Below are 57,671 nucleotides of genomic sequence, written 5' to 3'. Positions count from 1 at the left end.
CGTTCGTAGAGTAAGATGGTTGTGGACAGGAATTAAGTATTTTGAAACTTATGCTTTAAAACAAGGAGACACAACACAAGAGATGACTTCTGATGTAGTAAAAGCTTGGTTAAAAGAATTAGATATTCCAATAGAAAAGCTTAACAGAAAGATTCCTGAATTGCCACAAGCTGGAAAAACGATTACCCAAAATCAAATTGCCGAATACCTTTTTGCGCAAGGAGTTTCAAGTAACTCGATTGAGATATTAACGAGAGAATTTGAAGAACTAAGACGAATTGCAAAATGGTACTTAAATAGTAAAGAAGCTCCATCAGAATTTGAAACAATTACATATCTAATTGTTCCTATTCTTCGAGCATTAGGCTGGACACCACAAAAAATGGCTATTGAATGGAATAAAGTGGACATTGCATTATTTGACCAACTCCCTAGAAAAGACAATAACCTTTCGATTGTTGTTGAAGCAAAAAAGAAAGGAAATTCATGTTTATCTGCAAAAGGCCAAGCACAAGGGTATGCAGAAGGGAAGTCAAATTGTCAAAGACTTATTGTAACTGACGGATTGAGATACGGAATATATATTAAAAATGATAATGAATATGTATTAAAAGCATATTTCAACCTGAATGACTTACGAGAAAGTTATCCGATTTATGAATGTTCAGGAATAAAAGAAGCGTTAAGAATAATTACACCAGAATGGAGAAATGAATAAAAATACATTACAACAAAGTATATACGTTATAGCTTGTATTGGCAACCCTCTACCCTATAAATAATTACCTGATTATAAGTTATTTTAATATGACAATCAGGATAATGACCAGCTACAAAGTATATACCGGCCAATACGAAATAACAAAATAAATAATCATCCATGACCCCCATAAGAACCCACATCCACACCGCCCTCTCCACTACCTCCCCCACCAAAGCCCCAAAAGTCCACCACCTTCTCCAAACCACTGAAGGCTACAAAAACATCGAACAGAAGATCATTGAGATGATGGTACAGGAATATATCTCAGCCGCTACCTGTATTCCCTCACCTGGAAGCGTAACTATGATAAAAGATGCCAGACACTACCGGGCAAAAAAATATTATAATATATTATAAGCTTTCAAATGTATATCCTCTTAAAAGTATAAACCATATGATTTCAGAAGTTGACAAAAATGAAGAAATAATTAGCACTCTAGAAATATCTTCTCAAATAGAGCGAATGCTAAAAGAGCGGTCTGAGTATTTAGTTTTAGTGACTCCTTATATTAAATTATTACCAAGGTTTAAAGTCTTGCTAGAACAGGGGCTTAAAAAAATACAGAAGGTTATAGTAATTTATAGGGAGAATGAACTAAGGATAGAAGAGAAAAGTTGGTTGTCACAATTTAATAATGTCGAGTTATATCCTGTAAAGAATTTACACGCAAAGATCTATTTAAACCAAAGTACTGCATTAATCACATCCATGAATTTGTATGAGTATTCTCAAATTAATAATCATGAAATTGGATTCTTTTTTTCAAGAACAAAGGATTTGTCAAGATATTTAGCAGTCTTATCACAGATCAATATTTTCTTAAAATCATCGGATCACTCTTTCAATATAGATTGGATAATTGATAAATATGAAGACTACTCCGTTAATAAACTTTTTAGATGCTTTATGGTCGAATACGACTGTTATGGTGAGTATAATGGAAAATTAGCTTGGGATATATTCAGTTCAGAAATTGCCAGGTTAGTTGATTTTCCAGAGCATTCATTTAATAAAAATGGTTTGAGCAGGTCTGCTAGCTTAGGGAGACAAAAATTTGAAGATCTATACACAAGTTTGGATTTCAAAGAAATAATAAAAAGAGCAAAAAAGTAAACCACTGTAACAACAACATAAAAAGTATCAGTAATCATATAGAACCTTTTTTATACCAAACTCTTATCTGTTGTATCATTTGTGTATACCGTAAAGTAAAAACTAGACTATAACTAAATCATGTACTCTTTAAGAACCCACATCCACACCGCCCTCTCCACTACCTCCCCCACCAAAGCCCCAAAAGTCCACCACCTTCTCCAAACCACTGAAGGCTACAAAAACATCGAACAGAAAATCATCGAAATGATGGTGCAGGAGCATATCTCAGCCGCAGCCTGTATCCCTCACCTGGAAGCACAACTATGACAAAAGATGCCAGATACTATCGGGCAAGGAATTACTTATTAGATCACCGGAAGAAGTTACTCTATGCGTCGTTGGAGTTAAACCGTGAAGAGGCAAAGGAGTACGAAAAAAAGTACTACCAGCAAGGTGTGATCCCCAAAGAACATCAAGCTCTTTTTAATCAACAACTCAACCAACTACTACCCACCACTGATGACCAGCCCTTATCCTTTTTTGAGTTAAGTCGTAACGACACCTATTTCAACTTACACCCTGATAAAATAGCCGGAACACCTTTTCATACGAGCTCCTTGTACTTTCCAGTACAAGTGAAAGGCACCAAAGAAGAGGTAATCCGCACCATTGAGCGAACAATTGGCACTGCACAAAATCCTCCCTCCCTTTCCACCCTGGAAGCAGAAGCCATCGCCCTAGAACTCGAATTGCTTTTACTAGACCTATGATACAACGATACAGGGGACAACTCGATCCCCATATACAACAGCACGTCCGTACCCACCGTAAAGACCTGGAGACATTAATCGCCTCAGTGGATGGATTGGGTAATGCGCCTACTGCAGATTTTGATACCATTGTACAACGCCTCAACAAGGGGATTACCGAAGATGAAATCAAAGCCTGGGTATGGTACAAACGGAAGCAGAAAGTCCCCATGACCAACTGGCTGAAATCCCGTAAGTACTTGTTGAGAGGAAACGGAAGTGAAGCAGCCCTTAAAAAGCTGGCCCAAAATAAAGCGTTATACGTCACCGACAAAGGCTATGTGCCTTATGCAATCTTCACTTATGGCAATATGTATGACCGCTTGAAGGAAGTCGAGGGACTGAGAGATACCATTGTCAAGCAGTTTGGAGAAGCGATCTATGAGCATCATTTGGAGGTCATCCAAAAGAACACCCCTAAGCGATTGACCATAAACAATCCTCAGGCATCCGAAAGACCTAAGATTCTCTCCATTTCTCAGTTTGCCTTAAACTTTAAGGTGAGTACGTTGCGGGACGATACCGGAGTGATCTTGGATGATGAGCGCACACTACAAGAAGCGTATTCCAGCTGGCTTTACGCCATTGATTCCAACGAAATCAAAGGAGGGATTTCAGCCAATGATATTGTCAACTACTATTTGCTATCCAATCCAAAGCCACGATATATCGATAAGGAAGCCTGGAAGTCCATTAAGAAGCTCACCCGTGATGAAGGGGAGCGACTGTTTTCAGAGTTCCTGTATCGGGCCTTAGAAATTAGTGATCAGCAAAAGATTGATATCCATTGGAATCGCCTCTACAATGGACATTCAGATGTGAATCACCAGAAGGTACCGATTGCTTTGGATGTGTCGCCTACGTTTCATGGCTTCCCTTTTGAATTGCGGAAAGCCCAACGAGAGGGAGTTGCCTTTATGGAAATGACCGGCTCCGGCATTATCGCCTATGATGTGGGTGTAGGGAAAACGATCACTGCCATTTCAGAATTAGCTTCTGCGATACAGTCGGGGAAGTGTAAGCGTCCATTGGTTGTAGTGCCTAATCCCACCTATAGCAACTGGATTGCGGAGATGTTGGGGAAAACCGAAGCGGGAGAAAAGCTGAATGGCATCCTAACTGATACGGGAATAACGCTCAATGAATGGTACAACTTAGGATCAGCTATAGAGAAGAAAATCAATCTCAACAAAGCGGTACCCGCAAAGTCCATTACGCTAGTCACTTACGAAGGTTTAAAAAAACTAGGCTTTGGAGACAATGTAGAAATGCAGTTTATCAATGAACTTTCCAATATCCTGGATCAGGAAGACTTTACCGAAAGGGCCAAGGAAAAGGCGAATGAGAAGTACCGTGAGAAGATTGGAGTGGGGCAGTCGGGGACCATAGCGGATGTAGAAACCCTGGGTTTTGACTATATCGTGATCGATGAGGCCCACAACATGAAGAACATCTTTACCAGCGTGAAAGGTCGTTCGGAAGAAGAGGATGGAAAGTCCGTCAAGCGTTTCCATCTGCAGAATGGTTCCGAGCCTTCTTTCCAGGGATTGAAAGCCTTCTTTATCTGCAACTATATCCAACGGAAGTTTGGCCGCAACGTCATGCTGTTGACCGCAACCCCTTTTTCCAATAGCCCTTTGGAAGTGTATTCCATGTTGTCTTTGGTGGCTCGTGAGCAGTTGGTACAGATGGATCTTTTCAATATCAATGACTTCTTCGAGACTTTTGTATTGGAAACGACTGAATATGCTGTTGGAGCGGATGGACGTATTGTAGAGAAAAACGTGGTACGTTCCTTCAACAACCGATTGGTATTACAGAAGCTTCTGTACAATCATATCAACTACAAAACGGGAGAAGAAGCAGGCGTACCCAGACCTTGTAAAATCAACTTGCCCAAAGTCAGTGAGATCCGAAATGGAGAATTAGTCAGGTTGCCAGTAAAAGAGCAAACCTTAACCTATCTGCAAATGACTGCAGAGCAAAAGGAAATTCAGGATCGACTCTCTGAGCAAGCTTCCAAAGGGGCCAGCCGCAACGATCCTGGACGATTGCTTCGCATTATGAATGACTCTCTGAATAATGCCCTTTCACCTTATATCTATAAAGGCTCAGCACCTAAAGACTATGTGGATTTTGTAGAATCAGCGCCTAAGATCAAGTATTCCCTGGACTGCATTCAAAGCGTCAAACAGTACCACGAAAAGCGTGGAGAGGAAGTGTCTGGACAGGTACTCTATATTGATCGGGGTAAAGACTATTTCCCTTTTATTAAGCAATACCTGGAAGAGAAAGTAGGCTTTAAACGAAACATCACGACCAAGTTCAATTCCCGTCAAAAGGTAGATGAGGTAGAGATCATTTCAGGAGGGATTTCCCAAACCAAAAAGGAAAAGATCAAGAATGCTTTTTTGGAAGGAACGTGTAAGGTATTGATTGGCACCTCTACCATTAAGGAAGGCATCAACCTGCAGAAAAAGGGAACCGTTATCTATAACTGCTACCCCAACTGGAACCCTACAGATATTCGCCAGCTGGAAGGTAGAATCTGGAGACAGAAGAATGAGTTTGGTTTTGTGCGTGTGGTCATGCCTCTGGTCGAAAACTCTATGGACGTATTTGTCTTTCAAAAACTGGATGAAAAGTCAGCCCGTATCAACGACCTATGGTACCGCTCTGACCGAGGCAACGTACTGGACGAAGAATCCCTAGATACCAGTGAAGTAAAGTATGCCTTGATCTCCGACGAACGGGTACTTGCCGAACACGAAATCAAGATTGAATACAAGGAGATCATTGGGCTACGCAACCAGGTCCAAAGTAATATGGAATTGCTACAGGAGTTTCAGTCTATCAAAAGCAATTACCACTATTACCGAGAAGAAGTCCTCAAAGAAATACGTACTCGTTTTGAGCGTCTGCAAAACCATGATGTGATCCGCAACAAACCTTCCTCAGAAGAAGAAATCAAGAAACGTTTCGAGACCAAAAAACTACAGGAAGAAGCGAAAAAAGGAGTTGCGCTATACGATGAAACCCTAGAGAAAGTAATCAATGCTTCTTCGGTCAACGATAAGGATATTATCCGCATCCGCACCAAGTTCAGTCGCTTGATGAAAGAGTTCTATGGAGGACTAAAAGTTGAGAAGTTTAAGGATGCCCTGAAGAAGTACAATAAGATCATCTCTCAGATCCTTACCCCAAAAGGCCTTACCCCAGAAGATAATATCCAAGGACTGATCGAAGAACTCAAACGAGAATATCAGGCGATTGAAAAGGACCGTCAACGCATACAGTCCGACAACTACTTCTTGGAAGTTGCTCGTCGTATCGCCCAGAAGAAAAAGGAAATTGCAGTTTCAGGAGCATCCATTGAGCAAAGAGTCAAGGAATTTAAAAGCCTGAATTACTTGCTGAGCTATCAGTTTAAGGATATTGATCATACGAACTGTGTGATTCCGAAGGGGGAGAATAAGAAGGTTGATGCGGTATTGGATATTGAGTTGATGGAGATGGAAGCTTTGGCGTTGGAGCTGGAATTAATGCTGGTGGAAGTCTAAAGGGGCTACACCAGCCAATCCTCGCCTAGGGTTAAAACCCCAGGCTCTTTTTGATATGCCACTTCGTGGCGATCTATTCAACCTTGTTAACTTCAAGCTCATATAATTACCTTAAGCTTTCATAATTTTCCGTTTCACCCAAACAGGATAATTATGAGTCAATCCCTAGTTAAGAATTACATCCACCTTGTGTACAGTACCAAAAAGCGTGAAGCATTCATTCACAAACCATTTGATCAAAAGCTCTATATCTACATCTATAAGATTTGTGAAGATTTAGGCGTAAGTGTCCATGCCGTTGGAGGGCATGTTGATCATATTCATATTCTGTGTGAACTCCCAAAAAACATGACGCTGATTGAGCTCCTTCAAAAGCTAAAGGGTAAATCTTCTAAATGGTTCAAGACGCTCTCGGTCAACTTGCAGGACTTTTATTGGCAAAATGGCTATGCATCGTTTTCCATCAATCCCCAACAAAAAGATATTGTCATTCAATATATCCATAACCAGGAACAGCATCATCAAAACCAAACCTTTAAAGAAGAGCTACTCTACTTTCTTAAAAAGTACCAGGTAGAATACGATGAAAAATACCTTTGGGACTAATCACCACATTACCCAAAGAGTAGCAATTCACGAAAGAACAGATCGCCTCGTCGTTCAATAATCATCATTTCAATAAAACACTAGCCTCGCTTAGGGTTAAAACCCCAAGCTCTTCTTGAAATGCCACTTCGTGGCGATCTATGCTAACGATTTGCGTAAGAGCAGATCGCCACGAAGTGGCACCTCTAAAAGAGCCCAGGGTTTTAACCCTGGGCGAGGAAGAGTGGAATACAAAAATCTAACAAACAAACCACCTATGTCAATCACTATCAAAAACTACTTCACCAAGCAAAAAGAAATAGATTTCTCCAACTTGCCTCCTGCACTACAAAAAGCGAATAAGGAGATGGATACACTGGTCAATGCTTATGATAAAAGTCCAGCAATCAAGCGTGTGATCGATCTATATCTGGAGAAACTGAATAAGGCCGTTGGTCAAAAGGAAAAACCAAAGCCCGCTCCCAAACCTAAGAGTAATACAAAAACCAAAAAGACTACCTCTACCACAACAAAATCCACAACCAAGGCAAAAACAACTACAACCAAAAAGCTACCAGCAGCTACTTCTCACTTCACCGAAGACATCCGTTTACTCCGTCGCTTCAAAGCCCTGATCGGTAAAGAAAAGACTCGCAAACAGCTATTAGGCGTATTCCAAGATATGGAGCGAAGAATGGTCGAGCAAAAAGTCCGTAAAGATGCCAAGTATGCCGCTTTGTTGGAGCAAGCGCATCAACTCCTAGCCAAGATGCTCAAAAGCACCAAAGAAGGAGAATTGGTAAACGTGGAAATCAAAAGCAAAGCAGGTAAAGACTTCTTTGAAAAGGTAATCCATGCCGCTAATGAAAGTAGAGTAAGAGCTTCTGTGACCTTACTCAAATCATTTATTGGTTTGGAAGGCAGTATCAATCCCGATAAAGCCAAGGTAGAACGTTTACTGAATCGCCTCAACACTGCATTGGAAAAAGAAAAGGTCACTACCAAAGACCTCTTCTACAAGGAAATTAAGGAAGCCAAAGCAGCCCTTACCCAATACCTCAAAGCCAAGGAGAGTATGATCCCTATTTCGCCCATGGCATTGAACGGAATCCATTGTGCTTGCGGAATGCCAAAAAAGTAAAAGCTACCAACCACCAAAGGGCAACCGTTGGTAGCATTCCGCAAAGTCATGCCCGTAAGCAGCTCTCAAAGGATATTGGGAATCTCGTTCCCATTGATACCGTGGGCCACAACAGTCAACTGATTTACCTGGATGGAGATATTGGCAAGTTCCTCCATGCCGTAGAACGAAAAGAATACGCCCTGGTACTCCGAGGTGTGAAAGGAGCCGGAAAGACCCGCTTCCTTTACCAACTGATGAATGCCTTTGCCAAAAAGCAATTCAAAGTGGCCTACTTCTCCCTGGAGATCGACCGTAACTCCAAGCTGGTCAAATCCATGACGGATGCCTATATCCAAAAAGGGTATCAACCCAAAGTCTATATTACCTCAGATGCACCCAATGGCATTCAGGATATCCGAAAAGCTGCCAAGCAATTTGATGTGGTGGCCATTGATTCCTTCAGCAAGATCAAAGGCGTCAAGCAGGAAGATTTTGACAAGCTACGTAAGGACTTTCCTAACACTTTCTTCCTGATCATTTTCCAGAGTACAACCAGTGGTACCGCTCGTGGAGGGATGATGAGTGAGTATGATGCCCAGGCCGTGATACAAATTGAGAAAGGAGGTATTGCGGTGGCGGAGAAGAACCGATATTCGGAAGGTGAAGATTATAAGTATAGTGTTTTTGATGAAGAGATAATTGATGGATAGACTATTACCCCTAAACAGCTACGATAAAATTATTGTGTCCATGAGTGGTGGAAAGGACTCCATTGCTTGTTTCCTACACCTTTACGAACAAGAGAACCTGGACATCAATAAAGTAGAGATATGGCATAACTGCATCGACGGATTTGATCAATGGGAAAGACGTTACTTCGATTGGGACAGTACCGAAGGCTATGTGCGAGAGTTTGCCAAAGAGTTTTGTGTACCCTTGCTGTGGTCCTGGCGTGACTTCGGAATGCACGGAGAAATGTACAAGCAAAACCGTCGCTCCCATGGCATTCGCTACGTTTACGAACACGACCTTCCGGACAAAAGCAAGGTACGTCATATCCCACAAGGTAGCGGCCAAACCCAACGATCGTATGCGATTCCCTTCCAAACAGATGGATATGAACCTACGCTGGTGTAGCGGTGTCCTGAAGATTGATGTTGCCAATAAAGTATTACGAGAGCTTTATCCTATAGACAAAGAAGATCCTTTCAAAGTCCTCTTCATTACTGGAGAACGTTCCGAGGAATCGCCTAAACGGGCTAAGTACGAACGAATTCAGCCTCATGTCACCTCCAGTAAAGCCAAGTCAAAACCTGGTCGTATTGTCCACCAATGGAGACCCATCCACAATTGGAAGGAACAGAAAGTCTGGGAGATTATGAAGAAGTACCGTATCAAACCCCATCCGGTATATGAGCTTGGTTTTCCACGATTATCCTGTCGTTCCTGCATTTACTTCTCCAAAGACCATTGGACAACTTTAAATGATGTCGCTCCAAAGTCGATCAAAGAACTTACCCAATCTGAACTGGAATTCAAGAAATTCCACGAACGGAAGCAGAAACAAACCGGAGAAACCGGAAAGGTCGTCTGGAAGCTAGATAACAAACTCACCATCCCGGAGATGGTCAATGAGGGTGATTCATTGATCACCGATAAAAACAAAAAGTATATCAAAGAAGCCATGAGTGCCTACAAACAACGAGTTGTCAGCAATACATTAGATGACTGGTACCTACCGGACGGAGCCTTCCGCAAAGGTGGAGGAAATCTTTATGGCTTCGGTACCACAAAAGGAAATATGGATACCTATGGATGTTACTAAACTACAATCCCAGGAACTCAGCTTGATACGAAGCTACCCCAAAGCAGACTATGTCAAGCAACAAGCGATCCGTGAAGAGTTGCGGAAAATCAAACTACAGTTGGCTGCCGTACCGTTTACTAAAGCGGTCAAACAGGCTCAAACCAAAAGCCAAGAAGAAATCATCGCCTTAGCCTTGGAGCTAGAATTAAACCTATTAGAACTATAAATATGGATTGGATTAAGAAACTACTCACCTCCTCTGCAGGAGAACTGATTGAGAAAACAGATAAACTCATTGATAACGTTACAACCACGAAAGAAGAGAAGCTACAGCTCAAACATCAGCTCTCTGACATGATTCTGCAGCATCTGACGGAACTGATGCAGCTTCGCATGCAAACCGTAATGGCTGAGATGACGGGGAGCAAGTTGCAACGTCTTTGGAGGCCAGTGTTGATGCTGAGCTTTGGCTTTGTGATCTTGTATGCCAAGTTTGCTGCTCCTGCCTTTGGGCTGCCGAATACGGAATTGGAACCTCAGTTTTGGGAATTGCTGGAATTGGGAATTGGAGGGTATGTGATTGGGAGGAGTGTGGAAAAAGTTACAGAATCTATTAAATTGAAATAACAACTATATTTTTACTCTGGTAACAACCCAATAAACATGAGAAAAAGAAGAACGTCAGGTCAAATAAGCTTATTTGGACAGGACAGTAATTCTTTCCCCGACACTTCCCTTTCAAAAGGCTTCTCTTCCTCTTTAAATGAAGGGGATAAGCATACAATAAATATAGCAACAGCTTTAATTAGAAGTGATGATAGTTACTCTAATCATAGCAGATTTTTACTGCTAGAGAGGCTTTTATCAGAGCTTGATGACAAAGTATCTATTATTGTCCTACCAGGAGGGTTCTTTAAAATTGAAACTTTAGAAAAAGTAGAGATTGCTTCAATAGAAGAAAGCATTTGTAATCTTCTCAAGAGAAGTAATAAGACGGCTATTGTTTGTTTTGGGATTGATACAAATAACGAAGAGTTAGGGGTAGCAATATCTAATAAAGGCATTGAGGCATTTTGCGAAAAATTTTATTACCATGATCGTATAATACCTTCTAAAGGGAATATAGGTTTGTGGGGGTATCAGAGGTATTTTGTCTTTAAGAGACAAAACTTCTATTTAGCGGTATGCTATGATAGTAAAGGGATTTATGATCTTCCTTTACCAAAGGAAAATAATGTATCTTTTATTTTAAATTTAATACATGCCTTTTACCCTAAGGGTGATGGAATGTCTGGCGATAGCTCTTTTGCCAGAAAATTGATGCTAGGTGCGTCCAAATATTGGGAGTGCCCTATTATAGGTGCTACTCTGTTTGTACATAGAGATGTTCCTACTAATTAGCCAAGTGCTTTATTATGGGAATCAGGGATTACTGATAAATTACATTGGAAATACGAACATAACCCGATAATACCCAAAGATCGGGTACAGATTCCATTAGATATAGGTGGAGAGTCTGTAGAGTTACGATATTTTGAGTTATAAATAAAATTTGAGGAATGAGTGGTACTGTTACTATTCATTCCTCAAAAAGGTTATTATTTGACTGATTGTTTTATTTTCCTAAAGGCAAAAACTACACTACCTTCGTTATTTCCCTTATGTTTTTCTAACCCGAGCTCTACCAAATCATTTAATGCTTTTTTGGCGTCATCCATAGATGTAGCAGACCTATAAATATAGCAATGTCCTTCATCAGGAATACCATACTCAGAAAAAAGAATAGTTTTAGGGTCGTTTGTTACTCCTACGATATAATCACTCCAATATTCAGCACTGTCGTCATAAATATGCTTTTTTATCTCAAAAAACATATAGAAGGATTTACCCTTATATAAAGTTTCTATCTTTTTTTGAAGATGTTCGTTAATTACTCTTTCTTCCTCTTTTTTAATATTTTTATTGTTTTCAGCAGTAACTTTAGCTATATACTTTGGATAACGATTACCTTTACTTCGGTTATTTTCCCAGTGCATAGCTCTTAAATTGTCAAGGTGGTCAGTGCCTCCCTTACTTTCGGGGAATATATGATCAATCTCCCATCCCCATTCAGTTTCTTGTCCAAATTCACTCCAGACCATCCAAGCTCCACAGGCATCTTGTCTATATTGATTTGGGTTGAAACCTTCTACTTTAGTTGCTTTATTCCATACGTCTAGTTTTTTTGAGTCTGTGTGATTACCCATGATATAAGTTTTTGAGTGTATTAAATTGATTATTGGGATATAAAATATGGTAACTCTACCATTTTATTTACTGTGAGTAAAATAACCATAGCCAGGTTGTTATGATGGCTATGGTATGTTAGTTTAAAGACAATGTATTACTCAGCTCCGTCACTCATCTTCTCCATAATCATCCAGAAACTCGTCAATGCTTTCACATACTAGAACATTTAGCATTGATGAGTTACTGGTAACAAATGTATTATGGATTAGTATTCACCCCTTTCTTGGTATCCATCAATGTATCGAAAATAAACTCCTTGTATTTTCTTTGGAAGTCCTGATCAGAAGTGAATTTTTTAAAAATTTCGGTTTGAGTAAATAAATATTGCTGCATCAATTCTTCTAGCTTTTTATCTGAGGAGATTTTTGCATTTTGCTTATCTGAATGTTGAATAGCATCCATTATGTCCTTGTTTGCTTTCATTTCCGCAGGCAATTGCTCTGTTAAGATTTGTCGTACCTTATCTTTATCGCTCCATTCAATATCCCCAAAGCGTTGATTAAATGCACTAAGGATATTTTCAAGCGTATCCAAATCTGCTTCTGACTGACTACCGCCAACTTGGACAGGTATAGGCTTGACTTCTCCTGGTTCTTCTTCTAGTGTAATATTTATTGTGTCTTCTTTGGATGGACGGTAGTTCTCCAGATCAATGGTTTCTAAAATGCCTTCCGCTAAATCTTCCGTTTTTTCAATAAATAGTTTTGGGGTAAGGAGTTTCAGATACCAAAATAGTTTTTCCCACTCTTGGTTGTTGAAATCTAATATTTTTGCCAGGTAGCTATATACTCGTAGGAAAGACTTGGCATTGTTCTTAAACTCTATTTGTTGATCTTTAGTCAGCTCATTTCTAAAAAATTCAGCAGATCGATCAATGATAGGATCTAATACAGTTCGATCTGCTCCATTGATATACTTCTCAAAAAAGTCTTCCACTTGATATTCACTGTAAACTTCAAATACCTCTAAGTTATCAACCAAATCGTTAAGTTTGTTGGGATTGGTTTCCTCGCTTAGAATAGTCGCTGTGTAATAAGGCTCAAAGGCTTTTTGAATATCTTCTGCTTTATTATAAAAGTCCAAAACAAAAGTATCCTTCTTATATGGCTTTTTGGCCCTGTTTAGTCTTGACAAAGTCTGTACAGCTTGTACATCAGATAACTTTTTATCCACATACATTGTGTGCAGTAATGGTTGGTCAAAACCTGTTTGGTATTTATCGGCTACAATTAAAAAACGGTACTGAGGTTTATTAAAATTCTTTGGGATATCATTTTTCTTATCCTCAAAATTGTTCATGCTAACCTCATCGTATTCGACTCCCTTGTAAGTCTTTTTACCTGAAAAAGCGACAACTGCTTTATAGGGTGATTTGATTTCTTTTAAGTAAGCGTCAAAAGCTTGTTTATACTTGATAGCAGATACAATGTCTTTGGTAACAACCATGGTTTTGGCTTCTCCATTAATCAAGTGCTTCACCTCTCGATTAAAATGGTCAATCATAATTTTAGCCTTCTCTCCTATAGAAAACTCATGCCCTTCTACGTAAGCTCTTAACTTCTTTTGAGCCTGTTTTGTATCAAACTCCGGGTTGTCTTCAACTGATCTAATAAGCTTGTAAAAAGAATTATAGGTGGTATAGTTCTTCAATACATCCAGAATGAATTCCTCTTCTATGGCTTGTTTCATGCTGTACACATGAAATGCATAGAACTTAGATTTCACTTCTCCATCTTCATTGGTATACGTTTCTTCTGACTTAGTACCAAAGGTCTCCAGTGTTTTATTTTTAGGGGTTGCTGTGAATGCAAAATAGGATCCATTGGTGATCATCTTACGACTTTCAATCAATTCATTGATCTTATCTTCTAGTGTTTTGTATTCTTCTCCTTCTGTTTGTTTATTAGCTAATACAGCATTCATTTTAGAAGAAGTTTGTCCACTTTGTCCAGAGTGAGCTTCGTCAATAACAATTCCAAAGTTCATAGCTGGCAACTCAGACATTTCATCCAGCAAAAATGGGAAAGTCTGTACCGTACAAATGATGACTTTTTTACGATTGGCAAGCGCTTCTTTTAGATTACTTGTTTTACTTCCTCCATCACTGGTGATATGTTCTACAATGCCTCTTTTAGGAGAAAACTGTTTGATGTCTTCACTTAACTGCTTATCGAGTACGACTCTATCTGTGATGACAATCACTGAATCAAATAGGTGATGTTCACCGGAAGTATCAAATAATCCATGCAGCTGGTGAGCTAACCACGCAATAGATTTGGATTTCCCGGAGCCTGCTGAGTGCTGAACCAAGTATTTATGTCCAACGCCATATTTTTTTGCATGTCCCAATATCTGACGAACAGCCATAAGCTGATGATACCTTGGGAAAATCATAATTCGTTTTGCTTTCTTGGCTCCTTCTGCTTTCTCTTCTACTACCTGAGCAAACTTGTCGATAATGTTCGCTAAAGAGTGCTTTGTCAGAATTTCTTCCCATAGGTAGTGTGTTTTTAAACCATGAGGGTTTACTGGGTTCCCAGAGCCAAAGTTACCTGCAGGTCTACCCTCATTTAAGCCCTTATTAAAGGGTAAAAAGAAAGTATTTTTGAAGTTTAACTTTGTGGTCATAAAGACCAACTCTGTATCGGCAGCAAAGTGTACCATGCAGCGGGCAAAAGAAAAAATCTTTTCTTTAGGATCTCTATCGGTCTGATATTGACGAATGGCATTATGTACCGTTTGCCCACTCAATGGATTTTTAAGCTCACACGTAATAATAGGTAGCCCATTGAGAAAAATAGTCAGGTCTAAACGATTCGCATTTGTTTCACTATACCCCAGCTCTTGGGTTACTGAAAAGGTATTAGATTGATATTTTTTAAGATCCTTAGCATTGTAAGAGGATGCAGGTTGACGATAGAATAAGTTAATTGTTTTATCAAAATGCTTTATCCCCTTTCTCAGTACCTCAATTACCCCTAACTCATGCAGTTTTTTATCTAAACGAACCAAAAAAGCCCTCTTACCTTTACGTTGAATCATTTCAAAAGCATCCGGTTGGGTTGCCTCGATAAAATCCCATAATTGTGTAGGATTAATACAAAACTCTTTATTAAAATCAGCAGAACTGCTTTCTATAAAACCATTTTTTTCTGCTAATTCTTGTACAATATATTTTTGAAAGCCTCTCTCTGAAGTGTCTGTAAATGCCATAGTTTTTCGTTCAGTTACATGAATGTAGGTGTAAAAATGTTGTTTACAGTAACGTATGGGACATAAAAAAGTATTTCAGTTACATCCCAGTTACATGTTTATTTAATGGGTATAAATAAAAATCTATTAGCTCTATGAACATCGTACCTAATTAAAGTCATTGGCTTTAATTAATCTTGTGCGTGAGTCTTCTTTGCAAGGAGACTTCTCATGAATAATTTCAGCTCAGTTACATCTTAGTTACGAGTAAAACGGCCTTTAAGTAGTCATTAAGGCGGGATGATCACCTTTCAGTTACATCCCGGTTACATGGTCTAGCTTCCCCAGAAAGGAACATACATTCTGGAGTTATCATACTCCTTAATGACGCCCTCATTAACCGCCTCTTTAATTAATCTGGAAATAACAGGATAGTTCTTTTTATCAACATCAAAGCGTTCTCTCAAACTTTGATTGGTCATATATTCCCCACTGATATACTTCAAGCTACAGTGCTGGTATACGGCTCTTAACTTATCCTGTTTAGACATCTGTCTTAACGTTTTAGGAGAGTATAAAACCACACGGGTAAAGTTGTCTCCTGAAATAAAGTCTGGAGCTGGTAATTGATACACCTCTATCTGGGCAATCACTTTATCAATCCCACTTCCTCTTTCTTCACAAATTCCCATTCTCCTCATTAAAGAAGCTAATTGCTCATTCCTGCTCTCAGGACTATGGTCCAGGAATCGTTTGGTATCAATAAGTGGCTTACCAGGGTTGGTGATTTCTATTCTATTATCAAAGATTTCAATCATCACACCAGCGCCTCGAATAGAAAAATCCTGATGAATTAAGGCATTCGCTAATAATTCACGAATAGCCAATTCCGGATAGACATTAACTTTCTCTCGAAACACTCGCCCTATTTCTTCATTGGATGGAAGCTTATCATTAACATAATCGACCAGGCGTTCAAAAGCTACAGCATATCCTAGGTGTCCTTCCTGTTCCTTAATTGTATGAAGCTTATTGTTTCCTTTATATACAATTACTCGAGGTGTTTTACGTGCTAACTTTTCAAACTTATGTAAGTCATTGGCGAAAAGAATAGCCCCCAGGTTAGTGATATGGTACTTATTGAAACGCTTTTCTATTAGTTTCTCCTCCAACAGCTTTTCAAGGATTCCTGACTTATCCGTGGGTAAAGGTGTATTCAGTAATTTAAAAACAGAAGGGTAATCAAGCAATTCCAAGACTTTATCCGCAAATAGGTTACGCATGGCCAACTCTTTCTCAAATACAACCTGCTTCGTCTTTTGCCATATCTTACTTTCTTTGTCTGGGTGATCTTTTAAGTTTTTCAAGTAACTCCCTACCCGAACATAAGCAACACCCTTGAAATGTACCGGACGATTTAAAGCAGGTTCTATCTGAAAAAGGACGAGAGGACGCTCTTTATAGGAAAATTCAAAAATCTGTACCCCAACAGGTGGATTCAGCTGAGTGACCAGCCAATTCTCTAGTTCTTGATTCCCAATTTTCTCCTCTCTGGGCTTGAAGGTAGTCCCTACGACTTCCTGAGTATCATCCTTGATACCATAAATCAGGTAAGCATATTCTTTATTTTCTATATTGGCTGAGTTGGCGAGTCCAGAAATATACGCCCCTATACGCTGAGGATTCGTATTATTTTCCTTAAACTCTACCCATTCACTCTCCTGGGGCAATGCCCTTAGCTCTTCTATCAGTATGCGTAACTCTTCTACTTCCATGTTGCTATAACTCCTTGCGGCGGTATCTTCTCAGTTGATTTAGTTATACTGCTGTATAAGAATTTTCAGGTACTTTTAGCTGTCCTGTGATCATTTGAGTAATAAGACTTTCTTGGTACTCTTTTGATTTATCAATCTCCAACCTTGCTTTTGATATTAATTCAGCTACTTCTGTGTTTAATATTTCTATATTATTGGATATTAAATCTTGTTCCTCTATAGGGGGAACCAAGCATTTTATTTTCACCAATTTTTCTCTTGTTAAGTGGGCAATACTAACTTGATTTACAATTGACTTGAAATATCCACCTTTACCTAAAATTAAAAATAAATACTGGTAGTATATCGGATTGCAATCTTTATTAAAGGTCAGTTTATGCACAGAGTTTTGAATATAGCACTCTTCTAATTCATTTTTCCATAGACATGTTTTACCTACCTCTCCTCCTTCGCTGACTAATAAATCATTTTTCTGGATACGATAAGTTTTCATTTCAGATTTAGAAAACCACATGGAATCTACTTCATCAAGAATGACATTTTCCCAACCAATATTTTTTGATTTTAGATATTTTTTATAGTGATAATTTCCTTTATTTTCATTACAAAGCATTTTACCAAGAGTTACCTTACAAATAAGGTTAAGTTTTTTTACTTCCCAATGTGAAGGAATCTCCCCAAAATGGTCTATTTCAGAATCTTTATAACTGTTAAAGCCTTGTTTTCCTGTAATCAATTCTAAAATCTTTCTTAATCTATTCTCCTCTAAAAGTTCAATCAACCGCTCCTTCTTCTGAATAAACTCTTGTATTTGCTGCGTTTTACGGTCCAGATAAGCTCCTATTTTAGCCTGCTCCTCAATTGGAGGTAACGGCAAATACTCTCCTTTAAAAGTAGGAAAGTCAATATTTTGTCCATCTCTAATCCCTTTAACACATAGAGTCATCAAAGAAATAAAGGGCTTCGATTTAAATAGATGTTTAAAGTATCTTTTATTAATAGGCCTTAATGCTTTTATTATAGTATAAGCGGGACTAATAATTCCCCTTTGATGTGCATACTCTATACCTCCCTGAAATGAACGTAAGCTAATAACAAAATCCCCCTCTTCTACAAGCTTAAGGTTTTGAAGGTCTTTAGTAGCTTCCATAGTACGTTTACCAAAGACTTCTTTATTGACAACACCATGTTCTTGAGATGCTACTAATAATGGCTCATTAGGAAAACCTTTAACTGAAGACTCTTTAAACAGATGTCTTACTTTTATAAGGTCCCAATGTTCAGGGATCTTTGGAATCCAAATAGCATCAGTATCTTTTAGTTCATTATATTCCATATCAGTCCTTCACGATTTCATTTAAAATACCATCCGTTTCTCTTTCCAGTTGTAAAATTTCTGCCGTGATCTCTTCTATGCTACGTGGAGGGACGTAGTTGTAAAAGTAACGGGTGAAAGAAATCTCATAACCTTTAATGGTTTTACTATGATCTATCCAGGCATCCGAAACATGCTGGAACACTTCCCGGTCAAAGTAAACTTCTATCTCTTCGTCTAAAGGAACCTTTTCAGTATCTCTTAGGTCAGCATCCGCTTCATAAATAATGGTGCCGTCCTTTTCTGTTTTCTTAATCACTGCTTCCGCCTCTTCATTTTTCCAAGAGATAACCTCCAAAGTGCGTTTTTGAGCTTTGGCATCCAGTTTTAATCCTTCTTGCTTTACGGTATCTTTAACCAAATCTCTAAGGAGATTGAAATCGTCATGTTGTTGTGTTCCCACCAGACTCATTAATTGCTCAGCAGCTTGAAGTATTTCCAGTTGATCATTCCAAAACTTTTGACTGAGTAATTTTTTATTAGAAGCAGGCTTTAGTTTAATTTCATGCTTTTTTAAGTAGGCTTCTATCTGTGGTTTAAGCTCATCCAGCTGAGTATATACCTTCTCTCCAAATTTTTCGTAAGCCCAGGTCATTTCATCTTGCAAGCCTTTATCAAATCGCAACGCTGCTATATTTTCTGCCGTAAATTGCGCCGATAAACGCAAGGGACGTTCTACTGTAATCTTGTTATAACCAAAATGCTCATTAGGATAGATTTTAGAGATCTCATTTTCCTCGAAATCCATATACAATTGTGTGATTTGGTGGATGTGCTCCTCCGTTAGCTCACAATTCTTTTCCCCTAAGTTCTTACGAAGCTTTACATATAGATCTAAAGCATTAATTAATTGTACCTTTCCTTTCCTATTGGCAGGCTTTCGGTTACTGAGAATCCATACGTAAGTAGGGATACCTGTGTTATAAAAGATGTTTTTAGGCAGTGCAATGATACACTCCAACCAATCATTTTCAATAATATGTCGGCGAATTTCACTTTCTCCTCCTCCGGCATCACCCGTGAATAAAGCGGAGCCATTGTGTACTGATGCAATTCTACTTCCTAGCTCAGTATTATGCTTCATTTTACTGACCATGTTCATCAAGAACAGTAGCTGTCCATCAGAAATCGTTGGCAAACCAATTTGAAAGCGATCATCTTTAATTTTTTCTTTGTCTTTTTTCCCTCGATCATCCACAATCGCATCCACATCATTTTTCCATGACTTTCCATAAGGAGGATTAGAAAGCATAAAATCAAAAGAGAAGTTTTCAAAGCCATCTTTCGATAATGTGGAGCCAAAAGCAATATTTTCAGGCTTTTCCCCTTTAATCAGCATATCGGATGTACAGATCGCATAAGTTTCAGGATTTACCTCTTGTCCGTAGAGATAAAACGTTGCTTTATTACCTGTTAACTCATGAGCCTGCTCCTCTGCTTCTGTTAACATCCCACCACTTCCACTCGCTGGGTCATAAATCAAATAAGTACCTTTATCAATTTGATCTTTGATAGGCGTAAACATAATATGGGTCATCAATTTGATGATTTCCCTTGGTGTAAAGTGTTCTCCAGCTTCTTCGTTATTTTCTTCATTAAACTTTCGGATCAACTCCTCAAACACATACCCCATACCAAGGTTCGTTAGTGGAGGTAATTTTTCACTTTTACCATTAAGGGCCTCTACCGGACTCAGGTTGATTTCTTTAGATGCAAACTTTTCAATCAACAAGTAGGTGATTTCACTCTCCTTCATGGTCTCCAACTGATTTCTCAGTTTAAATTTACTGATAATCTCCTGCACGTTTGGACTGAATCCATCCAGGTATACCTCTAGGTTACTATCTATATTGTCAGCATCATGCAGTAAGTTTTCAAAAGTAAATCGAGAACTATTCCAGAAAGGATATCCAGTGATACTATTTAAGGCAGACAGATTATCAATCTTCTCTTTTTTCATAAACTCTACAGTCTCCAAAACTTTTTCCTTAGTAGGAACAAGTAAGGCATCCAGTCGTCTCAGAACAGTAAAAGGCAAGATGATATCACGGTATTTCCCTCTTACAAAAACATCTCTTAATACATCATCTGCTATTCCCCAGATGAAACTTACAATTTGATTATGTGACTTATGATCCATTTAACCTCTTTTTATCGCTTTATTCGATACAATTAATTCTCTTACATCTATGTCTAGGATAATTGCAATATCCATGAGTACTTCCAGTCTTGGTTGTTGCCTGTTCTGTACGTACCCGTTCACCATATTATAGCTTTTCCCCAGCTTGGACGAAAGCCAGGTTTGTTTGATTCCTTTCTCGTTCAGGACTTCCTTAATTCTATTCATGGTTTACTGAAGTTGATAAAGTACAATTTAATAGTTGAGTGTTAATATCTCGTATTTTGAGATAAAAATTTCACATTTTAATTCTTTTTTGTAACTAAAAGTACATACAGTCGTACATAGAATTACATTTCTAACTCAAAATATTTATATGAAAAAAAGACAAATACTGATTATATTTTCTTTAATAGGCGGGATAATATTTTCGCCCTATCTATTTACAAATTGTAGCTGGATTACTGACTTATTACCTAAAGGGACTTCTGACATCAGTAGTGCAATTGGTGGCATCACCACACCTTTTGTAGGTCTTTTGTCTGCTTACTTAGTTTATTTAGCATTCACTGAGCAAATAAAAGCAAACACGATTCAAAGGGAAGCTCTTGACAGGCAAGATCAAAATCTTCAAAGGGAAAAAGAGGATCGATACCAGGATATCACATTTCAAAATGCATCAAAGATACTTGATCAACTCCAATCTAAATATCAAACTATTTCTAGTGAATATAGCTCTGCGAAGAATCAAGCAAATTCTCTCACGGACCCAAGTATCAACAGAAGCTTAGTCGCAGATGAAGCTTTTTTTGAGGCTTCAAGAAAATTTGCAAGTACAAACAAAGCTCTTGATAAACTAATTAAAAGTAGAATGTTTTCTTTAGGTGATCCTTATAAGTCCTTTCTCCTTGAACAGGTAAATACAATTTACGAAGTATTTATTTTCCCTTTCAGTAGAGAATTTCATGTTAAAAAAAATAGCCCTTATTTTCAACACCAATATCAAGGGTATTTAACCAATGAACTTGATGATGACATAGAAGCTACAGGTATTAAGAACTTTATTGAAAAAGACAAAGTCTGTGAGAAGGATCATATAACTGAATAATAATTCTTTTCATACAAGTAGGCCGTTGTAAAAACGGCCTACAATTTATATCACAAAACCTTCTTCATCTCATCAATCACCCCTTCCAACAAAAACTCCACATAGTGAGATTGTGTCATCCTTGTATCGGAATGCCCCATCATCTTTGCTACAGCTTCCATACTTACCTTGTTATGGTTCACCATGTGTGTAGCAAAAGTTCTACGTCCCATATGAGAAGTCAATCGCTCAGGAACAATCCCCAACACTACCGCAATCTGCTTTAGCTTTTTGTTGTAGATCTGATTGCAATAGATCCTTTGAGAAGACTGTTTATCTGTCGCTGGAAGTTGTCCTCCCCACTTTTGTAAGATGGCTTTTGCTTTTGGGGATAATGGTACTACAAAATCCTTATCCGTCTTGGAGCGAGTCATACGGATAAACTGTATACCCTCGTGCTCAAAGACATGCTGTTCCTGATCAAATCGAGCTAAGGTTTCATAGCTCAATCCCGTATAACACTGGAACAAAAAGAGGTCTCTCACTTTCTGTAAAGAATGTTTTTCAGACTGATAGTTTTCTAACCGTTGCAGCTCCGCAATGGTTAGCGCATCTACCTTTTTTTGCTTGGTCTTGGGAAGTTGTAGATCCATCAACGGATTGTAAGCGATATACCCATTTTCTACAGATAAGCGAAGAGCTGCACGAATCGATCGGATAAACAACTTTGCTGTTACAGGATCGTTGTGAGTAGGGAAATCCACATACCAGGTAAGCATTCTTCGACCTTCCAAAGCAGTCACTTCATTTACCCCTAAACTCAATTGCTTACTTTCGGATAGGTAACGATGGAGCAGACCTTTAAAGGTTTTATATCGCTTCAGCGTATTGCTCTGAAGTTTCTCGATCTTCTGCTTATACTCAATCAATTCATCATAGGCAGAAAGTAGTGTGGGTACTTTCTTAAACCCTTCACGATACACCTGACTTATTCTCCTGGCAGTTACCGTTTCACCCTGAATACGAAGGTCCGTAAACACTTGAATTAAGTCTGTCTGTATCAATTGTAGTTGGTGATTGAACTGATAGGCTTCAGCGTGTTTACTATTGACTCGCTGTAACTCTCCCATCCAGTACTCAGGAAAAAGTCGAATTCCAGTAGAGAAATTGGATCGTTTCCCGTCTACCGTAATTCGACAAGTAATGATTACTTCACCTGAAGCATCCTCTGCTTTTCGCAGCCAAAACAATAGCTGCATACGCTCTCTTTTTTTGCATTATGCTTAAAATTTAATTGAAAAAAGGGCGCAAAAATAGAGAGATGGATGAATACTTCATTTGATAATATTCACTAAAAAGAAGTGTTTAAGTTAATATTTATCAATGAATAATTAGCGATCCCTCATCTGCTCTTCCAGCATTTTCTCCAACTCAAACTTCAATCGTCCAATGGTCACTTTGGCATAATGCGACTGCGTAATCCGTGTATCTGCATGTCCCAACATTTCCGCAACGACCTCCAAGCTAACACCCTTATCATTCAGCATACGAGTCGCAAAGGTACGTCTGCCCATATGGGTAGTCATTCGCTGTGGCTCAATCGCACAATCGATAGCCAGTTCTTTCAACTTACGATTATAGTTGGTGTTGTGGTAGATCTTATGTTTAGAAAGTCTATTAGAGGATGGTGGTAATCTTCTCCCCCACCGCAACAGAATCGTTTTCGCTGAATGGAATAGTGGCACAACAAAATCACGATCCGTTTTAGAGCGAGTCATAATGATGTACTCAATCCCGTCTTCCAGGTGTACATGCTCATCATATTCAAATCGAACTAAAGCCTCATAGCTCAGCCCTGTATAGCACTGGAATAAAAACAGATCTCTTACCTTTCTGATATCTTCTGTCTTGGGTTTGTATTCTTCTATTCGTTGCAGCTCCTCTTTGCTAAGGGCATCCACCGTTTTCTTTCCCTTGACGGTTGGGAACCGTAAATCACTCAGTGGGTTGAAAGGGATTTGTCCATTCTGGGCAGCTAACCGTAGGCAAGCACTTATTGATCGTACAAAAAGTTTACTATTAAATAATGATTCGTGTGTACTTTGATTAGCATACCAGGTAAAGATTCGTAATCCATGGGCTGGAACTACTTCTATTGCCAACATACCAAGATACTCTTGCTCTTCCAGGTAGCGCAACAACACTCTTCGGAAGGTATAATACTTTTTGAGCGTACTTTTCTGCAGTCTTTCGATATTGACTTTGTATTCAATCAGCTGATCATAAGCATCAATCAACTTTAACTGGTCCTCAGTCCCTTTTCGGTAGATCTTCGAAACCAATGCCGGAGTGACCACTTTTCCAAGCCGCAACTGCTCTTGGTGAACCTCATACAGCTGAGATTCCATCATCAAGAGTTGCTGATTGTAACTTTTGTACAGTGGTTCTGATTTCTTTACTCGCTTGCGATCATTATCCCAATCCTCTCCTTTGATACAGATACCTGTAGATATGTCGGATCGCTTTTTACCAATAATAATCCTACAAGCAATATGAAACGTATCCCCTCCATGCTTTCCCTCTGTCGCTCTTTTCCAGAAACTTATATTCATTTTCTATGGACTTTTTTGATGAGAATATAGAGGTAGGAGCGTTGCTAAACCCTTGCTAAAATTTTGCCGTAACCAAATGCCGTATCCGTCACCTGATCCGTCACCAAAAAGGGTCTCGTAACCGAATCCGTAACCTCGTAAATTACAAATCCATAAGAGATTGAAATACAGCTACATATAAGCATAAAGCATAAAAAACAGCTATCTAGCGAAGGGCTAAATAGCTGTTTTTTGCCTCAAAATCAATGATTCAGTAGCACCACCAGGAATCGAACCTGGATCTAAGGCTCCGGAAACCCACGTGTTATCCATTACACCATGGTGCCATTTCTATTTTAGTCATCCAAATATAAAGATTCTTTTCTTTTTCCTAAAAACATTCCTACACTCTCTTCTCACCTCTTTGATTCTCAGAATGAAATATTTCTTTTTAGGCTAACGACAAAAATAACCCTGTCAAAAAAGTAGTGCCTGTAAATTTGAAGATAAGGGAAAGCTTTCGCTTTCCCTGGGTATTTATTGGTTATCTAAAAATAGTTTTCTTGTTATTTTGTGATGGTCTGTTGTCCTTATCTCGAGTAGGTAAATTCCTTTTGAAAGACCTTTTACCGGGATCGTGTGGGTGTTTTTTCCTTTGGGCAGTAAGCCTGAGGAAATTACCTTACCTGCTAAATCCCGTATATACCATGCGCTCGCTAATTGTCCCTGTAAGTACCAGCGTAGTGTTACTTCTTCTTGGGCTGGTACAGGGTAAAGTTCCATTTGATATTGCGCTGTAACCTCTATCCCTGATACCAGTTCGTTGGTCTCTATACTGTATATTGTTGACCATCCTTTGGTATTTCCTTCACTACTGACTGCTGCTACCCGAATATGATATACCGTAACAGGACTCAGGTTATTTAGGGTATAACTGGTATTGGCTTGACCTATGATGGTTTCCTCAGCCACCATGGTCTCGAAGGCGGTATCAGTAGCTACCTGAATATGATATTTTTCTGTAAAAGGTGCTTGCTCCCAAGCGATATAAAGGGCGTTATCCTCTTTGCGCTCTTCCATTACAGAAGTGATGAGCGTTGGTATGGCAGGCCACTCCTTTGATGTTCTGAAACGGTGTGTTATCCAGCGGGAATCCTTATCCCCTGAAATTGATTTGATACGAACATCATAATACGCCAGTACTTCCAACTCATTGGAAAAAGTATATGTTTCTAGAGAGGCGGTCACTGTATCCGCTATGAGTAAAGCGCTACTTTCAAAAGTATCTTTAGACTCCTTGACCTGAACCACCAATTGCTCGCTTATCTCAGAAGCATTCCATTTTAAGGTCAGCTGAGGGTTCACCCCTCTTTCGTCATTACTTGGCGAGATCAAGTTGGGATCCTTGAGTCCATCCAATCGGAAAGTCTGTACAGGAGAGTAAGTGCTATACCCTACCATATTATGACTCCTAACCCTCCAATAATAGTCGGTTTCCGCTTGCAGATGGGTTACCGAGAAGGTGGTGTCCGTCAAAGTGTCTACGGCTATAGAAAGCTCTTGCATTTCTTTGTCTGTACTCACTTCCAAGGCGTATCCCATAGCCATGGTACCATGTGTCCATTGTAACTGGGCTTCATCCCTATTCAAGCTCCCTTCTTCAGTAATAGGAACAACACTCCCCGGTTTCTCCAAGTGTTGCCATGTGCTAGAAGGCTGTACATTACCATACCTGTCATAAGCCCAAATAGAGTAAAACAGTGCATCCGAATCGTTCATGGGAACATTGGTCGTATACTCATCCTTATAACTCACGATTCGAAAATCAGTACGAATAGCAGGATCTTGCTCCTGACTCTCGGATTCTAGAATCAAATAGCGAACACTATCTCCTTTTTCGTAATCCCATTTCAAGGTTGTCAACCCTCCTTCTTCCTGCTCAAAACGGATTTGCTGAGGCACTGCTGCAGAAAAGACCGTATCGGCATTGAGTCGTGCTGGGACAATAGCTCCTTCATTATAAACATTATCCCTTATATACTCATAAAGCCCATTCACCTTCCAAAAAAAACTTGCCGAGAAGAAGACGTTTCCTTTCACCCCTTTATCTGCATTAGAACGATTGATTTCCACTTGCTTCTTTATTTCACTCAAGGACCACCCTGTGGCTGTAGCCGCTGCACGTTGGTTACTGACTTGTCCCATCGTATTCATGTAGTATTTATCCTCATGTAATACCACCTCCTGGGAGTCTACAGTTTTTCTCGCTGCCGGATTGGTTCCCAAATAGTGAATCGCCTGTCCAGTATACACACGGCTGTTGTACTTCTTCGCAACTGCTGCCCACCAGTTGTTCAAGATCAAGTAATCCTGCCCGCTACCTGTCGTCCAATACTGCTGAGGGGTCACATAATCTACGGTTCCATCCCTCATCCATGCCAATGGGTCACAATAAATCTGATGGTATGCATCCATACCATACACATCACTCTTGTCTGGTAATGTAACCCCATATTCCTCAGCCACCTGCTGATCCATTGTCCAGATCCCAAAAGGACTGACTCCAAACTCTAAGTAAGGCTTCTTGGCTTTTACCGCTTCATTCACCTTTCGAACCATATCATTGATACTGGCTCTACGAAAATCTCCCCTGCTCATCCCTTCCTCTGCATAGGTATCAAAGGCTTCCTGATCCTGTTCATCTCTTGTGCCGTCATAGGAATAAAAATAATCATCAAAGTGCACCCCGTCCACATCGTAGTTCTCCACCATGTCTGCGGCTACCTCTGCGACATAGTCAGCCACCTCTGGAAGTCCCGGGTTTAATATAAGCTGATACTGATAACCTCCCAGCTCCTGTTTCCAATACTTACCCTCTATCGTCCATTCCGGATGTTTTCGGTAAATATGGTTTTCATCAAAATCTTCCGGATTAAAAGGAGCTCTTGAAGGAACGGCGGCACGATAAGGATTCATCCAAGCGTGCACTTCTATCCCTCTCTTGTGTGCTTCTTCAATCACCCATTGCAAAGGATCATAACCAGGATCTTTTCCTTCTGTACCGGAAGCATAACGGGACCAAGGTTCTATATTGGACTTGTATAATGCATCACAGGCAGGACGTACCTGAAAAAAAACAGCATTCAGTCCAATTTCAGCAAAACCGTCCATCATCTCCACTAGCTTGGCTTTTTGTGTTTTCGAATCACTAAAGAATGTCTTCTTTGGCCAATCATTATTATAAACGGAAGTCAACCATACCGCTCGCATTTCTTGTTCAGGGCTTTCTTGTGCCAGTATATTACTTGCCAGTAGTAGCAACCCTATTAAAAAGTATAATTTACGCATATTTGTGAGTTATTATTGGATGATTTATCCTTGCTATAGTGCTTAAAAAATAAGGTTGGTAGCATATTACACAATACCCTACCAACCCTTAGCACTTATTTGGAACCACATCTTTTGGGATTCCAAACAAATTCTTAATAATGTAGATGCCTCAATGCATCTTTTCTATTTAAGTTAAATTACTTCACGAATAATTTTCCTGAGTACATTCCTTCTGTAGTCTCCAATTTCAGCAGATAAAGTCCTCCTTTTACTTGTCGCAACGAAATATTCAGAAGCCCTTTAGCCGACACCTTTGCATCTCCACCTGACACTACCGCTCCAGTAAGGTCAAATAGTTGCCATTTAACGTTCTTCTGGGAATAACTACTTAGTTGTACCTGCACAGATTCACTTGCTGGGTTTGGATACATAGTAATACCTCCAAGCTCAAACATCTCAATGCCTGCAACGACATCTCCTGTTGTAAATGCTACCACAGTAGACCACGCACCTTTATTTCCATCTTTATTCTCCCCTGCTATGCGTAAATAATAAGTCGTGTTAGGCTTTAAGTTCTTAAGTTCTAGACTATTTTCTGGCGCATTTACGGCCTGGCTACTTACCCCTTCTGCAAAGTTTTCATCTTCTGACACCTCAATCAAATACCTAAGCGCATACTCGTCTGTCTGCCAAGCCACTGCCACGACAGGATCCGTTAATACTATATTATTCTCAGGAGAAGTCACTGTGACCATTGCAGGATAATTATAGCCTGTTCTAAAACGGTGTGTCACCCATAATGACTCGCTATTATCATTCAGTGTTTGTATACGAATATCATAGTAATTATAAGCGTTCAAAGCATTCTCCAGCGTATACATTCCAGTAGAAGCATCAACTTCTTTATTCAACACTAAGTTATCTGTATCCTCAAAAGAAGCTGTCGCGTCCTTGATCTGAATGCGAAGGTTAGTCGCATCCTCTGCAGCTTCCCATTCTACTGTAAGCATAGGATTCAACCCTCTTTGATTATTCACTGGAGATAATAACATTGGATTTTTTACCGCATCGATGGTAAACTTATGTACTTCAGTAAAGTCACTAGCACCTGAAACACTCAATGACTGAAGTTGCCAATAATAAGGCGTAGACCCATCCAGTGTCAATTGCTCAAGGGCAAACGAAGTAGCCGTAAGAGTATCAATGCTGTATAGGATCTCACTCATATCTTCTTGCAAGCTGATTTGCATTCGGTAAGCCGTTGCGCCTGAAGCCGCTTCCCATTCTAGCACTGCATCTCTGGCTATTAAAATATCTTTTCCTGAGGTAATCACCGGTACATCTGGCGTTTCTAAAGCAGTCCATGAAGTAGATTTCTGTACAAAACCCTTACGGTCATAAGCCCATATTGCTACGTACTTCTGTCCTTCAGGTACTGCGCTATTCACTTGTGTATGTACCGTATCATAGGTTACCGCTACCAAATGCTGCTCTATACTTGGTGTTTGTTGTGGGTCTTCTGTTTCCAAAATAAGAAAACGATAAGCCTCTGCATTCGGATAAGTCCATGTTAATACCTCTGCATTATACCCTTCCACAAGATCCATACGAATATCTGTCACCTCTGTACCGTCCCAAGATGGATTCTCATTAATCATGGATGGCACAATGGATTGAGCCGTATAGATTTCTTTTTTCATATAGTCAGACAAACCACTTACTCTCCAGAAATCATTGGCCCTGAAGTATACGCTTCCTTTTACTCCTTTCGCCTCATTTGCCCGGTTTATCTCCACCTGTGTCTTAATCTCTCCCAAAGTCCAGGCTGCCGTAGCCGCTACTCTATTATTGGCTTCAGTCAGGTCCATGTATGACTTCATCTCGTGAAGGTCCTGATCTCCTTCTTGTGTTACTCTTGCTCCAGGGTTATTCCCCAATCGATAGGTTCCTTGTCCTGTATATACATGGCTATTAAACTTCTCAGCCATATCTGCCCACCAGTTGTTCAGGGTACGATAATCCTGTCCACCACCTGTAGGCCAGTACTGTTGAGGGGTAACATAATCTACTGTTCCTTCTTTCATCCAAGCCAAAGCGTCACAATAAATAGCATTATAAGCATCCAATCCTACGATTCCTGACGGCAAACTCACACCATACTCACTGGCAGCCGCTGCGCTTGTACTCCAGATACCAAATGGACTAATTCCAAAGCGAACATAGTCCTTCTCTAGTTTAATAGCATTGTACACCTTACGCACCATACTATTGATACTGGCACGACGAAAATCTCCTCTGTCCATTCCCACCTCTGCGTATTTATTGAACTCAGCCTGATCAAGTGCATCAGAAGTTCCCCCATAAGCATAAAAATAATCATCGAAGTGAATGCCGTCCACGTCATATCTTTTGACCACATCAGCAACAACCTCTGCGATATAATCAGCGACTTCCGGTTTACCTGGATTAAGGATATACCCTCCGTCACTATACTTAATCGCCCAGTCTGGGTGCTCTTTGTACACATGTCCTTCTGCAAAATAGCTATCCGATGGATTTTTGGCGGAAGCAATACGGTAAGGGTTCATCCAAGCGTGCACCTCCATACCTCTTTTGTGTCCTTCATCAATCACAAATTGCAAAGGATCATACCCCGGGTCCTGTCCTTGTACACCAGTCAAAAAGCGTGACCATGGTTCCAGGTCAGACTGATACAAAGCATCACACTCCGGTCTAATTTGAAAAAAGACAGCGTTCAATCCTATTTCCTGAAAGCGATCCATCATCTGGATTAAATCTGCTTTCTGTGCTTGAACATTCCCACGATCTGTACTTTTTGGCCAATCCAGGTTACTCACAGAGGTTAACCATACGGCCCTCATTTCTTGCTCTGGAACTTGTGCGTAAAGCGATTGCTGTACCGCAAACAGCAAACTCCAAAGGATTAGTATCTTTTTAATTTTCATATATATGAAGCTTTTTGGTGAAAAAGATTTCTATAGTCTGACAGGATTAATTTTTCTATTGATGCTGAGGGTTAAAAGTACTTTTATGATGGAAAAAAACCCTAGTACAGAATAGCTCCGTAATAGGGTTTTTTTGGTATTGTTAATGATATTTGAAATGTATCATTATCATTATTTTTTCTCAGCGTCGATTGCGATACCGTAAGCCTCAATACCTTCGATATACATCTCTACTTCGTCTTTACCCAACTCACCGTCAAGTTTGAAACGCTTGATACCTGAAGGAATTGCTTCTTCGCCCTCAGCTACAGCTGCAGCTCTGTAAGCCCAGTATACATAACCTGAGTTTGGATCTACAGCGATACCTGTGATACCTATTGCCTCATTTGTTCCTCCTTCTGCATCAAATGGTGCATCGTCGATCAATTCCTCATCCGAACCATCAAGGTTTGCACGATAAAACTTAACAGAAGCAGCGTCATTCGCTTTGTTTGTTGAGAAGTAAACTTTACCATTTACTTTATCTACAGCGAATGCTTTTACAGTGTGTCCTTGTAGCAAACCACCAGCAGCTGGAAGTGCTGTTGTTACTCCGATGTCACCATCCTCAAATCTCCAAAGACCTCTGTGGTTCGAAGCTTTTGACCACCAGTACTCACCGTCTACCACTCTGAAGTCACCATTCAAGGCACCCCATCCGTAACCGTATCCACCACCGTCTACGTTCAGTCCGTAAGATGAGTAGTATGCTAGTTCATTGTTTGCAACCAATTTCAAGTCTGCAAGACCTGCTGGAGCAATCTCTAGGTTCTCTGATGATGCTGGAATTTGGTAAACCCCTGCGTTTCTATCTGTAAAGTAAATCTTACCGTTAGCAATATCTCCAGCGAATGGATCGCTATAGTGATCAGTGTTTTCCGCCTCAGTATCTGTCAAGAACTTCGCGTGAACCATTACCTGATCGTTAGCATCTACTGACATGATAGAACCTGGGATCTCCTGTGCAAAAGTACCCCATACTACGTCAGATCCTGCATTGAAAATATATAGTTTATTCTCTGCATATCTCAATGTCAATGGGTGACCTGCTAAATCAATAGCCATATCAGAAACTTTTGGACCCAATACGTTTATTTTACCTTTCAATAGCGTACCGTCTTTCTGAGCGATATACAAAGTAGGAGCCAACTCTGCTTTTACTGTGATGATTTCCTCTGTTTTCAACATACCGTCACCACCTTCTGAAAGGTTAGCATCCGCCATAGTAACTGCTAGCTTTAGCGTCAATTCACCATCGTTGATGAACTGTGCTACTGGTGCAGCTACAGAAGCAGCGTTTGCGCTGATCTCAGCACCTGTTACTACGTCTGCTGCATCAGAACCTTCAGCTACAAATTCCCATGAGATCTCAGAAACACCTTTATTATCTGGATCGTAAACTGAATAAGAAAGTGTGATCTCCTCACCTGTGATCGCCTCTTTGTCCAAAGAGATCTCAGGAAGTGCCTCAGAGATTGATACCTCTCTAGTAATCATTGCAGACTCCGCACCGTTTGGTGTCAACATTACTTTGTATGCACCTGGGTACTTAAACGTGTACGTAAGATCTTTCTCTGTAGACTCATGCAGTACAGTCTCACCTTGCATTACTTTCCACTCGAATGACTCTGCTCCTTGTGTCAGGTTAGAAAAAGTAAGCGCATTACCCGCGATTGCTAGCTCCTGATCCCAAACAGCTACTACTTCATTATCAAATGTTTTTTCACAAGAAAATAGCATAGCAGCAATGGTGATACCACCAATTACTCTCTTAGCGTGTTGTAAATAGTTCATTTATAGTATTAATTTAATTATGAATAAAAAATATCAGCACTGTTACAGTTTTGAGTTTCTATTTAGCTTGAATGTTATCTCAATGATCACAGTTTCGCTGTTTATTGTTTTCTTTATTTGATTGTTATTCTAGACTCAAGAGAGAAGTTACTTACTCCACTGCCACTTTTTGCTTCACATTTTGACAGCACTACGTGTACTTTCTTATACTGATACTCTCCCAGTAAATCCTCTAAAGGAATTGCACTGTACATAGTGGAAAGCCACTCCTTACCGGCATCAGTCAAGTTGCCTTCTGCATCGTATTGTGCTGCAAGCTGCTCAGCAGTGGTTTGCTCCAGCTCAGTCACCAATAGTTTTTCGTGTCCTGCATCTGTAAGCGTACTGACTAGCTCTTCAATAAACATTGCCTTGACCTCAGCGTCCAAAGAAGCTGCAAAAGTCGCAATCGACTCAACGATTACTCCCTCGATAATTGTTGTCTTTGATTGTTTATTGACTGATCTAAACGTTGAAGGAATATCCAAGGCTACCGTCTTCTGGTAGGTCTTACTATCCAGTTTAAAATCATTTTCGCTGAAGCTATACTGTGCGTGTACCTCGTAAGGAACTACTTCTGTTTCTATCTCTCTAGAAAAACTAAAGTTTACGGAAGGAATCTTAAATAGATATTGCTCGGTAGTAGTTGCCTGCCACCACAAATAGAACCCTTCGTAATTTTTGGCTCCCACGATCCAGTAATCGATCGTCGTTTCAGTTTCTCTTCCTGCGGTTGCTGCAGGCTGAAACGGCGACATATAAATATTAGGAGCAAAGCCTTGCATCTCCCCTAATTCACCCAAAGGATCATTTTGCTCACAAGCAGAGAAGGATACCGCCCAAACTGCCAATATAGCATACCATATCTTCTTCATCTTTATCATTGGTTATAATGAATTAAAAATCGATTTTCTTAGCCCAGAACATTGGCTGATACATCCAGGCTGGATTTTGGTAAGCACCTCTTTTCTCCAACTCTTCCTTATTATAGATCTGCTCTGTTTCTGGATCGTAAGGGAATCGCTGTAACCATACATTATCTGAAGTTTCTGCCTCCCAATAAACTGCCAATCGAACCGGACGCTCCAGGTTAGGATATACGTCAGTACTAAATCCATGACGTCTCATATCCACCCATACTTCCCCTTGTAGATACAGGGCGATCATCTTCTGTTGCATGATGAATGACAAGGTGATTGCAGCAGCATCCTGCGGGTATTCATCACTTGCCATGAATGCATTTTGCTCATCCACAGGGACACCTGCTCTATCCATATGTGCTTTTACTCCCTCGTTCATAGCAGACAATGCCTCTCCATATTGCTTTTTCAAGAACAATACTTCTGCTTTGATGAAGTGCAACTCCTCTTCCATGAAGTAGTAATGGGCTCCATCATCTCTCGTTTGATAGTTTCCGTACAGATCCGGATACTCCAATGGATCAATGTTTCCGTCCATACCTTCTCCAGAACGTACAGCATGGTATACGGGACGCATAGTCATGGTTCCCGCTACATCAAACTCTGCTTCCGCTCTAGATGTCATCAAGTAAGGAAGACGAGGATCTTTAAAGTCGGCCGTCAATGGGTCATATCCCATCAACTGGAATAAGAAGAACTGCGTAGGAGCACTTCCTCCCAAAACATTTGCCCAATAATCCCATTCCGGTTTCGTCTGGCTTCTACCCCACATCGACTTTTGATAGTCATTACCGTTCTCCACTACACCATAGTTATAAGCAGCCGTCGTAAACCCGAACTCTTCTGCCTTAGCGATAGCCTGTAATACGGCATCATAGTCTGCATTAACATTTGGAATATAATGCAATAATGTACGAGCCTTCACCGCATAAGCTAATGCAATCCACTTATCCAAATCACCGTCATATACAATATCATCTACCAAAGGAGCGTTAATATCTTTCTCTTCTTTCGCTTTCTCTAAAGTGGTAATCGCAAGATCCAGTTCTTCCAGAATAAATGGATAAACCTGCTGCTCCTGGTCATCATATACCGGAGAAGGGTTTCCCTGGAAAGCTTCTGTCATTGGAATATCTCCAAAAACATCCGTAGTCATTTGTGTCGAAAGCGCAAAGATTAATCGACCAACCCCTTCGTAGTTTTCATTCCCTTCTTCGATTCCCTTATCTATCAGATGCAAGGCATTAATCCCTACATCGTGGTAATGCGCTCTGAAATGTCCAATACGGTTTACGTTCAGGTAATCCCAGCGATCTCTCCTTGTATCCGTCCCTCCTAAGGTTGCAACCTGCTGCGTAATATATGCCGCAAACTCTCCATGCTCGTATACGGATTTACTCATAAATCCAAGTACCGGTGGCAAGAGGTATTGTGCAGGAGCAGTGACAGGCTGCTCCGGGTTAATATTAACCTTATAATAATCATCACAAGAAGTGGTTGCGAAAAGTGTGCTTGCTGCCAAAGCACTTATTACTAGTATTTTTTTCATGTGTCTGTTGATGTTTGGAAGTTTAGAAAGATGCATTAATACCTACCGTCAAACTTCTAGTCAACGGAACGCCATAGTTATCCAAGCCTATTGTTCCTACTCCTCCGTAGTTTGTGTTTGGATCAGCACCAGAGTACTTTGTTAGTAGCAACAAGTTCTTAGCCGTCACATTGAAGCTTAACTTGTCAAACCCTAGTTTTTCTATCTGATATTTGTTAAAGGTATACCCCAAACGTACAAACTCTAATCGGGCAGAAGTACCATCTTCTACAAAGTTCTCTCCTACAGGAAGGATACTCTCTCTGATGAAGTCCTGATCAACAATTGCCGTTGTTGTATTTGGCTCAAATCCACCTTCTTTCTCTACAACGCCATTTACGACAACTCCCTGATTTCTATATTGCTCTAAATAATGATGTGTACCCAGGCTATACATACTAGAAGCTGTTGCGTTCACTACATCTCCTCCTACTACGAAGTTCATCATCACACCTAACGACCACCCTTTATACTTAAAGGTATTGGTAAGTCCCATCATCCAGTCTGGCTCACGATTACCAATCATCTTGTTACCGTTATAATCAACCGCTAAGGAGCCGTCTGCCTTCTGAATATAGTCGCCATTTTCGTCCAACTGATACGTTCCAATTCTTGGATATCCTCTTTCATCCACAACAATATTTCCTTCCTTGTCTCTCAAATAAGTCGTTCCAAGAACACCCATAATTGGTTCGCCTTCTGTATGACCAGGACGTGCTTGTTGCAATACCTGCCCAGAAGTTACAATGGCTGCAGACATATGATCAGGTAAACCAATCAAACGAGACTTATTTCTCGTAAAGTTAAGACTTGCGTCCCATGTAAAGTCATCACTTACGGCTAATGTATGATCTAGTAATACCTCTATCCCTCGGTTACGAATTGATCCACTGTTAAACACCATTATAATGTACCCTGATGATGGCGATACTCTACCAGGGATGATCTGATCATAAGCAGACATTTCATAGAGTGTTGCTTCTAAATGTGTCTTCCCGTTAAAGAATCTCATATCTGCACCAATCTCCCAAGAAACTGTTTCCTCTGGTTTTAACTCAGGATTCCCTCCTTGATAGAAATAATTATAGCCATTATTAATTCCCTTGTAAGCTTCCAAGGTCGAAGTCAAACTATATGGAGGTGGAATTTTACCTACTGTAGCATAGTTACCATGAATCTTACCATATGAAAGTAGTTCCTTTGTACTCTCTGGCAACAACTCACTAAATACAAAACCAGCACTTACCGAAGGGTAGTCAAATGGAGAGTTCTTCTGAGGCAATGTAGATGCCCAGTCTCTACGGTAACTTGCCCCCATATACGCAATACCTTTATAATCTAGCTTGATGTCAGCATATCCACCAATCAACTGTGATTGCCCCCTGTAGTCGGTGTTGAACATAGTAGATTGCTCCAGATTATTAATGGAAACAAACCCTGGATTCAGGAACTCTTCCCCTGACACTACAGAAGTAAGGCTTCCATTATACTGGTAGTTATTCCCTATCAATGCTGTTAGACGGAAATGATCTCCCAATTGTTTGTCGTAAGAAATATTAAATGTAGAAGTTAAACTAACTCTGTATTTATCAGAATCAGAAATAGCTCCACCAAAACTATTTCCTGCGGTAGTAGGCATCGTTACAGCTCTATAGAAAGAGTTAGAAATATCCGTTCCCAAACGATAGCTAAATGTCAATGCTGATGTTGGCTTATAGTTCAACATCGCCTGACCAATCAAACGATCTATGCGCTCATTTCTAGAGTTATTCTCTCTCAGCCAATAAGGGTTGTTTCTATTATCCTCCTGATCTTCCTCAGGTAAATCGTACAACCATCTCTTCTCCCCATTTGGATACAGGTAATTAGCCATCTCATCATTGTACGGCCAGTTATATACAGAGTACATCGAAGCTGGCAATCTACTTACATTGGAACGAATATAGTTCAATGAAGTAGTCACATCGATATAATCATTGAACTGCACTCTACCTTTTGCCAATAGACCTATTCTTTTATATCGTTCGGTTGGCACAACCCCTTGGTGATCCATGAAATTGGCTGAAGTATAGAAGTTCACTTTTTCATTTCCTCCAGACACCGAAAGGTTATACTTCTGCATTACCCCTACGTCGAAGAAGTCGCTAGTATTGTTTTGATACAAGGTATCTCCTGGTGTTGCCAAAGGACCCCACGATAAGAATGTATTCCCTACACTCAACCCTCTGGTTCCTTGTAAGAAAGACGACTGTCTTTCGGCTACATTCAACGGCATATCAAACTGTGTCGTAGAACCTACCGACACTTTCGTTTTCCCTGTCTTACCCGATTTTGTCGTAATCAACACGACACCATTGGCTGCCTCCAATCCATAAAGTGCCGCTGCTGCTCCACCTTTTAGTACGGAAACATTCTCTACATCATTCATATCGATATCCATGGCACTGTTACCTCCAGTACTAGTTCTTTCGTTTCGCACTGGAATACCATCTACAACAAATAGAGGTTGATTCTCTCCACCTTCGGCTATCGATGACATCCCTCTAATCAGGATAAAAGAACCTGCACCCGGTGAACCTGAAGTTGTTGAAACTTGTACACCCGCTACTTTACCGCTCAGGGACTCAATCACGTTTTGTTTTTGTGTATCTTGTAGTTCAGAACCCGCAACTCTTTGCACAGCATAGTTCAAGGCTTTCTTCTCCTGCTCAATACCAAAAGCCGTCACCACTACCTCATCCAGCTGATCAGCCTCTGTAGTTAATGATACATTTAAAGTCGTTTGATTGCTAAGCACAATGGATTTCTTCTCATAACCAATCATGCTGAACTCTAACACGACAGGACTATCCGAATAAGGAATAGTCATTTTGTAGTTACCATCAAAATCCGTTACTGTACCGATTGTTGTACCTTTGATCACCACATTGACCCCGATCAATGTAATATTATCTTCGGCATCTCGTACAGTACCTGAGAGGACCCGGTCCTGTGCCCATACACCACTCACTAGCAGTAATAAAGGAACAGTCAGCATCCATGAAAAAAGTTTGCTTCTCATAGATAGGAGGATTTGTTTGTGTTGTTTTATGTCTATAGTTTAAATCATTCACAAATAGCATCATTTCTGCCACGCATCGATCCCCTTTTTCCGTGAAAACATGATTTAACAGAATTTTTCAGTTACTTTTTGTCTGTGTTACGAACCGTCAGGAACCATACCTTGGAGGAAAAATGATTTTCCCTATTGTTACTTTCTTGTTCTATTTATTCTCCATTTTTTTTATTAAATTATTTAATAGCCAAAGTGAACGGTTCGCCCCGTTATTGTTCCAATAAACAATCTTGCTTATGGTATCCGATCAAAACTACTTACCGCTATACCCTTTCAAACAGTCTCATTTAAGTACTATTTATCCTGCCCTCTTTCGACGGGTGCGCGTTGATTATCGACGCGAGCGCTTATTCACTCCCGACGATGATTTTGTAGACATTGACTGGTCCAAGGTGGGCAGTCATCGCTGCGTCATTGTCGCTCATGGACTGGAAGGCTCTTCTGATCTATCCTATGTAAAAGGTGTTGTCAAAATGGCCAACGACCGTAAATGGGATGCTGTAGCCCTCAACTATAGGGGGTGTAGTGGAGAACATAACTGGAAATTCCGCTCTTACCACCCTGGCGCTACGGATGACATTAAATTAATGGTAGAGCATATTATTACCACAGGAAACTACAAAGAGGTTTTTCTGGTAGGATTTAGTTTAGGAGGCAATCTCTTACTCAAGTATGCTGGAGAAGAGAATAATCATATTTCCTCCAAAATCGGTGGACTAGTGGCGATCTCTGTCCCTTGTGACTTGGAAGCTACCTCTGACCATATGCACCGCCCTGCCGGGTATGTCTATCGCAATCGCTTTCTAAAATCACGAAAGGAAAAAGTAAAACATAAAGCCACCTACAAAGAGGCTTCCTTTACGATTGCCGATGTCAAAAAAGTAAAGACTTTTGAGGAACTAGATGATATGTACACAGCACCGGCACATCATTACCCCAATGCCCGGGAGTTCTGGAGAGCGACCAGCTGCAAACACTACATTCCAGACATTAAGGTTCCTACCTTGATTATCAACGCAACCAATGATCCTTTACTTCCTGAGGAAAGTCACCCTATCCTAGAAACCAAAGGACATCCTTTTGCCAAGTTGATGCTCACCAAATACGGGGGACACGTAGGTTTCTACGATTACGGTAATAAATTGTATTGGCACGAACAACAAATCTTTAAGTTTCTGATGAAGCATTTAGGGTAAGTATAACGCCCCGTATAAACAATGTTGGGAACATACTACCGCAATATTTCCTTTTCCTAATAGATGCAACAAAAAAGATAGGTTATGCAAGCGCAATTAAATGATTATTTATCGTGGTATATGGGGCAAGTCCCTTTAAGTGCCTTGGAGCAAGACGAAAAACTTCCTCCCCTGCATTGTCACAGAAGAGCCATTACCATCTCCAGAAGCTACGGAAGTGAAGCCCTTCCTATTGCTCGTGCCCTTGCAGAAAGGTTAAACCAGAAATACCAATTGGAAGGGAAATATGCATGGATTGTTCTGGATCGGGAAATCCTTCATCAGGTAGCCGGTAAACTAGACGTCTCTTCTTGGAAGCTCAATGAGTCCAATACCCCTTTAGATAGAGGAGTGTTGGAAAGTATTCAAAAAGCTTTTGATCCTGATCAGAATGTCATGGATGCTAATATGGTGCAAGCACTGCATACGGTACTAGGGAGTTACCTGTATAGAGGTAATGTCATTATCGTTGGACGTGCAGCAGCTACCTTTACCGAAACCCTTCCAGAAGTTCTCAACGTTAAACTCCGTGGCAGCCTCGCATATCGTACCTCCCGGATCAGTATAAAAAAACATCTGGATAAAGATGAAGCTGAAAAGGTCGTAAAGAAAATGGATAAACGTCGAAAGAATTTCATCCATTATGTCTACCAACAGCCTGACGAGCCTCTCTATGATATTGCTTTCAACCGGGAAAGAGTACCTACCGATGTGATTCTTGATACTGTCATGCGTGCGGTTGAGGTACTACCTGAAGGAAACCTTAACGGGTAACATTGTTGAATTGTTGAATCGTTGAATTGAGCTTCGCTCGTTGATTCGAGTTGAACTGTTGATTGAGGTGCGTGTATACTGATACTCATACAACATATCAACTCGAATCAACGAGCGAAGCTCAATTCAACTCTCCAAAGGAGAAATTCAACGATTCAACAGACTTGAAAAACGAGTATCTTAAGGGCGGCCACAAAGGTCGCCCTTACGTTTTCCCTTTTACTTTTTACCTTTTCCCTCCAAAGTCCTATATTTCCAAATATTTTGAAACCGTTTTCTAACTTAAGACACATTATGAAAACTTTATTTTTCACATTTATTTTTTCAATCCTGAGCCTTGGATTGACTCAAGCGCAATCTGTAACAATCAGCGATGTTGAACTAAAAGAAAATGTTACCGTAGACGGTACCGATCTAGTGTTGAATGGAGCAGGCATACGTACCAAGTTCTTTTTTGACCTTTATGTAGGTTCTCTTTACCTTCCTTCCAAGAAAACTGATGCTGAAGCCATCATACATGGAGAAGACCTAATGCGTATTCAATTAAACATTATCTCTAGTATGATCACTAGTGAAAAAATGGAAAGCGCAACTCGAGAGGGATTCGAAAATGCTACCAATGGAAAAACACAGCCTATAGAAGGGGAGATCAATGCATTTATTGATGTTTTCAAAGAGGAAATCAAGGAAGGAGATGTTTTCCAGTTTGACGCCCAAGGACCTAGAGTTACTGTATATAAAAACGGCAACAAGTCCATCGTGATCGAAGGAAAAGCATTCCGCGAAGCGCTTTTTGGAATCTGGTTGAGCAACAAGCCTGCAGATAAAAAGCTAAAAGAGCAAATGCTAGGGAAATAATCACAGCATTCACTTCTGTACAGATCCATTTTTTTCTTAGATTTGTCGCTTAATTAGGATTTAAGATTTTATAAATGCCCATTTTTACGAATGGGCATTTTTTAAATAACGTATACACCATGGAATTAGCAAAGACTTATAATCCGAAAGAGGTTGAGGACAAATGGTATGCTTACTGGATGGAAAAGAAGTTTTTCCACTCTAAGCCTAACCCTGACAAAAAACCTTACACTGTAGTCATCCCTCCTCCCAATGTAACGGGAGTACTACATATGGGACACATGTTGAACAATACCATTCAGGATGTATTGGTCAGACGTGCACGTATGAAAGGGTATGAAGCATGTTGGGTACCTGGTACGGACCACGCCTCTATTGCCACTGAAGCGAAGGTGGTGAAAATGTTGAAAGAAGAGCAAGGATTAGACAAGAAAGATATCAGCCGTGAGGAGTTTATGGGACATGCCATGGACTGGAAAGAGAAATACGGAGGAATCATTCTTGAGCAATTGAAGAAGCTTGGTGCTTCTTGTGACTGGGACCGTACTCGTTTCACAATGGAAGACGAGTTGAGTGCAGCAGTGATCAAAGTCTTTGTAGACCTATACCAAAAAGGTCATATCTACCGTGGCGTACGTATGGTTAACTGGGACCCAGAAGGAAAAACTGCCCTGTCTGACGAAGAGGTAATCTATAAAGAGGTAAACTCTAAATTGTACTATGTACAATATCCTATCACAGGAGAAGATAATGCCTTTGTAACGATTGCTACGACACGTCCTGAAACGATTCCTGCCGATACAGCGATCTGTGTGAATCCTAACGATGATCGTTTCAAGCACTTGATCGGAAAAACCGTAACCGTACCTACCACTGATCGCCAAATTCCAATTATCGGTGATGAGTATGTGGATATTGAGTTCGGTACAGGTTGCTTGAAAGTAACTCCTGCTCATGACCTGAATGACTATGAGTTGGGTATGAAGCACAACCTGAAGGTTATTGACATCATTGAGGAGAATGGTACCATCAATGCCCTTGCTGGAGAGAAGTATGCTGGAAAAGATCGTTTTGCGGTAAGAAAAGAGATCGTTAAAGACCTTGAGGAAAGTGGCAATCTGGTAAAAGTTGAGGAACTACAAAACAAAGTAGGTACTTCTGAGCGTACTGGAGCGGTAATCGAGCCTCGTTTGTCTACACAATGGTTTGTGAAGATGAAGGAATTGGCAGCACCTGCACTGGAGAACGTAATGAATGACACGATCCAACTACACCCTGCCAAGTTCAAGAACACTTACCGTCACTGGATGGAAAATGTAAAGGACTGGTGTATCTCCAGACAGCTGTGGTGGGGACAACGTATCCCTGCATACTACTTGCCTAACGGGGAGTTTGTAGTTGCTGAAACACCTGAAGAAGCGCTAAAGCTAGCACAAGCGATCGATAGCAGCGTGACCTTGGAGCAATTGCAACAAGACGAAGATGTCTTGGATACTTGGTTCTCTTCATGGTTATGGCCTATTTCTGTATTTGATGGCATTACTCAACCTGAAAATGAAGAAATCAACTACTACTACCCTACTGAGGATCTAGTGACTGGCCCAGATATCCTATTCTTCTGGGTGGCTCGAATGATTATTGCAGGATATGAGTGGAAAGGAGAACTTCCATTCAAGAATGTATACCTAACGGGTATTGTTCGTGACACACAAGGACGTAAGATGTCCAAGTCATTGGGTAACTCTCCAGACCCACTTGGGTTGATCGAGAAATTTGGTGCTGATGGGGTACGTGTAGGGCTACTACTAAGTTCTGCAGCAGGTAACGACCTTTTATTCGATGAGAGCCTTTGTGAGCAAGGAAGCTTCTTTGCCAACAAAATCTGGAATGCTTTCCGTCTGGTAAAAGGATGGGAGGTAGACGAATCTTTGGACGGCAGTGCCAACCAGGTTTCCATCGATTGGTTTACGGCCAAGTATAACAAAGCAATCAAAGAGATCGAAGATAACTTTGCAAAATACCGTATCTCTGATGCCTTAATGGGTATCTATAAGCTTATCTGGGATGATTTCTGTTCATGGTACCTGGAGATGATCAAGCCAGATTACCAAAAGCCAATTGACAAGGCTACTTATGAGCAGACGATCACATTCTTTGAGGAGTTGATCCGTTTGTTGCATCCGTTTATGCCATTCCTAACAGAAGAGCTATGGCATACGATCAAAGAGCGTGAGGAGAAAGACTGTATCATTGTTGCAGCCTACCCTGAGTATAAAGAGGTAGATGAAACGATCCTGGCACAAGCTACCGCAGCTTTTGAAGTAGTTTCTAACGTAAGAAACATCCGTAACAGTAAGCAAATCGCTCCTAAGGTTGCCCTTCCATTGGCCATCATGGCTGATCAAAAAGAGACTTACGAGCGCTTTAGCCAAGTGATCAGCAAACTTGCTAATCTGGAAGAGCTAAGTTTTACTACTACTGAAATTGAGGGAGCTACACAATTTGTGATCAAAACCGACAAGTTCTTTGTGAACCTGGAAGGACAGATTGATGTAGAAGCTGAGCGTGAGAAACTGATCAAAGAGCTTGAATATACGAAAGGGTTCTTGAAGTCTGTCGACAAAAAGCTTTCTAATGAGCGTTTTGTTAACAACGCGCCTGAGCAGGTAGTCGCTAAAGAGAAGCAGAAGCAAGCTGATGCCGTTAGTCGTATCGAAACGCTTGAAAATGCACTAGCTAAGCTTAACTAAATCATTCTGACTACTGTAGGTAAACAGTAGTGAGTAAATCATCATACTTTTTCCCTGTTTTACTTATAACAGGGAACTTTCATTGGGGCTGTCGGCTTTTCCCTTAAGACAGCCCCTATTTTTAGGAAACAACATGTTTAGAATAATAAAAAATATCCTATTCATTTTTGCTCTTTTAATCAGCTTTTCAGCTTGCAGAAAAGACGTCAGCAAACAGAAAAAAGTTAAATCAAAGATTTTTGCGCTACAGCCTCTAGACTTCAAATATTTTACGGCAAAAGGAAAAGCAATCTATGAAGCGAATAAAGACGCTGTCAATGTCTCTATGGAAGTTCATATTGCCAAAGACAGTGCTGTTTGGGTTTCCTTACGTACTGCCGGTATTGAAGGGTTACGTATTCTAGCCACCAAAGATTCCATTCAGGCACTTAACCGCCTGGCCCGCGAATATTATGTTATTTCCTACGATGAACTGGAAGACCTCACAGATATCCCCTATGATTACGCTTTATTTGAAGGGATTTTCACAGGAAACATCCCACCTCAGTTTGAGCTAAAAAGTAAAGCTATTATGACAGAAGATCATTTTTTACTCCGTAATAAAAGAGGAGATTACAAGATCAATCTTTATGTCAGTAGAACCTTACAAAAATTGGAACGCCTATTTATCGAAAAGAAAAGGGGAGATCAAGGAGCAGACTTGGCTTATAAAAACTTTAAACTCGTAGATGATGAGTCTCAGCAATTGTTCCCTTATCATAGTGAACTACGCATTGGAGAGTCTGATAACTTTTCTTTGAAAAAGGTCAATATGAAAGTGAATCTACAGTACAATAAAATCAAGCTGGAAGATAAATCTCCTAAATTTTCATTTGCTGTTTCTCCAAGATATAAGGTGGTCAAACCTAAGCAACTCCGCTTGTCCAATAATTAACCTACATATTGTTCATGTTGTTTAGTTGAGCTTCGCTCGTTCATAATGTTTAGTTGTTTACCTATAAAATTCATGAAACGAATTTCAAAATTTCAACTAAACATTATGAACGAGCGAAGCTCAACTAAACACTATGAACAACCCCTATATAGCAATATTTAAGGGTTATCATTAGATATTTTCAACAATCTTTCATTCCTCCTTATTATTTCTTGCTTTCCCAAAGGCTGTCGATTAAATTTTATAATATCTACCCATTATATCTTTCCATCCGATAGCCTAATAACCCTATGAGAAAAGCATTCATTTTCCCTATAGTAGCATCTTTATTTCTTTGTCTTTTTTCTTGTGAAGATGCCTATTACAATCCTGAAACGAAAAGTATCTCTGCCGAAATTTCCGGTGACCAATTCAATAGTACCGATTTCTTTGCGGTCAAAAATGGTAAAACACTTAGTATAAGCGCCTCTCAAAGTAGCAAGCAACTTACTATGGTACTGAATAAATTTGAAGGAGAAGGAGAATATGTCCTAGGAGGTGATGCTAATAATAATGAAGCAACTTGGGAACCAGCACTAGGTGGCACATTCACCACACTAAACATGACCATTATTTCTGGTAAAGTAAAGGTGGATGAATTTGATGGATCCTCTATCAAAGGTACTTTCCAATATGTTGCTAGTAATGGCTCTAAAGAGGTCAGTGTAGAAGAAGGAATTATTAATATTTTACTCACCACTCCCATAGAGTAATCGAGACATTTATTTAAATGATAAGGGACCTCTAAGAGGTCCTTTTTTTTGAGAAAGGAGAAATTCACTCACTTTATACTTTTTACCTTTTACCTTTTACTTTTTTTACCTTTTTCTAAAATACAGGTAAAGAAATATATACGCTAAGCATTTTTTCCGACGAATTCTCTATCCAAACCTTTCCTCTTAACTGCTCAATAAATACCCGGCTCAGGAAAGTTCCCAATACAATCTCCCTCTGATCATTGGTCAATATACTGGTATCACATTCTGTCAGATATTGATCCAAAATCTTTTGCCGTATCATCATATTAGTCACCTTGATTTCTACCGTTACCTCTCCCATTCCTATCTCCTCTATTGACTTCAAAGTGACCAATCCCCCTGACTCCTGAGCAGAATATAACACCCCTAACAAAAACTGCTGATAGATAAATTTCAATACTGCTTCATCTGCCTGTACATATAATTGGGTAGGTGCTACAACTAAACGTACACCCTTAGCTTTAAAACTCTCCTCGCAAGTGCTCACTACATCCTCCAATACCTGTTGTAGCTCTACATGATGTTGATCGGGAGAAAGGACTCCTCCCTCTGCCTTCACCAATAACAATAAATTACCGACAATATTTTTCAGGGACCTCAGGTCAGACCATAAGGAGTCTGATTCTTCCATTCCTTCTTCTTTACTTTGTAATCGCTGTATATATTGATGGAGCAATCCCTCTAGTTCTCGTCCAAAATAATCAGAGAAAGCGCTTCTGACCTGAATTGCTTTTTCCATTCTTCGACGATCCTCTAATAAACGTTCATTACTCAACTGAAAATGCTTTGCCTTCAGCTCCTGAGATTCCAGATGATGATTTTCCTTCTCCAATTGTTTTATAAACCCTTCCTTCAAGCGATTAATGTTCTCTGATAACTCTATCACTTCCCTTAGGTTGGTATCTACATTAATCGAGCGTTGTAAACTTACCCCCTCATAAACATCCCTGGACAATTGTTCATTCAGTAGGATCAATGGATTTGTAATTCCATTACGAAGAAAGAGAAACAATAGGAAAGAAAGCAATACACTTACTCCTAACAAGAAAACATATACACTTCTCACCTCTGACAGTTTATCTTTAGCCTTTTGAATTGTTTGTGTTTTTAAAACATTAAACTCACCCTGAATATTCTCTTCCAGAGAAGCTAATACAAATAATAAACTACCATTCTTATTCCGAGAACCTAATTGAATGTCCGTCAACACCAACTGATCAAAGATAGCAGCATACCCCTCAATTTGCTCAAAATAACGTTCCTGATAATCCTTCTTCAATTGCTGCATCAAGGTTCTGACTTTCTGACTATATTTTTTCACAGCATTTGGGCTACTATACTGTAGGTAAGATTGCTCCAGTGTAAATAACTGATACACTTGATCAGAGTACCGACTCATCTCAGGAGCCCCAAATACCTGATAACGTGCAAGACGTAACCTAGCATAGGTTCCTTTGTCTTTACGTACCTTACTGGACAATAGAGCGGTAATTTCTTGCAGTAACAACTGTTGTTCCGCTAATAATGAGTCAATCATTACTATGTTTCTAGACTCCTCCTTCAACACCTCCAAGTCATTCCCCCTGAGATAGTTTACTTTGTTACGCAGGTGATCATGATAAGTATCTAACTTTTCATAATAGTCCTGAATTGTTCGTTGAGATAACTCCTCCTGCGTAGACAATTGCTCTAGTACCTGATGGTTACTTTGCAGAAAGTAAAGTAAGTCCAACTCCAATTGTCCTACCGTCAAGACTGCCTCTTCTATTTCATCACTTTCTCTTTGATAAAAGTAAAAGGATAAATAGCTTATCAGCATCAAAAATGAAAACACTAATAGATAGCTCCATAGAAAACTACTAACACTCCTGATATAAAACATAACCTTCGCAGATGGGAAAAGTAATAATAGACTCTTCTAATTTAAAGGAAAAAATTTATTAATTTCATGAAACACTTGTATTTTTCCATGGTTTATTTCCTTAAATAAGACAATACCTAACAAGCTTTACATCTTACCACATTCTCCTCTATGCACATTGTCATCATCGGAAACGGCATTTCTGGCATTACAGCTGCCCGCTACCTTCGCAAATACAGTAAACATTCCATTACGGTTATCTCATCAGAGTCCAAGTACTTCTTCTCCCGTACTGCGCTTATGTATATTTACATGGGGCACATGAATTTTGAGCAAACACAGCCTTATGAAAATGACTTCTGGGAAAAGAATAATATACAGCTTGTACACGATTACGTTAAACAGGTAGTTCCTCAACAAAAAGCGCTCTTTCTACAAGATCAAGAAACCCCTATACATTACGACAAACTAATTATTGCAACGGGCTCCAAACCTAAATATGCCCCTTGGAAAGGGAAAGAACTAAAAGGGGTACAAGGTCTCTACAGTCACCAAGACCTCATACAGATGGAAAAGGCTTCTCACCAACTAAAGCATGCCGTGATTACCGGAGGAGGACTGATCGGTATAGAAATGGCCGAAATGTTTCGAAGTCGAAATATCTCTGTCAGTCTATTGGTACGGGACGCCCACTATTGGGGGAGTGTTTTACCTCCCGAGGAAGCTCGCATCATAGAAAAAGAAATTCGTAGACACCATATAGACCTTCAACTCTCTACAGAACTAAAAAGTATACAGGGCAATCCCCAACAGGAGGTCATTAGTATCACGACTAATCATAATAAAACCATTAATTGTGGCTTTGTTGGTGTCACAATTGGAGTAACCCCCAATATTGATTTTCTTCAAGATAGTGGAATAGCCTTGGACAAAGGGATCTTAGTGAATACTTACTTTGAGACTAATCAAGAAGATATTTACGCCATTGGTGATTGCGCCCAATTTACAGAACCTATCGATGGACGCAAACCCATTGAACAGGTATGGTATACAGGACGAATGCATGGAGAAACCTTAGCCTATAGCTTAATCCATAAAAAAACGGCTTATACTCCGGGGCCATGGTTTAACTCCGCCAAGTTCTTTGATATTGAATATCAAACTTACGGTAAAGTCTCTCCTGCTCCTTTAGAAAATGAAGAAAGCATTTACTGGGAAAGTTCCGATGCTAAAAAATGTATCCGAATTGCTTATGAGCGTGATACACTAAAACTATTGGGTATCAATTTACTTGGTATACGATACAGACACGAATTATGCCACCAATGGATTAAGCAAGGTGCCTCCCTTCCCGAAATCCTCCCACAACTGGAAAAAGCGAATTTTGACCCTGAGTTTTCCAGTAAGCACGAAAACGAAGTCATTGCGCTCTTTCAAGAGAAATTCCCTCACATTCCCTTAAAAAAGAAGAAACGTTTTGCATTCTGGAAATAAGAGCATTGGATAAATTGAATATTTCTCACATTCAATATGAATATTTATTCATTCATTCTTTCACTATTTCATGAAAATATTCGAGATTTAGGGACTTTTTGAAAATAGTATCTGTATTTTTTATTGAAATAAGAAATCGCCTACTGTTATCACTTTAACGAGATAGGATATATCTCTTGCTGAAAATCTATTACAACTTGGCTATTACTATTAGCTAACTAATATTAGAAATCAATAAGACCATGAAAAACACAAAAATCATTGGACTAGGGTACCACGTGCCCGAAAAAGTTGTCACAAATGACGATCTAGCAAAAATCATCACCACTAGTGATGAATGGATCACGGAGCGTTCCGGCATCAAGGAGCGTCGCTACGCCAACCTTCCTGAGGAGAAAAACTATGTGATGGCAGCAAAAGCTTCCCAGAAAGCCATGGATATGGCTGGAGTAGAAGCAGAAGACATTGATCTTATTATTTATGCGACCTTAAGCTCTGACTATATATTCCCCGGTTCCGGAGTACTTTTACAAAGAGAACTAGGTTTCCGCAACATTGCGGCTATTGACGTAAGAGCACAATGTTCAGGATTTGTTTATGCCTTATCTATTGGAGACCAGTATATCAAGACGGGCATGTACAAAAACGTTTTAGTTGTTGGTGCTGAAATCCATTCTTCTGGATTAGATTTTTCTGATCACGGCAGACATGTCACCGTATTATTTGGTGACGGAGCCGGAGCTGCAGTATTAACGGCAACTGAAGAAAAAGGTAAAGGAATCCTGTCCACTCACCTACACAGTGAAGGAGAACATGCAGAGCAACTGGCAGTTATTGATCCAGGATTTTCTACAGACAAGCGTTTCTCTCCAGAGATGTTTGAGCCAGGAGGGTCTGCTTATCCTGTGATGAACGGGCAATTTGTCTTCAAAAATGCCGTAACTCGTTTTCAGGAAGTTATTCACGAAGCACTAGAACACAATAAGCTACAGCCTGAGGATATTGACCTATTGGTACCGCACCAAGCGAACTTAAGAATCTCTCAGTTTGTCCAAAAGAAGATGGGCTTGCCAGACGAAAAAATCGTCAATACTATCCAAAAGTATGGAAACACGACTGCGGCCTCTATTCCAATTAGCCTTACTGAAGCCTTTCATGAAGGGCGCGTAAAAGACGGTGATTTGATTTGTCTTGCGGCCTTTGGTAGTGGATTTACTTGGGCTAGTGCACTGATCAGATGGTAACACTTGTTCATAGTGTTTAATTGCACTTCGTGCGTTCATGATGTTTAGTTGAGTTTACTGTTGATTTCTGAAGGCTTCGCTTTCATTTAGAGACAATGATGTTAAAGCACAATAAACAACAAACTCAACTAAACATCATGAACGAGCGAAGCTCAATTAAACAACATGAACAATATGATCTGAAATCCTTATCTTTGCCCAAACAATTACTTAAACCACTCACTTTTTAAGCAGTATAAACATGGGTATTGTCGTTAAGAATCTTACTAAAACCTACGGAGAACACAAAGCGGTGGATAATATCTCCTTTGAAACAAACCGTGGAGAAATTCTTGGTTTTCTAGGACCTAATGGCGCTGGAAAAACGACAACCATGAAAACAGCCACTTGCTATATTACCCCTACTACAGGAAGTGTAACTGTTGAAGGATATGATGTCGTAAAATCCCCCCTAGAAGTCCGAAAACATATCGGCTACTTACCGGAGCATAATCCCCTATACCTGGATATGTACATCCATGAGTACCTTCGCTTTGTCGCAGGAATCCACAAAATCCGTAAACCAAGACAAAAAGTGCAAAAGATTGTCGGTATGGTGGGACTGCAAAAAGAGGAGCACAAGAAAATCGGAATGCTTTCCAAAGGGTATCGACAGAGAGTCGGCTTGGCGCAAGCACTCATCCATGATCCGAGTGTATTGATCCTCGATGAGCCTACCACAGGATTAGATCCCAACCAAATCGGAGAAATACGAGACCTTATCAAGGAAGTGAGCCAAAATAAAACGGTTATGCTCTCTACCCATATTATGCAAGAGGTGCAAGCCTTGTGTGATCGGGTGATTATCATCAATAAGGGACAACTTGTAACGGACAGTAATGTCGATGCGCTTAAAAAGCAATCGGACAGTATAAATATCCTCGTGGAGTTTATAGATTACACGCCAAAAACATGGCTTAAAAACATTCCATCAGTTTTTGAGGTAGTACAAAAAAAGGAAGGGCTTTACCTTTTAAAGGCGCAGGAAGATGTCCGTGCTGAAATATTCCGGGAAGCTGTACAAAAAGGAGAGACCATCATTGGTTTACATCAGGAGCAAATATCACTTGAGCAAGTTTTTACAACACTCACAAAATAACCCCTATTCATTTATTAACATTCGTTAAATATATTTGAGTCATTCATCAGAACCCATTAAAATTAATCAATACCCAAAACAAATTCCTATCACCTAAATTATCCCACACCTTATGAAAAAAGTATTCGAAAGCACCTATCAAACGATTTTCTACGATTCTTTGTCGGACACACTTACTAAAAAGTGGAACCCAATGTCTTCTGCCATGGATGAAGATGTATTCAAGAAAGAAGTCCTGGAAATTGTACAGATGGTCGGTCGTCATCAGCCCAAAAATGTTTTGGATGACACCCAGAACTTCCGTTTCACCATCACTTCCGACTTACAGGATTGGGTTAATTCAGAGGTTCTTCCTTCTTTCATCGAAAATGGCATTAAGAAATACGCCGTTGTCGTTAGTGAAGAAATCTTTAGTAAAGTGTCTATAGAACAAACCTTAAGAGATCAGGACTCTCCTATACAAAATCGCTATTTTGATAGTGATACTGATGCTCGTTTATGGCTAAATGAGAACTAATAATTAATGTTATTTCTCATTGCTATACAAGGCAACTCCCATCGCCACTCTTAGAAAAGAGTGGTTTTTTTATGGCCTTGCGAAGGGTATTTTCACTAATGTATATTAAGTATTTGGGCTTCAATCGCTTTTTCCTCGATATATTCCTATGAGATATTGAATATCTAGAAGGTTTGATTTAATTTTACAAGGATAGGGTATTCTTATAGTCATCCGTTAATACCAATAATACAATAATACCAAAAGATAATTTTATGCAAAGATATACCGAGTATCTTCAGGAGATTGAAGAAAGAAAAGGTCAGGGTCTACATCCAAAACCGATTGATGATGCCGAATTGTTGAGCGAAATCATTGCTCAAATCAAAGATATAGACAATGAGCACAGAGAGGCTTCTCTAAACTTCTTTATTTATAATGTGTTGCCAGGAACTACAAGCGCTGCTGGTGTAAAGGCGGCGTTCTTGAAGGAAATTATCCTTGGTGAAACTGTAGTAGAGGAAATCGCTCCAGCATTTGCTTTTGAGCAATTGTCACACATGAAAGGGGGACCTTCTATCGAAGTATTGCTTGACTTGGCTTTGGGAGAGGATGCTGCTATCGCTGAAGAAGCTGCTAAAGTCCTTAAAACGCAGGTATTCCTATACGATGCAGATACTGCACGTTTGGAAGAAGCGTACAAAGCAGGAAATGCAGTTGCTAAAGCTATTTTAGAAAGCTACGCTAAAGCGGAGTTCTTCACAGAACTTCCAGAGGTAGAAGAAGAAATCAAGATCGTAACATTTATCGCTGGAACAGGTGATATCTCTACCGATTTGCTTTCTCCAGGTGCTGATGCTCACTCAAGATCAGATCGTGAGCTTCACGGCCAGTGTATCTTTGAGCACAACAAAGAAATGCAAAAAGAACTTTCTGAGTTGAAAGCACAACACCCGGACAAGCGTGTGATGTTGGTTGCAGAGAAAGGAACAATGGGTGTAGGTTCATCCAGAATGTCAGGAGTAAACAACGTGGCATTATGGACAGGTATCCAGGCAAGCCCTTACGTTCCATTTATCAATATTGCTCCTATCATTGCAGGTACTAATGGTATCTCTCCTATTTTCTTGACGACAGTTGGTGTAACAGGAGGTATCGGTATCGACCTGAAAAACTGGGTGAAGCAAAAAGATGCAGAAGGAAACGTAGTAGTAGATGCAGAGGGCGAGCCTGTACTTGAGCAAGCATACTCTGTAGAAACAGGTACGGTACTTACGATCAATACAAAAACGAAAAAACTATACAACGGAGAGCAGGAGTTAATGGACATCTCAGCGTCTTTGACGCCACAGAAAATGGAGTTCATCAAAGCTGGAGGTTCATATGCCGTAGTATTTGGTAAGAAAATCCAAACATTTGCTGCCCAGACATTGGATATCGAAGCTCCTCAAGTATACGCTGCTTCTAAAGAAATTTCTAAAGAAGGACAAGGACTTACAGCAGTGGAGAAAATCTTCAACAGAAATGCTGTTGGAACTACTCCAGGAAAAACATTGCACGCAGGATCTGACGTTCGTGTAGAAGTAAACATCGTAGGATCTCAGGATACTACCGGTTTGATGACTTCTCAAGAACTGGAAGCAATGGCTGCTACAACGATTTCACCTATCGTAGACGGTGCTTATCAGTCAGGTTGTCACACGGCTTCAGTTTGGGATAAGAAAGCGCAAGCAAACATTCCTAAGTTGATGAAGTTCATGAACGACTTCGGTTTGATCACGGCACGTGACCCTAAAGGGGTTTACCACTCGATGACTGACGTTATTCACAAAGTACTGAATGACATCACGATCGACGATTGGGCGATCATTATTGGTGGTGACTCTCATACAAGAATGTCAAAAGGGGTTGCTTTCGGTGCTGACTCAGGTACTGTAGCACTTGCATTGGCAACAGGTGAGGCTTCTATGCCAATTCCTGAGTCTGTAAAAGTGACGTTCAAAGGGGAGATGCAAGACTACATGGACTTCCGTGATGTCGTACACGCTACTCAAGCACAGATGCTTAAAGCATTCGGTGGTGAGAACGTATTCCAAGGAAGAGTAATTGAAGTACACATTGGTACGCTTACTGCAGACCAGGCCTTCACATTTACTGACTGGACTGCTGAGATGAAAGCGAAAGCATCTATCTGTATCTCAGAAGATGCAACATTGATCGAATCATTGGAGATTGCAAAGTCAAGAATCCAGATCATGATCGAGAAAGGTATGGACAACGAGAAGCAAGTTCTTCAAGGATTGATCAACAAAGCGGACAAGCGTATCGCTGAGATCAAATCAGGAGAAAAACCTGCTCTTACACCTGACGAAAACGCAAAATACTATGCAGAGGTAATTGTTGATCTTGATCAGATTGCTGAGCCAATGATTGCTGACCCAGACGTAAACAACGCAGATGTATCTAAACGATATACCCACGATACGATCAGACCACTTTCGTACTACGGAGGTGAGAAGAAAGTTGACCTTGGTTTCGTAGGATCTTGTATGGTACACAAAGGTGATATGAAGATCTTGGCACAGATGTTGAAAAACATCGAGGCTCAACAAGGTAAAGTAGAGTTCAACGCTCCTCTGGTTGTTGCTCCTCCAACGTACAACATCGTGGACGAACTAAAAGCAGAAGGTGACTGGGAAGTATTGCAAAAATACTCAGGGTTCGAATTTAACGATGATGCACCAAAGGCGGCAGCACGTACCAAATACGAAAACATGCTTTACTTGGAGCGCCCAGGCTGTAACTTGTGTATGGGTAACCAGGAAAAAGCTGAGCCAGGAGATACTGTAATGGCGACATCAACACGTTTGTTCCAAGGTAGAGTAGTAAAAGACTCTGCAGAGAAGAAAGGAGAGTCATTACTTTCGTCTACGCCAGTAGTAGTACTTTCTACGATTTTGGGTAGAACTCCTACAGCAGAAGAGTACAGAGCAGCAGTTGCAGGAATCAAGCTTACACAGTTTGCTCCTCCTTCAAAGCAACTGACTTCAGCGTCTAAAAAACTTGCTTACTAAGTAAGCATTTAGATAGATATAGCTATTAAGCGGTATAGAGGAAACTCTGTACCGCTTTTTTTATTACTAGCAGTTTAAAGTATGGAGAAAGGAAAAAGGATTATTCTCCAATGGATTTATTCCTTTATCCTTTATCCTTCATCCTTTATCCTTTATCCTTTATCCTTTATCCTTTATCCTTTATCCTTTATCCTTTATCCTTTATCCTTAAACCATTTAAAAATAACACTTAACTATAAGTTTACTTAGCAATCAACCCTCTTACAAAAGACCCTAACCAAACATTTAGTCACGTAGTCTGTTGTTTCAATAAAGGCTAAATGATATAAGACCTACGATTTAGACAAATTTAGACTGTTTATAATACCCTTTTGTATCGTCTTTTGTTATCTTATTAGTTATGTAGCCGTTTACCATAAAAGTCTTTCCATCAGATATTAAATTGCTTGGATATAGACAGATATGACCATACCCTTACATCCTTATAAAAGGATCATAAAGGGTATTTACAAAGGCTATATAACCCAAAGCTTCATAGGTTACTAAAACTCTATTAAGCATCAACATACTATTTATTATAATCTATAATTACTCAAACAATGGCTTTTGACATCGAAATGATAAAAGCTGCCTACGCTCAAATGGGAGAGAGAGTTGAGGCCGCTAGAAAAGTAGTAGGCAAGCCACTAACACTTGCTGAGAAAATTTTGTACTCGCACCTTCACAACGGAGTAGCCAAAGAGGCCTTCAAAAGAGGTGAGTCCTATGTAGACTTTGCTCCAGACCGTGTAGCCATGCAGGATGCTACTGCACAGATGGCACTATTGCAATTTATGCAAGCGGGTAAGGAGAAAGCAGCAGTTCCATCTACTGTACACGCTGACCACTTGATTCAGGCGAAGGTAGGTGCTAATAAAGATTTAAACGTTGCCAATGTAACCAACAAGGAAGTTTATGAGTTTCTTTCTTCAGTATCCAATAAATATGGTATCGGATTCTGGAAACCCGGAGCAGGTATTATCCACCAAGTAGTGTTGGAAAACTATGCATTCCCCGGAGGTATGATGATCGGTACAGACTCGCACACGGTAAACGCAGGTGGCCTTGGAATGGTCGCTGTAGGTGTTGGTGGAGCAGATGCCGTAGACGTAATGGCAGGTATGCCTTGGGAGCTTAAGTTCCCTAAGCTTATCGGCGTAAAATTGACTGGTAAGTTAAGTGGCTGGACAGCGCCAAAAGATGTTATTCTTAAAGTAGCGGGCATCCTTACGGTGAAAGGTGGTACTGGGTGTATCGTAGAATATTTTGGTGAAGGCGCTGAGGCAATGTCTTGTACGGGGAAAGGTACTATCTGTAACATGGGTGCTGAGATTGGAGCAACCACTTCAACATTCGGTTACGACGAGTCTATGGAGCGTTACCTAAGGGCAACAGGTAGAGATGATGTAGCAGATGCCGCTAATGAGGTGAAAGAACACCTAACTGCAGACGCTGAAGTATACGCTGAACCAGAGAAACACTTCGATCAGGTAATCGAGATTAACCTGGATGAGTTGGAGCCACACGTGAACGGTCCTTTTACACCAGACAGAGCTACTCCTATCTCAGAAATGAAGAAAATTGCTGAGGAGAATGGATGGCCTACAAAAATAGAGGTAGGATTGATCGGTTCTTGTACGAACTCTTCTTACGAGGATATCTCAAGAGCTGCTTCCTTGGCAGAGCAAGCAGTCACTAAAAAATTGAAGACCAAGTCAGAGTTTACCATTACTCCAGGGTCTGAGCAAGTTCGTTACACCATCGAGCGTGATGGCTTTATTGATACATTTGAGAAAATTGGAGGAAGTGTATTTGCCAATGCTTGTGGTCCTTGTATCGGTCAGTGGGACCGTGCAGGCGCTGACAAGCAAGAGAAAAATACAATCGTTCACTCTTTCAACAGAAACTTCTCGAAGCGTGCTGACGGTAATCCGAATACGCACGCGTTTGTAGCATCTCCTGAATTGGTTACTGCTTTAGCTATTGCTGGCGACTTGACATTCAACCCGCTAACAGACAAACTAGTAAACGAGAATGGCGAAGAAGTAATGTTGGATGAACCTACCGGATACGAACTTCCTACAAAAGGATTCGCAGTAGAAGATGCAGGATACCAGGCTCCAGCAAAAGATGGTTCTTCTGTTGAGGTGATTGTATCTCCTGAATCAGACCGTCTACAATTACTTACACCATTTGCACCATTCGAAGGAACAGACCTTACAGGAATGCCTGTATTAGTGAAAGCAAAAGGAAAATGTACCACTGACCACATCTCTATGGCTGGTCCTTGGTTGCGCTTCAGAGGTCACTTGGATAACATCTCTAACAACTGTCTAATTGGTGCAGTAAACGCATTCAACGATGACACCAATAACGTAAAAAACCAACTGACTGGGGAGTATGGTGAAGTTCCTGCAACAGCTAGAGCTTACAAAGCAGCAGGCATTGGTTCCGTAGTATTCGGAGATGAAAACTACGGAGAAGGATCTTCTCGTGAGCACGCTGCAATGGAACCTCGTCACCTAGGTGTTAGAGCGGTTATCGTAAAATCATTCGCTCGTATCCACGAAACAAACCTTAAGAAACAAGGTATGTTGGGACTAACATTTGCTGATGCTGCAGACTACGATAAGGTTCAGGAGAATGACAAGGTAGATATTCTTGGATTGACTGAGTTTACTCCTAATAAGCAACTTACGGTTGTCTTGAACCATGAGGATGGATCAAAAGATGAAATCAAAGTGAACCATACATACAACGAGCAGCAGATTGAGTGGTTCAAGGCTGGTTCAGCATTGAACTTGATCAAGTTGCAAAATGAATAAACCTGCCCTTGATAGGTTTATGTAACATAATATAGGAAGGCTCCCAATTCGGGAGTCTTTTTTATTTTCTTGAGCGTGGACGCTCAAGGTATGTGAAAGGTCATAGCGTGGACGCTATGACCAGAGGTAATCGAGTAGGAAGGTAGGGATTAGTTCCCTACCTGTCCTCTCACACCACCCTGCGTACGGA

General features: G+C 40.2%; 41 protein-coding genes and 1 tRNA gene (1 of these 42 running past the window's edge). 26 read left to right on the top strand and 16 right to left on the bottom strand.

Annotated features, from left to right (window positions below; genetic code table 11):
• The 13 genes from ABD985_RS13220 to ABD985_RS13160 all read left to right on the top strand — a co-directional run.
• A protein-coding gene (locus tag ABD985_RS13220) for a hypothetical protein (protein ID WP_345372457.1) crosses the window boundary here: on the top strand, nucleotides 1-718 show its 3' portion. The gene continues 323 nt to the left of window position 1, outside the view; 718 of the gene's 1,041 nt are visible here — the last part of the coding sequence; its start codon lies off the left edge, out of view; its stop codon occupies nucleotides 716-718.
• Nucleotides 719-1,076: 358 nt separating this feature from the next.
• Complete coding sequence (locus ABD985_RS13215; RefSeq protein WP_345372455.1) at nucleotides 1,077-1,877, top strand: phospholipase D family protein; 801 nt, start codon at nucleotides 1,077-1,079, stop codon at nucleotides 1,875-1,877.
• 120 nt (nucleotides 1,878-1,997) lie between these two features.
• Nucleotides 1,998-2,186 carry a hypothetical protein gene (locus ABD985_RS13210; RefSeq protein ID WP_345372453.1) on the top strand — a complete coding sequence of 63 codons (189 nt, stop codon included), beginning with the start codon at nucleotides 1,998-2,000 and terminating at the stop codon, nucleotides 2,184-2,186.
• Nucleotides 2,183-2,629, top strand: a complete 447-nt coding sequence (locus tag ABD985_RS13205) for a hypothetical protein (protein ID WP_345372451.1) — start codon at nucleotides 2,183-2,185, stop codon at nucleotides 2,627-2,629. The genes ABD985_RS13210 and ABD985_RS13205 overlap by 4 nt, the downstream gene beginning before the upstream one ends.
• Complete coding sequence (locus ABD985_RS13200; RefSeq protein ID WP_345372450.1) at nucleotides 2,626-6,228, top strand: SNF2-related protein; 3,603 nt, start codon at nucleotides 2,626-2,628, stop codon at nucleotides 6,226-6,228. Before ABD985_RS13205 ends, ABD985_RS13200 begins: the two co-directional genes overlap by 4 nt.
• A gap of 153 nt (nucleotides 6,229-6,381) precedes the next feature.
• Nucleotides 6,382-6,834, top strand: coding sequence for an IS200/IS605 family transposase (gene tnpA / locus ABD985_RS13195; protein WP_345372448.1), 453 nt, complete (start codon nucleotides 6,382-6,384; stop codon nucleotides 6,832-6,834).
• A 256-nt stretch (nucleotides 6,835-7,090) separates the two neighbouring features.
• A complete protein-coding gene (locus ABD985_RS13190) occupies nucleotides 7,091-7,954 on the top strand; it encodes a hypothetical protein (RefSeq protein ID WP_345372447.1) in 864 nt (287 codons plus the stop codon).
• Nucleotides 7,933-8,646: a hypothetical protein gene (locus ABD985_RS13185; protein WP_345372445.1), complete on the top strand. Its 714-nt coding sequence runs from the start codon at nucleotides 7,933-7,935 to the stop codon at nucleotides 8,644-8,646. The genes ABD985_RS13190 and ABD985_RS13185 overlap by 22 nt, the downstream gene beginning before the upstream one ends.
• Complete coding sequence (locus ABD985_RS13180) at nucleotides 8,639-9,073, top strand: tRNA lysidine(34) synthetase (protein WP_345372444.1); 435 nt, start codon at nucleotides 8,639-8,641, stop codon at nucleotides 9,071-9,073. Before ABD985_RS13185 ends, ABD985_RS13180 begins: the two co-directional genes overlap by 8 nt.
• Nucleotides 8,991-9,761: a phosphoadenosine phosphosulfate reductase domain-containing protein gene (locus tag ABD985_RS13175; RefSeq protein WP_345372536.1), complete on the top strand. Its 771-nt coding sequence runs from the start codon at nucleotides 8,991-8,993 to the stop codon at nucleotides 9,759-9,761. The genes ABD985_RS13180 and ABD985_RS13175 overlap by 83 nt, the downstream gene beginning before the upstream one ends.
• Nucleotides 9,748-9,969 (top strand): hypothetical protein, encoded by a 222-nt coding sequence (locus ABD985_RS13170; RefSeq protein ID WP_345372443.1) that lies wholly within the window; start codon nucleotides 9,748-9,750, stop codon nucleotides 9,967-9,969. Before ABD985_RS13175 ends, ABD985_RS13170 begins: the two co-directional genes overlap by 14 nt.
• Nucleotides 9,970-9,971: 2 nt before the next feature.
• Complete coding sequence (locus tag ABD985_RS13165; RefSeq protein ID WP_345372441.1) at nucleotides 9,972-10,370, top strand: 3TM-type holin; 399 nt, start codon at nucleotides 9,972-9,974, stop codon at nucleotides 10,368-10,370.
• Nucleotides 10,371-10,406: 36 nt separating this feature from the next.
• Nucleotides 10,407-11,144 (top strand): hypothetical protein, encoded by a 738-nt coding sequence (locus tag ABD985_RS13160; protein WP_345372439.1) that lies wholly within the window; start codon nucleotides 10,407-10,409, stop codon nucleotides 11,142-11,144.
• A gap of 197 nt (nucleotides 11,145-11,341) precedes the next feature.
• On the opposite strand, the gene ABD985_RS13155 is transcribed toward ABD985_RS13160, so the two are convergent.
• From ABD985_RS13155 to ABD985_RS13130, 6 genes are all read right to left on the bottom strand, one after another.
• Nucleotides 11,342-11,989, bottom strand: a complete 648-nt coding sequence (locus tag ABD985_RS13155; RefSeq protein ID WP_345372437.1) for an HNH endonuclease — start codon at nucleotides 11,987-11,989, stop codon at nucleotides 11,342-11,344.
• A gap of 241 nt (nucleotides 11,990-12,230) precedes the next feature.
• On the bottom strand, nucleotides 12,231-15,245 hold the full coding sequence (locus tag ABD985_RS13150; RefSeq protein WP_345372434.1) for a type I restriction endonuclease subunit R: 3,015 nt from the start codon (nucleotides 15,243-15,245) through the stop codon (nucleotides 12,231-12,233).
• A gap of 314 nt (nucleotides 15,246-15,559) precedes the next feature.
• Entirely contained in the window at nucleotides 15,560-16,999 is a 1,440-nt protein-coding gene (locus tag ABD985_RS13145; protein WP_345372432.1) for an ATP-binding protein, read from the bottom strand.
• 43 nt (nucleotides 17,000-17,042) lie between these two features.
• Nucleotides 17,043-18,335, bottom strand: a complete 1,293-nt coding sequence (locus ABD985_RS13140) for a restriction endonuclease subunit S (protein WP_345372430.1) — start codon at nucleotides 18,333-18,335, stop codon at nucleotides 17,043-17,045.
• A 1-nt stretch (nucleotide 18,336) separates the two neighbouring features.
• Complete coding sequence (locus ABD985_RS13135; protein WP_345372428.1) at nucleotides 18,337-20,514, bottom strand: type I restriction-modification system subunit M; 2,178 nt, start codon at nucleotides 20,512-20,514, stop codon at nucleotides 18,337-18,339.
• Nucleotides 20,515-20,721 carry a helix-turn-helix domain-containing protein gene (locus ABD985_RS13130; RefSeq protein ID WP_345372426.1) on the bottom strand — a complete coding sequence of 69 codons (207 nt, stop codon included), beginning with the start codon at nucleotides 20,719-20,721 and terminating at the stop codon, nucleotides 20,515-20,517. It lies immediately after the preceding gene.
• Nucleotides 20,722-20,869: 148 nt separating this feature from the next.
• On the opposite strand from ABD985_RS13130, the gene ABD985_RS13125 reads away from it, so the two are divergent.
• Complete coding sequence (locus ABD985_RS13125) at nucleotides 20,870-21,601, top strand: hypothetical protein (RefSeq protein WP_345372424.1); 732 nt, start codon at nucleotides 20,870-20,872, stop codon at nucleotides 21,599-21,601.
• A 50-nt stretch (nucleotides 21,602-21,651) separates the two neighbouring features.
• On the opposite strand, the gene ABD985_RS13120 is transcribed toward ABD985_RS13125, so the two are convergent.
• The 9 genes from ABD985_RS13120 to ABD985_RS13080 all read right to left on the bottom strand — a co-directional run bounded on the left by ABD985_RS13120 (nucleotide 21,652) and on the right by ABD985_RS13080 (nucleotide 37,908).
• Nucleotides 21,652-22,839, bottom strand: coding sequence for a tyrosine-type recombinase/integrase (locus ABD985_RS13120; protein WP_345372422.1), 1,188 nt, complete (start codon nucleotides 22,837-22,839; stop codon nucleotides 21,652-21,654).
• A 132-nt stretch (nucleotides 22,840-22,971) separates the two neighbouring features.
• A complete protein-coding gene (locus ABD985_RS13115) occupies nucleotides 22,972-24,192 on the bottom strand; it encodes a tyrosine-type recombinase/integrase (protein ID WP_345372420.1) in 1,221 nt (406 codons plus the stop codon).
• A 254-nt stretch (nucleotides 24,193-24,446) separates the two neighbouring features.
• Nucleotides 24,447-24,518, bottom strand: a tRNA-Arg gene (locus ABD985_RS13110).
• 190 nt (nucleotides 24,519-24,708) lie between these two features.
• Entirely contained in the window at nucleotides 24,709-27,519 is a 2,811-nt protein-coding gene (locus tag ABD985_RS13105) for a family 10 glycosylhydrolase (protein WP_345372418.1), read from the bottom strand.
• Nucleotides 27,520-27,698: 179 nt separating this feature from the next.
• A complete protein-coding gene (locus ABD985_RS13100) occupies nucleotides 27,699-30,467 on the bottom strand; it encodes a family 10 glycosylhydrolase (RefSeq protein ID WP_345372417.1) in 2,769 nt (922 codons plus the stop codon).
• Between the two features lie 171 nt (nucleotides 30,468-30,638).
• The gene (locus ABD985_RS13095; RefSeq protein ID WP_345372415.1) at nucleotides 30,639-32,300 is read right to left on the bottom strand and encodes a PQQ-dependent sugar dehydrogenase family protein; all 1,662 of its coding nucleotides are present in this window, start codon (nucleotides 32,298-32,300) and stop codon (nucleotides 30,639-30,641) included.
• A 113-nt stretch (nucleotides 32,301-32,413) separates the two neighbouring features.
• Entirely contained in the window at nucleotides 32,414-33,214 is an 801-nt protein-coding gene (locus tag ABD985_RS13090) for a hypothetical protein (protein ID WP_345372414.1), read from the bottom strand.
• 22 nt (nucleotides 33,215-33,236) lie between these two features.
• Nucleotides 33,237-34,808: a SusD/RagB family nutrient-binding outer membrane lipoprotein gene (locus tag ABD985_RS13085; RefSeq protein WP_345372412.1), complete on the bottom strand. Its 1,572-nt coding sequence runs from the start codon at nucleotides 34,806-34,808 to the stop codon at nucleotides 33,237-33,239.
• 22 nt (nucleotides 34,809-34,830) lie between these two features.
• Entirely contained in the window at nucleotides 34,831-37,908 is a 3,078-nt protein-coding gene (locus ABD985_RS13080) for a SusC/RagA family TonB-linked outer membrane protein (protein ID WP_345372411.1), read from the bottom strand.
• Between the two features lie 290 nt (nucleotides 37,909-38,198).
• On the opposite strand from ABD985_RS13080, the gene ABD985_RS13075 reads away from it, so the two are divergent.
• The 6 genes from ABD985_RS13075 (at nucleotide 38,199) to ABD985_RS13050 (ending at nucleotide 45,265) form a co-directional block, all read left to right on the top strand.
• The gene (locus ABD985_RS13075) at nucleotides 38,199-39,158 is read left to right on the top strand and encodes a YheT family hydrolase (protein WP_345372409.1); all 960 of its coding nucleotides are present in this window, start codon (nucleotides 38,199-38,201) and stop codon (nucleotides 39,156-39,158) included.
• A gap of 84 nt (nucleotides 39,159-39,242) precedes the next feature.
• Entirely contained in the window at nucleotides 39,243-39,971 is a 729-nt protein-coding gene (locus ABD985_RS13070; RefSeq protein WP_345372405.1) for a cytidylate kinase-like family protein, read from the top strand.
• Between the two features lie 294 nt (nucleotides 39,972-40,265).
• A complete protein-coding gene (locus ABD985_RS13065; RefSeq protein WP_345372403.1) occupies nucleotides 40,266-40,829 on the top strand; it encodes a chalcone isomerase family protein in 564 nt (187 codons plus the stop codon).
• A 119-nt stretch (nucleotides 40,830-40,948) separates the two neighbouring features.
• Nucleotides 40,949-43,579, top strand: coding sequence for a valine--tRNA ligase (locus ABD985_RS13060; RefSeq protein ID WP_345372401.1), 2,631 nt, complete (start codon nucleotides 40,949-40,951; stop codon nucleotides 43,577-43,579).
• Between the two features lie 133 nt (nucleotides 43,580-43,712).
• On the top strand, nucleotides 43,713-44,513 hold the full coding sequence (lolB1, locus tag ABD985_RS13055; protein ID WP_345372399.1) for a lipoprotein insertase outer membrane protein LolB1: 801 nt from the start codon (nucleotides 43,713-43,715) through the stop codon (nucleotides 44,511-44,513).
• A 290-nt stretch (nucleotides 44,514-44,803) separates the two neighbouring features.
• On the top strand, nucleotides 44,804-45,265 hold the full coding sequence (locus ABD985_RS13050) for a DUF6252 domain-containing protein (protein WP_345372398.1): 462 nt from the start codon (nucleotides 44,804-44,806) through the stop codon (nucleotides 45,263-45,265).
• 115 nt (nucleotides 45,266-45,380) lie between these two features.
• On the opposite strand, the gene ABD985_RS13045 is transcribed toward ABD985_RS13050, so the two are convergent.
• On the bottom strand, nucleotides 45,381-47,129 hold the full coding sequence (locus ABD985_RS13045) for a histidine kinase (RefSeq protein WP_345372396.1): 1,749 nt from the start codon (nucleotides 47,127-47,129) through the stop codon (nucleotides 45,381-45,383).
• Between the two features lie 213 nt (nucleotides 47,130-47,342).
• On the opposite strand from ABD985_RS13045, the gene ABD985_RS13040 reads away from it, so the two are divergent.
• The 6 genes from ABD985_RS13040 (at nucleotide 47,343) to ABD985_RS13015 (ending at nucleotide 57,481) form a co-directional block, all read left to right on the top strand.
• On the top strand, nucleotides 47,343-48,665 hold the full coding sequence (locus tag ABD985_RS13040; protein WP_345372395.1) for an NAD(P)/FAD-dependent oxidoreductase: 1,323 nt from the start codon (nucleotides 47,343-47,345) through the stop codon (nucleotides 48,663-48,665).
• Nucleotides 48,666-48,907: 242 nt separating this feature from the next.
• The gene (locus ABD985_RS13035; protein ID WP_345372394.1) at nucleotides 48,908-49,909 is read left to right on the top strand and encodes a 3-oxoacyl-ACP synthase III family protein; all 1,002 of its coding nucleotides are present in this window, start codon (nucleotides 48,908-48,910) and stop codon (nucleotides 49,907-49,909) included.
• Nucleotides 49,910-50,150: 241 nt separating this feature from the next.
• On the top strand, nucleotides 50,151-51,047 hold the full coding sequence (gene gldA, locus ABD985_RS13030; protein ID WP_345372392.1) for a gliding motility-associated ABC transporter ATP-binding subunit GldA: 897 nt from the start codon (nucleotides 50,151-50,153) through the stop codon (nucleotides 51,045-51,047).
• A gap of 112 nt (nucleotides 51,048-51,159) precedes the next feature.
• Nucleotides 51,160-51,564 (top strand): hypothetical protein, encoded by a 405-nt coding sequence (locus ABD985_RS13025; protein WP_345372391.1) that lies wholly within the window; start codon nucleotides 51,160-51,162, stop codon nucleotides 51,562-51,564.
• Between the two features lie 254 nt (nucleotides 51,565-51,818).
• Nucleotides 51,819-54,617, top strand: coding sequence for a bifunctional aconitate hydratase 2/2-methylisocitrate dehydratase (locus ABD985_RS13020; RefSeq protein WP_345372389.1), 2,799 nt, complete (start codon nucleotides 51,819-51,821; stop codon nucleotides 54,615-54,617).
• A 599-nt stretch (nucleotides 54,618-55,216) separates the two neighbouring features.
• Entirely contained in the window at nucleotides 55,217-57,481 is a 2,265-nt protein-coding gene (locus ABD985_RS13015) for an aconitate hydratase (RefSeq protein ID WP_345372388.1), read from the top strand.
• Nucleotides 57,482-57,671 lie beyond the last annotated feature (190 nt).

The organism is Algivirga pacifica (assembly GCF_039543525.1).
Classification (GTDB): Bacteria; Bacteroidota; Bacteroidia; order Cytophagales; family Flammeovirgaceae; genus Algivirga; species Algivirga pacifica.
This window is presented reverse-complemented; position numbering and strand designations above follow the sequence as displayed.

Bases quoted from the DNA above. Each gene is read 5' to 3' on its own strand.
- ABD985_RS13215 (WP_345372455.1), top strand. From the start codon at position 1,077: ATGCCAGACACTACCGGGCAAAAAAATATTATAATATATTATAAGCTT.
- ABD985_RS13210 (WP_345372453.1), top strand. From the start codon at position 1,998: ATGTACTCTTTAAGAACCCACATCCACACCGCCCTCTCCACTACCTCC.
- ABD985_RS13205 (WP_345372451.1), top strand. From the start codon at position 2,183: ATGACAAAAGATGCCAGATACTATCGGGCAAGGAATTACTTATTAGAT.
- ABD985_RS13200 (WP_345372450.1), top strand. From the start codon at position 2,626: ATGATACAACGATACAGGGGACAACTCGATCCCCATATACAACAGCAC.
- tnpA (WP_345372448.1), top strand. From the start codon at position 6,382: ATGAGTCAATCCCTAGTTAAGAATTACATCCACCTTGTGTACAGTACC.
- ABD985_RS13190 (WP_345372447.1), top strand. From the start codon at position 7,091: ATGTCAATCACTATCAAAAACTACTTCACCAAGCAAAAAGAAATAGAT.
- ABD985_RS13180 (WP_345372444.1), top strand. From the start codon at position 8,639: ATGGATAGACTATTACCCCTAAACAGCTACGATAAAATTATTGTGTCC.
- ABD985_RS13170 (WP_345372443.1), top strand. From the start codon at position 9,748: ATGGATGTTACTAAACTACAATCCCAGGAACTCAGCTTGATACGAAGC.
- ABD985_RS13165 (WP_345372441.1), top strand. From the start codon at position 9,972: ATGGATTGGATTAAGAAACTACTCACCTCCTCTGCAGGAGAACTGATT.
- ABD985_RS13160 (WP_345372439.1), top strand. From the start codon at position 10,407: ATGAGAAAAAGAAGAACGTCAGGTCAAATAAGCTTATTTGGACAGGAC.
- ABD985_RS13155 (WP_345372437.1), bottom strand. From the start codon at position 11,989: ATGGGTAATCACACAGACTCAAAAAAACTAGACGTATGGAATAAAGCA.
- ABD985_RS13150 (WP_345372434.1), bottom strand. From the start codon at position 15,245: ATGGCATTTACAGACACTTCAGAGAGAGGCTTTCAAAAATATATTGTA.
- ABD985_RS13145 (WP_345372432.1), bottom strand. From the start codon at position 16,999: ATGGAAGTAGAAGAGTTACGCATACTGATAGAAGAGCTAAGGGCATTG.
- ABD985_RS13140 (WP_345372430.1), bottom strand. From the start codon at position 18,335: ATGGAATATAATGAACTAAAAGATACTGATGCTATTTGGATTCCAAAG.
- ABD985_RS13135 (WP_345372428.1), bottom strand. From the start codon at position 20,514: ATGGATCATAAGTCACATAATCAAATTGTAAGTTTCATCTGGGGAATA.
- ABD985_RS13130 (WP_345372426.1), bottom strand. From the start codon at position 20,721: ATGAATAGAATTAAGGAAGTCCTGAACGAGAAAGGAATCAAACAAACC.
- ABD985_RS13125 (WP_345372424.1), top strand. From the start codon at position 20,870: ATGAAAAAAAGACAAATACTGATTATATTTTCTTTAATAGGCGGGATA.
- ABD985_RS13120 (WP_345372422.1), bottom strand. From the start codon at position 22,839: ATGCAGCTATTGTTTTGGCTGCGAAAAGCAGAGGATGCTTCAGGTGAA.
- ABD985_RS13115 (WP_345372420.1), bottom strand. From the start codon at position 24,192: ATGAATATAAGTTTCTGGAAAAGAGCGACAGAGGGAAAGCATGGAGGG.
- ABD985_RS13105 (WP_345372418.1), bottom strand. From the start codon at position 27,519: ATGCGTAAATTATACTTTTTAATAGGGTTGCTACTACTGGCAAGTAAT.
- ABD985_RS13100 (WP_345372417.1), bottom strand. From the start codon at position 30,467: ATGAAAATTAAAAAGATACTAATCCTTTGGAGTTTGCTGTTTGCGGTA.
- ABD985_RS13095 (WP_345372415.1), bottom strand. From the start codon at position 32,300: ATGAACTATTTACAACACGCTAAGAGAGTAATTGGTGGTATCACCATT.
- ABD985_RS13090 (WP_345372414.1), bottom strand. From the start codon at position 33,214: ATGAAGAAGATATGGTATGCTATATTGGCAGTTTGGGCGGTATCCTTC.
- ABD985_RS13085 (WP_345372412.1), bottom strand. From the start codon at position 34,808: ATGAAAAAAATACTAGTAATAAGTGCTTTGGCAGCAAGCACACTTTTC.
- ABD985_RS13080 (WP_345372411.1), bottom strand. From the start codon at position 37,908: ATGAGAAGCAAACTTTTTTCATGGATGCTGACTGTTCCTTTATTACTG.
- ABD985_RS13075 (WP_345372409.1), top strand. From the start codon at position 38,199: ATGGTATCCGATCAAAACTACTTACCGCTATACCCTTTCAAACAGTCT.
- ABD985_RS13070 (WP_345372405.1), top strand. From the start codon at position 39,243: ATGCAAGCGCAATTAAATGATTATTTATCGTGGTATATGGGGCAAGTC.
- ABD985_RS13065 (WP_345372403.1), top strand. From the start codon at position 40,266: ATGAAAACTTTATTTTTCACATTTATTTTTTCAATCCTGAGCCTTGGA.
- ABD985_RS13060 (WP_345372401.1), top strand. From the start codon at position 40,949: ATGGAATTAGCAAAGACTTATAATCCGAAAGAGGTTGAGGACAAATGG.
- lolB1 (WP_345372399.1), top strand. From the start codon at position 43,713: ATGTTTAGAATAATAAAAAATATCCTATTCATTTTTGCTCTTTTAATC.
- ABD985_RS13050 (WP_345372398.1), top strand. From the start codon at position 44,804: ATGAGAAAAGCATTCATTTTCCCTATAGTAGCATCTTTATTTCTTTGT.
- ABD985_RS13045 (WP_345372396.1), bottom strand. From the start codon at position 47,129: ATGCTGATAAGCTATTTATCCTTTTACTTTTATCAAAGAGAAAGTGAT.
- ABD985_RS13040 (WP_345372395.1), top strand. From the start codon at position 47,343: ATGCACATTGTCATCATCGGAAACGGCATTTCTGGCATTACAGCTGCC.
- ABD985_RS13035 (WP_345372394.1), top strand. From the start codon at position 48,908: ATGAAAAACACAAAAATCATTGGACTAGGGTACCACGTGCCCGAAAAA.
- gldA (WP_345372392.1), top strand. From the start codon at position 50,151: ATGGGTATTGTCGTTAAGAATCTTACTAAAACCTACGGAGAACACAAA.
- ABD985_RS13025 (WP_345372391.1), top strand. From the start codon at position 51,160: ATGAAAAAAGTATTCGAAAGCACCTATCAAACGATTTTCTACGATTCT.
- ABD985_RS13020 (WP_345372389.1), top strand. From the start codon at position 51,819: ATGCAAAGATATACCGAGTATCTTCAGGAGATTGAAGAAAGAAAAGGT.
- ABD985_RS13015 (WP_345372388.1), top strand. From the start codon at position 55,217: ATGGCTTTTGACATCGAAATGATAAAAGCTGCCTACGCTCAAATGGGA.